The organism is Streptomyces sp. NPDC001890 (assembly GCF_042891445.1).
Taxonomy (GTDB): domain Bacteria; phylum Actinomycetota; class Actinomycetes; order Streptomycetales; family Streptomycetaceae; genus Streptomyces.
In genome coordinates this window covers 1-55668 of the sequence record NZ_JBIATE010000031.1, presented here as the reverse complement: position 1 = coordinate 55668, position 55668 = coordinate 1, and the positions used below count along the sequence as shown (strand labels likewise).

Here is a 55668-nt window from a genome sequence, read left to right as displayed (position 1 = left end):
ATCAGTGCCATCGCCTGGCAGAAGCCGAAGATCAGGCCGTCCTTCACACCGAGTTCCCTGAGCGTCTTGCGCTGCTTGGCGGCCCGGTGCTTCCCGCCCACCTCGTCGCGGGCGGCGAGACGGTCGGCGACGCCGAGGACGATGCCCATCACGATCAGCGTGGTGGCGATCAGCCGCAGATCGCGGAACGGGCCCTCGATCTGGTCCTTGAACGTCACCCCGAGCACGCCGATGGGGATGGAGCCCACGATGACCAGCCAGCCCATCTGGGCATCGTGGTCGCCGCGCATCGACCGGTCGGTCAGTGAACGGAGCCAGGCCGAGACGATCCGGACGATGTCCTTGCGGAAGTAGATGAGGACGGCCGCCTCCGTGCCGATCTGGGTGATGGCGGTGAACGCCGCACCCGGGTCGTGCCAGCCGGCGAAAGCTGCGGTGAGCCGCAGATGCGCGCTGGAGGAGATCGGCAGGAACTCGGTCAGTCCCTGAACGAGGCCCAGGACGAACGATTCGAACCAGCTCATGGGGCTTTGGCCATCCCGGAGTGATCGTGCATCGGCAGACGGCGGTGAGGGCCGTCGGCAGTGTGCGCATTGCGGTCGAATGAGGACAGGGCCATGACGGGCCCCGGAGATCTTCGGTCGGTCGCGGGCAGGGTACCGCCCTCAGATGAACAGCGTTACGCGTCCCCCGGGCCTCCCGCCGACCTGCTCCGGGCGCCCCGGTTCACTCGGGGGCCAGCCGGTGGCGCTTGCGCCAGGCGACGACGGCCGCGCCGAGCCCCGTCAGCACGATGAAACCCATCGCGGCCAGGAACGCCGGCGAGGTCGGTGACGAGGCCTCGCTGCCCGCGACGACGTACGCCGCGGTGTTCGGGATCGAGCCGAGCCCGGTGGCGACCAGGAACGGCGGATACCCCATGCGCGACACCGCAGCGCAGTAGTTGGCCGCCGCGAACGGCACGCCCGGGAACAGCCGCAGCGCCAGCATCGAGCGGAACCCGTGCCTGCTCAACTGCCCGTCCGCCGCCTTCAGCCACCGTCCGCGCAGCAGCGTACGGAGCGCGTCCTGCCCCAGCACCCTGCCCAGCCCGAACGAGATGCCCGCGCCGAGCACCGTCCCCGCCAGGGCGGCCGTCAGCCCCGCCTGCGTACCGAAGAGCGCGCCCGCGGCGAGATTGAGCAGCGGCCGGGGAACGAAGGCCACGGTGCACACGCCGTACGCGAGACCGAAGAGGACCACCGCCACGGCACCGCCGCTGAGCTGGGCGGGCCAGCCGGTGGCGAGCAGCCGCTGGGGTTCGAGGAAGAGCATCGTCGCGGCGGCGCCCAGCAGCACGGCCACGAGCAGCGAGAACCGGGACCAGGGCGAGAGCAGCGCCCTCGTGCAGCGCACGGCGAGGCCGGGGGCGGGCCGGGCTGCGGGGACGGGGTCGAGCATGCCGGGAGACTAACCGACACCGGTGCGTGATCGCCGTAGCGCAGGCGGCAGGGACCGGTCCGCCGACTTCGTGCCCGACGCCCGCCCGGCGTCCGCCCGACGCCCCCCGACGCCCGCCCGGCGTCCGGGGCGGGCCGAACTCCCTTGCCCGCACCGCGGTGTACGCCGGAAAACCATTCGACGGCGACGGGTCCGTCGGACATGATCGGACCCATGTTCCGGTACGCCTTCCTCGCAGCGCCGTCCGCAGTCGCGGACGCGCCGAAGGCTGCCGTGAGCCCCTTCATCGCAGCGGCATCTGCCGCAGCGGCAGCGTTCACGGCTGCCGTCGCGCCCCTCGGCGGCGCCCGAAGCTGACCCTCCCCCGACAGTCCGGCGGACCCCGCAAGGGGAGGGTCGGCCGGGCCCTGGGGTCTTCTCTCTCAGCTTCGAACACCAAGGAATGAGCCATGCCCAAGACGGCATACGTGCGCACCAAGCCGCACCTCAACATCGGCACCATGGGCCACGTCGACCACGGCAAGACCACCCTGACCGCAGCCATCACCAAGGTTCTCAGCGACCGGGGGACCGGCACGTTCGTGCCGTTCGACCGGATCGACCGGGCGCCGGAGGAGACGCAGCGCGGCATCACCATCAACATCGCGCACGTCGAGTACGAGACCGACACCCGCCACTACGCGCACGTCGACATGCCGGGGCACGCCGACTACATCAAGAACATGGTCACCGGCGCCGCCCAGCTCGACGGGGCGATCCTGGTCGTCTCCGCGCTCGACGGGATCATGCCGCAGACCGCCGAGCACGTGCTGCTCGCGCGTCAGGTGGGTGTGGACCACATCGTCGTCGCCCTCAACAAGGCGGACGCGGTCGACGACGGCGAGGACACAGTGCTGACCGACCTGGTCGAGCTGGAGGTCCGGGAGCTGCTCTCCGCGCACGGCTACGGCGGGGACTCCGTTCCCGTCGTACGGGTGTCGGGGCTCAAGGCCCTGGAGGGCGACCCGCGCTGGACCGCGGCCGTCGAGGCGCTGCTGGACGCGGTCGACACGTACGTGCCGATGCCGGTCAGGTACACCGACGCGCCGTTCCTGCTGTCGGTGGAGAACGTCCTGACCATCACCGGCCGGGGCACCGTCGTCACCGGAGCCGTGGAGCGCGGCACCGTGCGCACCGGCGACCGGGTCGCGGTGCTCGGTCCTGACCCGGGCATCGAGACGGTCGTCACCGGGCTGGAGACCTTCGGGAAGCCGATGGAGTCCGCGGAGGCCGGCGACAACGTGGCACTGCTGCTGCGCGGGGTGGAGCGCGACCGGGTGCGACGCGGCCATGTGGTCGCGGCGCCGGGCAGTGTGACGCCCAGTCGGCGTTTCACCGCGCAGGTGTACGTCCTGTCGGCGCGGGAGGGCGGCCGGACCACCCCGGTCACCACCGGGTACCGGCCGCAGTTCTACATCCGCACCGCGGACGTCGTCGGCGACGTCGACCTCGGTGCGGTGGCGGTGGCGCGCCCCGGTGACACGGTCGACCTGACCGTCGAGCTGGGACGCGATGTCCCGCTGGAGAGCGGACTCGGCTTCGCGATCCGGGAGGGCGGCCGCACGGTCGGCGCCGGGACCGTCACCGGGCTGCTCTGAACCGCCGGACCCCAGGGGCCCGCTTCCCGTACCCCACGGGAGGCGGGCCCGTGCCGTGCGCGAGACTGACGGCATGACAGACACAGCATTGGTGCTCGGTGCCGGTGGAGTCACCGGCAGTGCGTGGGAGACCGGGATCCTGCACGGGCTCGCGAAGGCGGGCGTGGACCTCTCCGCGGCGGATCTGATCATCGGCAGCTCGGCGGGAGCGGTGGTCGGCGCGCAGCTGGCCTCCGGACTGCTCGGCCTTCCCGAACTCTACGAACTCCAGCTCGCCGATCCGCAGGACATGACGGGCGGCAGGCTCGGTCCGCTCATGCTGCTGCGGTACGCGGGGGCCGTACTCTCCGCGCGGACCCCCGAGGCGTACGGCAGGAAGCTGGGCAGGATCGCGCGGGACGCCCGGCCCGGCATCACCGAGGCGCAACGGCGCGAGGCGATCGCGAGCCGACTCCTGTCGCCCGAGTGGCCGGGGCGTCCGCTGCTCGTCACCGCCGTCGACGCCACGACCGGTGAACTCCACACGTTCGACAGGGACGGCGCGGTGTCCCTCGTCGACGCCGTCACCGCGAGCTGCGCGGTCCCCGGCGTCTGGCCCGTCACCCGGATCCAGGGGCGGGCCTGGATCGACGGCGGGGTGCACTCCACGGCCAACGCCCAGCTCGCCGCCGGATACGGACGCGTCGTCGTCATCGCACCCTCGGCGTCCGGCAACAAGGCCATCGCCTCACCGCGCTCACAGGCGGCCGCACTCGCCGCGGACGGGGCCCGGGTCGAGCTCATCACCCCGGACGCGGCCGCGAAGAAGGCATTCGGCCGCAATCCGCTCGACCCGAGCTGCCGAGCAGCGGCGGCCCGCGCCGGGTTCGAACAGTCGGCCGCACACACCGAAGCCGTCGCCACGGTCCTGAGCAGCTGATCCGGCACCCGACAATGGGGGAGTGAACGACTCGATACCCGTCATCCGGGACGTGGACCAGGGCACCGCCAGACTCCTCCCCGACGTGGACCGGGACCGGGCCTGGCTGCTCACCGTCGATGGCGCGCCCCAGTCCTACGTCGACCTCGACGCGCCGGAGCACCTGGAGTTCGAGTACGCCCGACGGCTCGCCCATGTCGTCGACTGCGCGGCCGGGCCGGGCGCGCCGCTGGACGTGCTCCACCTCGGCGGCGGTGCGCTCACCCTGCCCCGCTACACCGCCGCGACCAGGCCCGGCTCCCGCCAGGACGTCGCCGAAGCCGATCTCGGGCTCCTCGAACTGGTCGCCGAGCAGCTTCCGCTCCCCGACCACAGCGGGATCACCGTGCACGGCACGGACGCCCGGGGCCTGCTGGAGCGCACCGCACCCGCCTCCCTCGACATCCTGATCGCGGACGTCTTCGGCGGCTCGCGGGTACCCGCCCACCTCACCTCCGTCGAGTACGCACGGGCTGCCCGCCGTACGCTGCGCAACGGCGGGATCTACGCGGCGAACCTCGCGGACGGCGCGCCCTTCGGTTTCCTCCGCTCCCAACTGGCCACCTTCGCGGCGGTCTTCGAGGAACTCGCGCTCATCGCCGAACCCGCGGTGCTGCGCGGCCGGCGCTTCGGCAACGTCATCCTGGTCGCCTCCCCGAGCCCCATCGACACCGCCGCGCTGACCCGCCGCTGCGCCGCCGACGCCTTCCCGGCCCGGGTCGAGTACGGTGCCGCGCTGGACCGGCTGGCCGGTGGGGCCGGGCCGGTCGGAGACGGTGAGGCGGTCGCCTCACCCGAGCCGCCCGACGGAGCCTTCAGCATCGGCTGAGACCGGCCCCAGGTCCTTCCCCGCCGCGACCTCGGTGATCTCGGGGGCCCGGGTCAGCCGGCGTACCTCCGGTACGAACAGCACGGCCCCGGTGACCAGTACGATCAGCCCCGCGCACCCCCACAGGGCCTCGCTCCGCCCGACCAGCGACTCCACCGGACCGGCGAGCGCGGTGGCGACCGGCATCATCGCCACCGAGCCGAACCAGTCGTACGCCGAGACGCGGCTGAGCTTCTCCTCCGGGATCTCCTGGTGCATGGCCGTCATCCAGGAGACCCCGAACACCTCGATGGCGACGCCGCTGACGAACATCACCGCGCAGAGCGCGCCCACCGGCAACGGCACCGCGAGGCCCGCCGACGGCAGCGCCAGCGGGAAGACGCAGAGCGTTCCGGCCAGCAGCAGCCGCCGGGGCTTCCAACGCGTCATCAGCAGCGCCCCGCCCAAGGTGCCGGCCCCGAACGCGGCGAGTGCGAAGCCCCAGGGGCGGGCGCCACCGAGCTCGTCCCGGGCGACCAGCGGACCGTACACCGACTCGGCCGCACCCACGGCGGCGACCACCACCGAGAACTGGGCCACGATGCTCCACAGCCAGGGGCGTCCGATGAACTCCTGCCAGCCGTCCCGCATGTCGGCGAGCAGGCCGCCACCCGGCGCGCGCGGGGGAATGTGACCGACGTCCAGGAACGCGCGCAACGCACCGGCCACCGCGAAGGCCGCGGCGTCGACGGCCAGCACCCAGCCGGGATCCATCGCCGCGATCATGGCGCCGCCGAGTGCCGCACCGCCGATCGTCGCGCCCTGTGTGGCCATTCGGAACAGCGCGAAGGCACGGCTCGCCTGCTCCCGGCTGACGCTGGACATCAGCATGCCCTCGGCCGCCGGGTTGAAGAACGCCTGCCCGGTGCCGCACAACGCGGTGAGCAGCATCATCTGCCACAGTTTCGGATCACCGGCCAGGACCAGCCAGGCGAACGCGGCCTGCGAGACGCAGTTGAGGGTATTGGCCGCGACCATCACCCGGTGGCGCGGCAGCCGGTCCGCGATCGCCCCGCCGATCAGCAGGAAGAGCACCAGGGGCGCGGCCCTGGCGGCGGCCACCAGACCGACGTCGCCGCCGTCACCGCCCGCCTTCAGAACGGCGAACGCCGCCGCGATCAGCGCGCCATGGGTGCCCAGGCCCGTGATGATCGCGGCGGCGGTCAGCAGACGGTAGTTGCGGCCGGGGTGCGGCGGACGGGAGGCGGTGGCGGTGACAGTCACCCAAGGGACTATCGCTGCCCCGCCCCCACCGTGCCAACTGCTTTCCCGGGGGAGGGAACGGGGTCAGGGAGCGGGAGTGACGTCCACCAGCCGCACGGTGCTCAGGATCTTGTCGATCGTCGTGTCGGGGAGTTCGTCCTTTACGGAGTCTGCTCCGTACAGGACCCAGGACGCGAACTCACCCTTCTTGTTCTTGAAGGTGAAGGCGATGGCCTTGCCGTCGCTGTCGCACTTCTTCCGCTTCGTGACGTTCGGGGCGGTGGCGGAGACGACCTGGCCGGTGAGACCCGACTTGGTGGTGTACTGCTTGGCCTCGGTGAACTTGATGGTGCTCTGCGGCATGTGCTGCGCGTACGCGGCCCACGCCCAGGTGCCGGCCTCGCTGTGGGCGTTCTTGGCGGCGTCGGTGGCGCCCTGGGCGCCCCTGGTCCCGGCGCTCGCGAGGCTCATGTCCTCCTCGACGCCGTCCTTGTCGGTGTCGTCCACGCACCACTGCTTCTGGTAGAACGACGGCGCGGAGAAGCCGATGAGCGGCGAGCCGTCACCCTTCTTCTCGTCCTCGAAGTACGAGAACACGCCGGGCTTCCCGACCTCCCAGTCGCCGGGCACGTCGAACTGCGTACCCCACTTGGGGTTGGTGACGACCTTCCACCCGGGGATGAGGGGCTTGGGGTCCCCGTCGTCGCCACGCGGGTTCGCCTCGGACGCGGAGGCGGAGCCGGACGGCTTGGCCGGCGCCGAGGACTGCTTGCCGTCGGCGACGTCCTTGCCCTTGTCGTCCTTGTTCATCACGACGACACCGGTCACCACGGCGGCCACGACCACGGCGGTGGCCGCGACGATCGCGATGGCGGTGGTCTTCTTCTTGTTGTTGTCGCCGGGCTGCGGAGCACCGGGCGGACCGGGCACCGCGTACTGCGCCACGGTCGGCTGCTGGTACGGGTTCGGCTGCGCGTAGCCGGGCTGCTGGCCCTGCTGCTGATACCCCGGCTGCTGCCCCGGCTGTCCCTGCTGCTGATATCCCGGCTGCTGATAGGGATTCGGCTGCTGGTACCCCGGCTGCTGGTACGGGTTCTGATTCTGGTCCTGCGGGTTTTGCTCGCCCCCGGGCGGCTGCTGTCCTGGCCACATGGCGAGTAACGATAGAGGGGCGGTGGCCGGTCTGCTACGCCCGCCCCCGTGTGCGGACGGTGAAGGAAGCGATCGGGGAGGTCCACCGGGGGCTTCGGGGATGGCCAAAAAGTTCTACCCGTGAGTAACATCTGGCCATGAGCGCTGAACAGATGACCGTCGGCGAGATGCTCGTCGCGACGGTTCCGATGGCCCGGACCCTCAACCTCGAATTCCTGGAGACGACCGCCGAGCGCGCGGTGGTCCGCCTGCCGGACCAGGCCGAATACCACAACCACATCGGCGGACCGCACGCCGGAGCGATGTTCACGCTGGCGGAATCGGCGAGCGGGGCGATCGTCATAGCAGCCTTCGGCGACCAGATGTCGCGCGCCGTGCCGCTCGCGGTGAAGGCGGAGATCGGCTACAAGAAGCTGGCCAAGGGAGTCGTCACCGCGACGGCGACCCTCGGCCGCCCGGTGGCCGAGGTCATCGCCGAACTCGACGAGGGCAAGCGGCCGGAGTTCCCCGTGACCATTGGGATCCAGCGCGCGGACGGCGCGGTGACCGGTGAGATGACGGTCGTCTGGACGCTGCGCCCCAACGCCTGATTCCGGCCGGCCTCGTGAAGAGCCGCCACGCGCCCCGGGGGAGGGCGCGTGGCGGCTTTTCGAGCTGTCCGGGCAACTGGCGGGACAGGTAGGCTTCCCGCCGTGCGCCGAGGAGTTGCCCGGCGGGCAACAGTCATCAGTTACGGGAGGAACCGGCGTTGCACATCCAGGAATGGCTGGAGACCATCCCCGCGGTCAGCGTCTACGCCCTGGTGGCCGGGGTCATCGGCCTGGAGAGCCTCGGCATTCCGCTGCCGGGCGAGATCGTCCTGATCAGCGCGTCACTCCTGGCCGCCGGGCACGACGGAATCAACCCGTGGATGGTCGGCGCCTGCGCCTCGGCCGGTGCGATCATCGGTGACTCGATCGGATACGCCATCGGCCGCAAGGGCGGGCGCCCGCTGCTGGCCAAGCTGGGCGGGAAGTTCCCCAAGCACTTCGGTGAGAGCCAGATCGCGATGGCGGAGCGGTCGTTCGAGAAGTGGGGCATGTGGGCGGTGTTCTTCGGCCGCTTCGTGGCACTGCTGAGGATCTTCGCGGGTCCGCTGGCGGGCGTGCTGCACATGCCGTACTGGAAGTTCCTGATCGCCAATGTGCTCGGTGGCATCGTCTGGGCGGGCGGCACCACGGCCGTCATCTACTCGGTGGGTGTCGTCGCCGAGGCCTGGCTCAAGCGGTTCTCCTATCTCGGCCTCGTGGTCGCGGTGCTGATCGGCATCGCCTCGATGCTGATCGTGAAGAACCGGGCCAAGAAGGCGGCCGCGGCATCGATTGCCCCGGCGCCCGAGCCGGCGACGGCCGTGGCCACCGACTGACCGTACGCGGACTGCGCGGACCGGGCGGTGCGATGCCACGGACTGGGCGGTGCGATTCCCGCACCGCCCGTTGCGTGCTGCCCGCCGCCCGTCGCGCTCAGCCTTCGTGCGCCTGACGGTGCGCCTTGGCCAGCTCCACGTAGCCGACCGCGTTGAACCTGATGCCTTCGAGCTCCTCCTCGGTCAGCGGGCGCTTCACCTTGGCGGGGACCCCGGCGACCAGCGAGCCCGGCGGCACCTGCATCCCCTGCGGGACCAGGGCCTGCGCCGCGATCAGTGAACCCGCGCCGATGTGCGCGCCGTTGAGCACGGTGGCGCCCATGCCGACCAGGACATCGTCCTCGATGGTGCAGCCGTGGAGCACGGCGTTGTGCCCGACCGAGACGCGCTCGCCGATCGTGACCGGGAACCCGGGGTCGCCGTGGACGCTGCAGTTGTCCTGGATGTTGCTGTCGGCACCGATGACGATCGGTCCGCAGTCGGCGCGCAGTACGGCGTGGTACCAGATGCTGGAGCCCGCGGCCATCGTGATCTCACCGATGACGACCGAGGTCGGTGCCGTGAAGGCAGCCACGTCGATGTCCGGCTCCTTGCCGCCCATTCCCGTGATCAACGCCTGTTGTGCCATCGCCCGTTCCTCCGTGCTCAGGTGTCGCGCGGCCGAGGCTGTCCGGTCCCGGCAGCCGGCCACGGCTGTTCGATCGCGCCAGGAGGAACGGTAGGCGACGGCCGGGCGAGAGCGACCGAGTGGGGTGAACATCACAGGTCGCCGCGGTGATCGACTCGGCCGCCGCCGACTACCGTGAGCGAGTGCCGAAGAACAGGAACATGTTCTCTTCCCTCGCCGCCTGGCGGCGACGCGCCCTGTCCCGGGCCGTCCACCGCGGCTGGCGATGGGTGCAGGAGACGGGCGCGGTCACCGCGGACCGGCCGGGTGCGCTGTGCTTCCGCCGGATCGGCGAGGGCACCCGGCTGGCCTTCCCGCAGGGCACGGTCTTCGGTGAGCCGTGGATCGAGCTCGGCTCGCACTGCGTGATCGGCGAACAGGTCACTCTGACGGCCGGGCTCATGCCCGACCTCGACCTCGGTCCCGACCCGATCCTGACCCTGGGCGACGGCGTGGTGCTCGGCCGGGGCAGCCATGTGGTCGCCGACACCACGGTGACCATCGGCCCGGACACGTACTGCGGGCCGTACGTCTACATCACGTCGACGAACCACAGCTACGACGATCCGCACGAGCCGGTCGGCCGGCAGTGGCCCCGCATGGAGCCGGTCGCCATCGGGCCGGGCTGCTGGATCGGCACCGGAGCGGTGATCCTCCCGGGAGCAGTGCTCGGGCGCAATGTGGTGGTCGCCGCGGGCGCGGTGGTACGGGGCGAGGTGCCCGACCATGCGGTGGTGGCCGGTGCCCCCGCCCGCGTCGTACGCAGCTGGGATCCCGAGAAGGGCTGGCAGCCGCCGCTGCGCACCCCCGCGCCGGTGCCGATCCCGTCGGGTGTCACGCCCGAGCAGCTGCTGGCCCTGGCGGAACCGGGCGAGAACTCCGGCCCGGCCGCCGGCTGACCGGCCTCAACCGGTCGCGAGCAGCACCGTGCCCACCAGGGCGAGACCCGCCCCGGCGGCCTGCACCCCGCGCAGCCGCTCCAGAAGCTCAGCATCGCCACCGGTCCGACGACACCCGCCGCGACCGCGAACCACAGCTGCGGGCCCGCCTCGCTCCAGCCGCCGGTCGCGACCGCGACGACGCCCAGCACCACGGCCGCCACGGACTGGGAGGCGACGACCACGGTGAGCGCGGGGACGCGCCCGGTGAGCAGCCCGCCGCCGAAGTCGGCCAGTCCCCGGAGCGGGCTGGTGGCCGGCGCGAACAGTGCTGTCATTGCGGGCCTCGCAGTACAGTGCGGTGAACGGTGGAGTGCACCACACCGTAGTGCAGTATTTTCGACCCTGTTATCCAAAATATTGGACGGAATGTGTCTGACCTCGATCAGCTCACTCAGTCGCTCGCGCGCAATCTCAAGCGCTGGAGGGGGGAACGCGGCTTCACCCTGGACGCTCTGGCCGCCCGTGCCGGGGTCAGCCGGGGCATGATCATCCAGATCGAACAGGCCCGCACCAACCCGAGCGTCGGCACCACGGTCAAGCTCGCCGACGCACTGGGGGTCAGCATCACCACCCTGCTCGACTACGAGCAGGGCTCACCGGTCCGGCTGGTGCCCGAGAGCCAGGCGGTACGCATGTGGTCCACCGACGCGGGCAGTTCCACCACCCTGCTCGTCGGCACGGAGGCCAGGGGGCCGCTCGAACTCTGGTCCTGGCGGCTGATGCCCGGCGACAGCAGCGCCTCCGACCCGCACCCCGAGGGCACCGTCGAACTGCTCCACGTCGACGCGGGCGAACTCACCCTGGTCGTCGACGGCACCTCGTACGCCGTACCGGCCGGCGCCTCCGCCTCGTTCGAGGCGCACCACCCGCACTCCTACCGAAACGACGGCTCCGAGCCGGCCGAAGTGATCATGGCCGTCTCCATCCCGCCCGTACGGTGAGACGGCCGGCCGCAGGCCCCGGGATCGCTGTTAGCGTGGCGCACATGCGCGCTCCCATCGGCTCCTTCGAGAACGCCGGTCCGGCGGCCGACCGGCTCGATCTGCTCACCGCCCCCGTCGCCGCGGCCGTGACCGCGGGCTGGGGAGGGTTCCCCGCCGAGCAGATCATCCATGTCGACTCGGATCCGGCCATCGCCGACACGGCGGTCTTCGTCGAGCACCACGGCGCGGAACTGCTCGACCGGTCGGCCAATTGCGTGGTGGTGGCGGGCAAGCGCGGTGGTGAGGTGACACTCGCGGCCTGCCTGGTCCTGTCCAGCACCCGCGTCGATGTGAACGGCGTGGTCCGCAAGCAGTTGGGCGCCCGCAAGGCGTCCTTCGCCCCGATGGACACGGCGGTCGGCGAGACCGGCATGGAGTACGGCGGCATCACCCCCATCGGCCTGCCCGCCGCGTGGCCGCTGCTGATCGATCCCGCGGTCGTCGACGAGGAGTGGGTGCTGATCGGCAGCGGCAGCCGCCGGGGCAAGCTGATCGTCCCGGGCAAGGCACTGGCGGCGCTGCCGGGCGCGGTGATCGTCGAGGGGCTCGGCATCAGGAGCTGAAGCCCCTGCGGGAGGGCCGCGCCCTCAGCCGGACGAGTGGCAGAGGGTCCGTGCCGCCGCACCGGCACGGTGGGCCGGCAGCCAGCCGGCGGCGAAGTCGACGGCGTCGACGATGCGGTAGAGCCGGCTCGTCGACGAACCCACCCGGCCGGTACGGATCCGCTCACCCGTGCACGTGCGGGCGAAGTCCGCACCCAGGGCCGCGAAGTCGCTGTCGTCCAGCACGATGTCCTCGTACTCCCACCACTGGCGGCGGCCCCCGGCCGTCACCACACAGCGGTAGCTCCGGCGGGGCGGGGCGGGTACCCGGTACTCGCCCAGGTGGAACGCGGAGCAGGTGTCGAAACCGGTGCCCAGCATGAGCACCTGGGCCCGCAGATCGTAGAGCCGGGCCAGCGGCGAATCCTCGCCGAGGTGGCAATCGGGGCTGTGATCCGCCATCAGCTTCCTGGCCAGTGGGCCGAGCGCGGCGAAGGACGTCTGCGGGTGGCCGCTGCGCTCCGCCCCGTCGCCGAGCCGTACGGCCTCCGACAGCCGGCCCATCGACGGTGCGGCCGACGTCGCCGGGTCGAAGGGCGGCATGCTCGCCCGCACGGCCTCCCGGGCCCGGTCGTCGAGCCCGCGCACCCGGTCGAGGTAGTGCGGAGAGGTGTCGGAGTTCTCCGGCGTGAAGGAGGGGACGACGAGCGTGCCCTGCCCGAGGGCGTCCCGCAACGCACCCACCATCGCACCGGCCCCACCGCTCACCGGGCCCACCGCGCGCATCGACGCGTGCACCAGCAGGACGCCGCCGCGCTCCACTCCCAGCTCGGTGAGCTGCCTGGCCAGCCGGCTCCGGCTGTGGGTATGGGGCGGCGCGGTGGTAGTGGTCACAGCGGGCCATTCTCTCAGCCGGACGCGGGGCGCGAAACACGCATGCCATGGGCACGTGCGGGCGAGGAACGCAGTTGCGGTTCAGCGGTCCAGAGCGGGGATCTCGATGGCGGGGCACCGGTCCATGACCATCTCAAGACCTGCCGCACGCGTGCGCGCGTACGCCTCCGGGTCGACCACACCGAGCTGGAACCAGACGGCCTTCGCGCCCGCCGCGACCGCCTGGTCGGCCACCGGGCCCGCCAGCTCGCTGTTGACGAAGACGTCCACCACATCGACCGGGAACGGGATGTCTCCCAGCGACGCGTAGCCGTCCTCGCCGTGCACCCGCTCGGCCCTGGGATGCACCGGGACCACCCGCTTGCCGAAGCGCTGGAGCACCTCGGCGACGCGGTAGGCCGCCCGGGAGCGGTTGTCGGACAGGCCCACCACGGCCCAGGTGTCGCCGCTGTCCCGGAGAATCCGGCGGATCGTCTCTTCGTCTGCGTACATGATCCGCACAACGGACGGCGGCCCCGGGCCATTCCCGTACGGGGCATAGGGTGGCCGGATGCAGGAGCAGTACCGGACAGTCGCCCGAGCGGGCGTGCACGAGACCGAGATCAACCGGTCGCGCTTCATCTGCGCGCTCGCGCCCGCCGCCACCGAGCAGGAGGCGCAGGACTTCGTCGCACGCGTCCGCAGGGAACACCCGACCGCGACCCACAACTGCTTCGCCTACGTGATCGGCGCCGACGCCTCCGTGCAGAAGGCCGGCGACGACGGGGAGCCCGGAGGCACCGCGGGCGTGCCGATGCTCCAGATGCTGACGCGCCGTGAGATGCGCTACGTCGTCGCCGTCGTCACCCGCTACTACGGCGGTGTCAAGCTCGGCGCCGGCGGACTGATCAGGGCGTACGGGGGAGTGGTCGGCGAAGCCCTCGACGAGCTCGGCACCATCACCCGCCGGCGGTTCCGTCTCGCCACGATCACGATCGGCCACCAACGGGCGGGCAAGCTGGAGAACGACCTGCGCGCCACCGGCCGCACCGTGCGCGAGGTCCGCTACGCGGAGGCCGTCGTCATCGAGATCGCCCTCCCGGACGCCGACGTCGAGTCCTTCCGCGGCTGGCTGGCCGACGTGACGGCGGGCGAGGCCGGGCTGGAGCTCGGCGGCGAGGCGTACGGGGACGCCTGACCGGCATCCCGCGCCGCCCCGCGCGGGACCTTCCCCGCCCGGACCCGGCCTGCGGGGCGATGGCCCGGACGGGGTCGGCGGTGATGCGAGACTGGGGTGGACGGGACGAGAGGGACTCGGCGGCCCCGGGGGCGGAGGAAGAGAACGATGCAGGTCGGAGCCGGCTCTTGAGAATTCTGCACACGTCCGACTGGCACCTGGGGCGCTCGTTCCACCGGGTCTCCCTGCTCGACGCCCAGGCCGCCTACCTGGACCACCTGGTGGCGACGGTGCGCGAGCACGGGGTGGACGTGGTCCTCGTCGCGGGTGATGTGTACGACAGGGCCGTACCGCCACTGGCCGCCGTCGAGCTCTTCGACGACGGGCTGCACCGGCTCGCCGCCGCCGGCGTGCCCACCGTGATGATCTCCGGCAACCACGACTCGGCACGCAGGCTGGGCGTCGGCGCGGGACTGATCGGACGGGCCGGGATCCACCTGCGGACCGACCCGGCAGGGTGCGCCACTCCCGTCGTCCTGCCGGACGCGCACGGCGACGTGGCGTTCTACGGGCTGCCCTACCTGGAACCGGCCCTGGTGAAGGACGTCCTCAAGGCGGAGCGCGCCGGGCACGAAGCGGTGCTGACCGCGGCCATGGAGCGGGTACGCGCAGATCTGGCCGAGCGCCCGCAGGGCACCCGCTCCGTCGTGCTCGCCCACGCCTTCGTCGCGGGCGGTGAGCCCAGCGACAGCGAACGCGACATCACCGTCGGCGGGGTGGCCGTCGTACCCGCCGGAGTCTTCGACGGCGTCGACTACGTGGCGCTCGGCCACCTGCACGGCTGCCAGACCGTCACCGAACGCGTCCGCTACTCGGGCTCGCCGCTCGCGTACTCCTTCTCCGAGGCCACCCACCGCAAGACCATGTGGCTGATCGACCTCGACGCCCGGGGCACAATTACTGCCGAACGCCTCGACTGCCCGGTGCCCCGCCCGCTCGCCCGGCTCCGCGGCCGCCTCGACGACCTCATCGACGACGCCGCGCTGGAGAAGCACCGGGAGTCCTGGGTCGAGGCCACCCTCACCGATCCGGCCCGCCCGGCCGAGCCGATGGCCCGGCTCGTCGAGCGGTTCCCGCACACCCTCAGCCTCGTGTTCGAACCCGACCGGGCCCCCGACGACCCGCTCGCCTCGTACGCCCAGCGCCTCAAGGGGCGCGACGACCAGCAGATCGCCGAGGACTTCGTGGCCCATGTGCGGGGCGGCTCCGCGGCCGACGAAAAGGAACGAACGGTGCTGCGCGGCGCCTTCGACCACGTCCGGGTGGACGACGGCGTGCGCGAGGTGAACCGTTGAGACTCCACCGGCTCGACCTCACCGCCTTCGGGCCGTTCGGTGCCACCCAGTCCATCGACTTCGACACCCTCTCGGCGGCCGGTCTCTTCCTGCTGCACGGGCCGACCGGCGCCGGAAAGACCTCCGTGCTCGACGCGGTCTGCTACGCCCTCTACGGCGCGGTGCCCGGCGCCCGCCAGACCCCCGGCACCTCCCTGCGCAGCGACCACGCCCCGGCGGATCTCGCCACCGAGGTCACGCTGGAGCTGACCGTCGGCGACCGCCGCCTCGAAATCACCCGGAGCCCCGCACAGCCCCGCCCCAAGAAGAAGGGCAGCGGCTTCACCACGGAGAAGGCCCAGAGCCGGCTGCGGGAGTACGACCCCGAGGACGGCTGGCGGCCGCTCAGCCGCTCGCACCAGGAGATCGGCGAGGAGATCACCCAGCTCATCGGGATGAGCCGGGAACAGTTCTGCCAAGTAGTGCTCCTGCCGCAGGGCGACTTCGCGCGCTTCCTGCGCGCCGATGCCGAAGCACGCGGCAAACTCCTCGGCAGGCTCTTCGACACCCGCCGGTTCGCCGCCGTCGAGGACCGCCTCGCCGAACTGCGCCGCACCGCCGAGACCAGGGTCAGGGCCGGGGACGAACGAGTCCTCGCGGTCGCCCAGCGGCTCGCCCAGGCCGCCGGACCCGCCGGACGCGAAGCGCCGCTGCCCGACATCCAGCCCGGCGAACCGGGGCTCGCCGAAGGGGTACTGGAGTGGGCGGCGACGGCCCGCAGCGGCGCCCGCGAACGGCTCGACATCGCCGCCTGCGCCCTGGCCGCAGCCGAGGACCGGCAGTCGGCCGCCCGACAGACACTCGACGGCGAACGCGAACTCGCCGCACTCCAGCAGCGGTACGAGGAGACGCGGCGCCGCGCCGCCGTGCTCGAAGACCGCCGCGCCGACCGCGACCGCCACCACGAACGACTCGCACGGGCCCGCAAGGCGGACCTCGTCGCACCGGCACTGGATCTGCGCGACGACGCCGAGCGCGCCTACCGGATGTCCTGCCGGGCCCGTGACCGCGCCCGCGCGGTGCTGCCCGGCACCCTGGCCGACGCCGGTGCCGAACAGCTCGCGGAGCTGGAGCGACGGCTGCGGCAGGAGCTCGGTGGGCTCGAAGCCGCGAAGCGGGCCGAGCTGCGCAGCGCGCAGATCGACACCGAGCGGGCCGGACTGGAGCACCAGGCCAGGGCCGACGACGAGCTGATCCGCGACACGGAGGCATGGCTGGCCGACTGGGAGTCCACCCGCGACGGACTGCGCGCCCGCATCGAGGCGGCCCAGGAGGCCGCCACCCGCGCCGAACAGCTGGCCGGCCGGCTGGAGCCCGCCCGCGCCCGGCTGGACGCGGCCCGCCGACGCGACGCGCTCGCCGACCGGGTGTCCGCCGCCGCCGAGCGGTTGGCCGCCGCCCGCGAGCACGCCGCCGGAACCCACGAGACATGGCTGGAGCTGCGCGAACGCCGGCTGCGGGACATCGCGGCGGAGCTGGCGGCCGAGCTGGTGGACGGCGAGGACTGCAAGGTCTGCGGCTCGGCAGAGCACCCCAACCCGGCCCGCGCGGCCGACGGGCATGTCGACCGGGCCACCGAGGAGCGGGCGCTCGACGCCTACCGCCGGGCCGACGAGGCACGAACGCACGCGGACCGGGAGCTCGGCGTCGTACGCGAGCAGCACGCCGCCGCCCGGGTGGCCGCCCGCTCGGCGGTGCCCCAGCCGAGGGACGGAGACGACGCCGCCGACCCCGCCGCGTCGGTACGCGTGAGCAGGAGCGCCGCCGCCGGTTCGGCCGGGCCGTCACCGACCGCCGGGACCGGCCCGGTCGCCGCGGGACCGGCCGGCACCGCACCCGACGCCGACCCCACCGTGGCCGAACTCGGCGCGCTCGTCGACCGGTTGACCGGCATGCACGCCGAGGCGTACCGCACCGCAGCGGGCATGCACGCCGCGCGCGAGGCCCTCGCCGCCGCCGAGCGGGAACAGGCCGAACGCCTCGACGCCCGGCAGCTCGCCGAACGCCGGGCCGCGGCCCGTACCTCCCTGCGCGAAGGACTGGACCGCGAACACGCCGTACTCGAAGCCGAGTTGGTGACCGCCCGGGGCGATTCGGGCAGCGTGGCCGAGCACGCCGCGCTGCTGGAGCGCCGCGTCGCGCTGCTCGCCGCGGCAGCCGAGGCGGTACGCGCGGAGGAGGCCGCCGCACAGCACCGCAAGGAGGCCGACGACCGGCTCGCGGACGCCGCGTTCCGGGCCGGTTTCGACACTCCGCAGGCCGCGGCCGAGACCCTCCTCCCCGATGCCGGGCAGCGCGAACTACAACGGCTCGTCGACGCCTGGCAGTCCGAGGCGGCGGCGGTGGCCGACCGGCTGGCCGAGACGGAGACCAGGGCCGCCGCCGGACGCCCGCCGGCCGCGGTGGACGTCGCGCAGGCCGCGTACGACACGGCCGAACGGCTGCTGCGGGACGCCCTGGCCGCACTGGCGGCCGCACGCGAGCGCTGCGCCGAACTCGGCCGGCTCTCCCGGCGCACCGCGGACGAGGTGCGCGGACTGGGCCCGCTGCGCGAGGAGTACGACCGGGTGGCACGGCTGGCCGGACTCACCGCGGGCACCTCCGCGGACAACGAACGCAAGATGCGGCTGGAGTCGTACGTGCTCGCCGCCCGGCTGGAACAGGTCGCCGCCGCGGCCACCGCGCGGCTCCGGCGCATGTCCTCCGGCCGCTACACGCTGGTCCACTCCGACGCCCGCACCGGGGGCCGCAGATCGGGCCTCGGGCTGCATGTCGTCGACGCCTGGACCGGCCGCGAACGGGACACGGCGACGCTCTCGGGCGGCGAGACGTTCTTCGCCTCGCTCGCCCTGGCGCTCGGCCTCGCCGACGTGGTCACCGACGAGGCGGGCGGGGTACGGCTGGACACCCTCTTCATCGACGAGGGCTTCGGCAGCCTGGACGACCAGACCCTCGACGAGGTGCTCGACGTACTCGACTCGCTGCGCGAGCGGGACCGCAGCGTCGGCATCGTCAGCCATGTCGCCGATCTGCGCCGCCGCATCCCCGCCCAGCTCGAAGTGGTGAAGGAACGGCACGGATCGGCGGTCAGGCACCGCACCACTGGAGAGGTCAGCGGCTGATGGCACGGCGGGGGAGCGGCGAGGAGTAGACGACGCTCGTGGTCACCGAACCGAGGGCGCCGATCCTGCCCGCGACCTCCTCCAGGTGACTCATCGAGCGGGCGGTGACCTTCAGTACGAAACAGTCGTCACCGGTGACATGGTGGGCCTCCACGATCTCCGGAGTCGTGTCGAGCAGATCGTGGAACGGCTTGTAATGGCCGTTGGGGTAGCGCAGCCGTACGAGGGCGAGGATCGGCAGCCCGAGCCGCTCCGGGTCGACCACGGCGGCGTAACCGCTGATCACCCCGGCCTCCTCCAGTCTGCGTACCCGCTCGGTCACTGCGCTCGGGGACATCGCCACCGCGCGCGCCAGCTCGGCGAACGACGCGCGCCCCTTGCGTTGCAGGACATCGAGGATGCGCCAGTCGGTGGCGTCCGGGGAATAGTCGGTCATGGGCAGGAGACAACAGGGAAATCCCCGGTGGAGCAAGCATTGTGCCGGGGATCTCACCTTCCGGGAGCGGATCACCGGCCGTAGATTTCTGGACATGACCTCGCAGCCCACCGCCATCGCGGCCCACCCCGTCCTGCGTGTCCCGCCGGCCTCCCCGGCGGTGGCCGCCGCCTACTTCGGCGCCTCGCTCGCCTTCCACGCGGACGTCTCCGACGTCGCCGCCGCGCTCGCGGCCGACGGCGATCCGGGCTTCGTGCTCCTGGACTCGCGCTCCACCGCATCCTGGGACCAGGGGCACATCCCCGGCGCGGTGCACCTGCCGACCCCGCTCATCGCCGAGCAGGCCCACCAGCTGCTCGACCCGGCGGTTCCCGTGGTCACGTACTGCTGGGGCCCCGGCTGCAACGGTGCGACGCGTGCCGCGCTCGCCCTCGCCGAACTCGGCTACCGGGTCAAGGAGATGCTCGGCGGCTTCGAGTACTGGGTGCGCGAGGGCTTCGAGTCCGAGAGCCGGGAGGGGCGGGAGCGGCGGGACGCGGACCCGCTCACCGCGCCGGTCGGCTCCGCGGACTGCGGCTGCTGACCGGCGCGGGCGACCCGAGTGTCCCGGCCGGTCCGGCCGTTCGGGCTGGGGAGGTGCTCGGCGGCCGGGCCCATGGAGTGAACCGGGCCCGGCCGCCGGGCCACCGCGTCAGAGCTTGGAGAGCTCGTCGACGAGATCGTCGAGACCGAGCGGCCCCTGCGACAGGGCGGCCATGTGCCAGGCCTTGGCGTCGAACGCGTCGCCGTGGGCCTTGCGGGCGTTCTCCCGGCCCAGCAGCCAGGCGCGCTCGCCCAGCTTGTAGCCGATGGCCTGTCCCGGCATCGAGAGATAGCGGGTCAGCTCGCTCTCCACGAAGTCGGCGGGACGGCCGCTGTGATTGCCGAAGAACTCCTGAGCCAGGTCGGGCGTCCACCGCTCGCCGGGGTGGAACGGGGAGTCCGCCGGGATCTCCATCTCCGCGTGCATGCCGATGTCCACGATCACCCGGCAGGCGCGCATCATCTGCGCGTCGAGATAGCCGAGGCGGCGCTCAGCGTCGGGCAGGAAGCCCAACTCGTCCATGAGGCGCTCCGCGTACAGCGCCCAGCCCTCGCAGTTGGCGCTGACCCCGCCGATCGACGCCTGGTAGCGCGACAGGCTGTCGGCGACATGCGTCCACTGCGCGATCTGGAGGTGGTGGCCGGGCACACCCTCGTGGTACCAGGTGGACACCAGGTCGTACACGGGGAATCGGGTCTCGCCCATCGTGGGCAGCCAGGTGCGGCCCGGCCGCGAGAAGTCCTCGGAGGGCCCCGTGTAGTACGGGGCGGCGGCGCCGCCGGGCGGGGCGATGCGGGACTCCACCTTCCGTACGCGTTCGGCGAGTTCGAAATGCGTTCCGTCGAGCGCCTCGATCGCCTCGTCCATCAGGGCCTGCAGCCAGGCCTGGACCTCGTCGACCCCCTCGATGTGCTTGCCGTGGACATCGAGATGGGCCAGCGCCTCCCAGGGGCCGCCGCCGGGCAGCACCTTCTCGGCCTCGGTCTTCATCTCGGCGAGCAGCCGGTGGTACTCGGACCAGCCGTACGCGTACGCCTCGTCCAGGTCCAGGTCGGTGCCGTTGAAGTAACGCGACCAGCGCGCGTACCGCTCGCGGCCCACCGTGTCCGGCGCGCCCTCGACCGCGGGGGCGTACACCTCGCGCATCCAGTCGCGCAGCGCCACGACCGACTCGGTGGCCTGCCGGGCACCGTCGTCCAGATCGGCGCGGAGGGACGCGGGTCCGGGCGCCACGAAGTCCTGGAAGAAGCCCGAACCGTCCTCACCCGCCCACTCGTCGAGCTGGCCGATGAAGGTGACGGTGGCGCGCGGGCCGCCGTGGAGCTTGCGCTCCAGGCCGAGCGCCAGCGACTCGCGGTAGCCCTCGAACGCGGCGGGCACCGCGCGCAGCCGGTCCACGACCGCCGCCCAGTCCTCTTCGGTCTCGGTCGGCGTCACGGTGAACACGTCGCGGACGCTGTGCGCCGGGGAGTGGAGATTGGAGACCGAGCGCAGCCCCTCCTCGGCTTCGTGGACGGCGAGTTCCGCCGTGAGGCGCTCGCGCAGCAGCCGGCCGCAGCGGCGCTCGGCGTCGCTGTCGGCGCCCGGCAGCTGTTCGGCGGCGTCGAGTTTCGCCAGGGTGGCGCGGGCCAGCTCGGCGAGGCTCTCCTGACCCGCGGGGGAGAAGTCGGGGAGGCGGCGCGAGCTCTCCGCGACACCGAGGTAGGTGCCGGCGATCGGGTCGAGTTCGATGAATGCGTCGACGTAGTCGTCGGCGACCTGGCGGGGCAGCGCGCTGCTGGAAGTGTCTGACATGCGGACATCCTCGTACGCCGGGGGCCTCCGCGTCACCATCATTCGGTCTCAGGGCCCCGGCTCCGCCGATTCTGCGGGCGGCAGCAGCGGCCCGCACTCCCACTGCTGGAATATCAGCCGGGTCTCGACCCGGGCCACTTCGCGGCGTGAGGTGAATTCGTCCAGCACCAGGCGTTGCAGATCGGCGGTGTCCGTGACCGCGACATGGACCAGATAGTCGTCCGGGCCGGTCAGATGGAAGAGCGCACGCGACTCCGGCAACGTCCTGATGCGTTCGACGAACGGGCCGATGAGCTCTCTGCGGTGCGGCCGCACCTGCACGGAGAGCAGTGCCTCCAGGCCCCGGCCGAGCCTCGCCGGGTCCAGGCGCAGCTGGTGGCCGAGGATCACGCCGGAGCGGCGCAGCCTGGTCACCCGGTCCAGGCAGGTCGAGGGCGCGACCCCGACCTCGGCGGCCAACTCGCGGTAGGTGGTCCGGGCATCGTTCTGCAGCAGTCGCAGAATATGCAGGTCCACCGGGTCAAGAGCGACAGAATCGGCCATCTGCCGAACGTAGCACGGAGCATGACCACCCGATCCCGGCCGTTGTTCAGAGTGGTGGCATGGACACCGAATACTCGATGGCGCCCCCGACGGCCACCCCGTCCAGGGCGCTCGCCACCGATGCCGTGCACGCCGGCCGTGACGATCTCGCGGCCCTCGGACTGCACGCTCCGCCGATCGACCTGTCCACCACCTACCCCTCGTACGACTCCAGGGGTGAGGCGGAGCGGATCGACACGTTCGCCGCCACCGGTGCGAGGCTCGAAGGGCCGCCGGTCTACGCACGGCTGGACAACCCGACGACCGCCCGGTTCGAGACGGCGCTCGCCCGGCTCGAAGGAACCGGGAGCGCGGTCTCGTTCGCCAGCGGAATGGCGGCGCTCACCGCCGTGCTGCTGGTCCGCGCGAGCATGGGACTGCGTCATGTGGTCGCCGTCCGGCCGCTCTACGGCTGCAGCGACCACCTGCTCGGCGCCGGGCTGCTGGGCACGGAGGTGACCTGGACCGACCCGGCGGGCATCGCCGACGCGATCCGCCCGGACACCGGTCTCGTGATGGTGGAGACCCCCGCCAACCCGACGCTCAAGGAGGTCGACATCCGCGCGATCGCGCACTCCTGCGGTTCGGTGCCGCTGCTCGTCGACAACACCTTCGCCACCCCGGTCCTGCAACGGCCCGTCGAGCACGGCGCCCGGATCGTGCTGCACAGTGCCACCAAGTACCTGGGCGGACACGGCGATGTGATGGGCGGGGTCGTCGCCTGCGACGAGGAGTTCGCGGCCCGGCTGCGGCAGGTGCGTTTCGCCACCGGCGGGGTGCTGCATCCGATGGCCGGATATCTGCTGCTGCGCGGCCTGGCCACGCTCCCGGTACGGGTACGGGCGGCGTCCGCGACCGCCGCCGAACTGTCCCGCAGGCTGACCGCCGATCCGCGCGTCGCCAGGGTCCACTACCCGAAGCTGGGCGGTGCGATGGTCTCGTTCGAGGTGCACGGGGATCCGCACCGGGTGATCTCGGCCGTACGGCTCATCACGCCCGCGGTGAGCCTGGGCAGCGTGGACACCCTGATCCAGCATCCGGCCTCCATCAGCCACCGCATCGTGGATGAGGGGGACCGGCAGGCCGCGGGGGTCGGGGACCGGCTGCTGCGCATGTCGGTCGGCCTGGAGGACGTCGAGGACCTGTGGGCCGATCTGTGCCAGGCGCTGAGCCCGCAGGACACCGGACGCGAGCCCGCCGCGGTCGGGTCCTCCGCGGTCGGGTCCTCCGTCCCCGGGTCTTCGGCGTCCGGTTCCTGAGCGGCTGAGTCGTCGGTGGTCTTCGTCGGTCGGGTCCTGAGTGGCCGAGGAGTCAGCGACCGGCCTGCTCGTAGGGGGGCAGTGGGCGGACCGGCGTCGCGTCCAGGCGGGCGGTGACCACCAGGGTGCCCTCCTCGATCTGGTAGTCCAGCGGCAGCGACAGCGCGCGCATGGCCGCGACCATGCCGGTGTTGGACGCCTGGGTGACGGCATAGACGCTGTCGCAGCCCGCTTCGACGGCGAGCGCCACCAGGCGGCTCAGAAGCTCGGAGCCGATGCCGCGGCGCTGCCAGTCGTCCTCGACGAGGAGGGCGACCTCGGTCTCGTCGCCGTCCCAGAGGAGGTGGCCGAGCGCCACCAGGCGGCCCGAGGCCGTCTGTACGGCCAGGGTGCGGCCGAAGCGGGGACTGAGCAGGTGGTCCAGGTAGCGGTCGGCGTCCTGGACCGGTCCGTGGTAGCGCAGTCGCAGCGTCTGCTCGGAGCAGCGGTCGTGCATCGCGCGTGCCGCCGCGAGGTCACCGTGGTCCGCGCGGCGCACGGTGATGTCGTTGCCCTCGGGCAGGGTGAGCACATGCTCGCTGCGCGGGACGCGGGGGCCGAGCCGGGCATCGAGCTCGACCAGGGCACGGGCGCGGGCGAACTCGGTCGGCGTGAACGGAAGATAGGGCCGTTCGATGGTGATGGCACCCCCGGACGGGTCGCGCAGCCGCATCACCGTCTTCTCCAGCACTCCTTCGACGGGTGCGGTCTCACCGGTTGCCCGGCCGGTGACCGAGACGGCGGGCAGCGAGTGGATGGCGCAGCGGCCGAGCAGCTGCCGCAGTGCGAGCGGGAGCTCGGCCGCGTCCAGGGCGGTGCGGGTGGCGAGGCCCAGCACACGCGTCGGGGCGTCGACCAGATCGTGTGTGTCGGCCCGCTCGATCCAGGTCGAACTGCCCCCGGCGGCGGAGATCGCCCGGCTCAGCTGCTGCGCCTGGAGCGGGGCGGGTGCCCGCAGCAGGAACTCGTCGACCGTGCCGCGGGCCAGCGGGTGCGTCTGCAGGGTGAGGATGTCGACCCGGTGCCGGGCGAGGGCACCGCACAGCGCTGCCAGGCTGCCGGGGGTGTCCCGCACCGTGGTCCGCATCCGCCACAGCACCGTGCCCTCGGGGGACGGCGCTGTGGCGGTGGGCGTGTCCACCGGCACGGTCGTGGTGACGCCGGTGGCGTGGCCAGGGTCCGTGCTGCCGCCGTCCCCCTCGGCGGGCAGGCCGATAGCGGTCGGCGGCGGGGCGTGGCTGTGCCGCCGGGCCCACCAGGTGTGGAACGCGGCCGTCACGGCCAGAGCCACGGCCGAGGCGATCAGCAGGTACGGTCCGTCGGGCTGGTGTCCGATCAGGTTCGCGATGGCGTCGGCCACCGCGACCGCGGTGAACAGGGCGGCGAGCTCGGTCACGTCCCGCCGCCAGTGGTGGGAGCGGCGGGCGGTCTTCGCGGATGTCGCATCAGTCATGGCTTCACTCTGGCCGAGTGTTGTTGCCTGACCACGAACACTCTGTGACTGATGGGTTAAGTGTGGATCTAGTCCCTTATTGCCCGCTTTCGTCTTATTGGTGACAAGAGGTGCGGCCGCTTCGGCGCTGGGCTGTCACGCCCGTTCCGAGCCCTGCTCCCACGCGGCCTTCAGCCGGACCGCCTGACGTACCAACTGCGATGATCCGCCACGTGCGGCCGTTTCGGCGAGCCCGGGTATCGGCTCCCCACCACCCACCGCGCCGCAGTGCTCCACGCATTCGGCGGCCACGGAGAGCAGGTCGCCCAGTCCGCGAGGCGCCTTCTCCTGCGCCAGGAGCCCGGGCAGGGCGCCGGTCAGCGCGGTCAGCACCGTCCGGTACGCGCCGGTGGCGGCCGCGGTACGGGCGGAATCCGCGAGGCGGTTGGGCTTGATCAGACCGTTCCCGAGAAGGTGCGCCAACTGCTCGCCGAGCAGCGCCGCGTCGAGCTGCTGCCGGGTGGCGAGCATCAGCAGGGCGTCCACCGCCGACAGCCGGTCCTCCGGATGCCGGGCCCCCAGCGCGTACGCCACCATCAGATGGACGGCCTCGCCCGCGGGCGCGTCGAGTTCGGCGAGCAGTACGAGCGGCCCGAGGGTGTCCCGTATCTCCTCGATCACACCGGTTGCGACGTTCGGCAGCAGCCAGGCGGCCAGGGTCTCGGCGTCCTCGGGCAGGGTGGCGGTCCACTGGTCCGGGTGGTCGTCCCAGTGGTAGCAGTGGTGGTGTCCCGGAACCTGCGGCCGGCCCAGCCAGTGGAAGGAACGAGGGAACTCCTCCTGGACGAACGGGCGTTCCTGGCTGGCCATCAGGGGGCGTGACGACCGGACGACCGCCTGCCCCTCCCGGACCTTCTTCTCCAGAGCGAAGCGGTGCACCCGCGCGAGCGGCTCGTCGGCCCGCAGCCATGCGGCCAGCCGGTCGCCTTCGGGGGTGCCGAGCAGCGCCGCCGCCTCCGCGGCCCCGTGCTGATCCCTGCGGCGCACCCGCAGCAGGGCCTGGGTGAAGTCGGCCTCGCCGGGCCGCACCCCGAGCTGCCGGCAGGCACGCAACCGCTCGACCAGCACCGCCGGGTCGAGCGAGCCGGTGTGCCAGGTGGGGACGGCCAGCAGGAACGGAGTGGAGCCGCTCAGCACCGCGTCGGCCGCCTCCCACAGCCGGGCTCTCAGGATCCCGTTCAGTGCGGCGTGGACGCAGGTCCCGGTGCCGGTCCAGGAAGCACGCTCCTCCTGCACGGCCCGTGCCGACACCCGTCCGAGCAGCGTGGCCACGACGAGCCTGATCTCCACGTCCGAGCGAAGCTGCCGTTCGGTCTGTGACAGCGGTTCGTTCTCGATCCACCACTCACCCGCCAGCGCCTCGCGCAACGCGTCCGTCAACGCCGGCCGGTCGTTGTGGGCATGGCGGACCAGCCCGTCCAGGGCCCGCTCGAAGGAGGTGACGTCCGGCGTCGTCGTTCTGATCAGCGTCACCACCTCCTCGACCAGTTCGGGCAGCGTCGCAGGTGCGGGATCGAGGGGCTGCGGGTCCGGTACCGGGGGCAGCAGCTCCTCGTACTCCTGCCTGCCGGGCGTCCCGGCCGCCGGACCGCCGAACACCTCGGCCACCCTCGTGCGGTGCGCCGGCCCCAGCAGCGCGGCCGACAGGGCGAGTTCTTCCCGCACCGCGCCCCCGGCGGCGGGCAGATACCGGGCCACGAGCTTGAGCGCCCGCTCCTGGATGTCGATGTCCTCGTGCTCGAAAGCACCCGCGACGACGGGCAGCAGTTCGTCGGTCGCCGACGGTTCGCGGCGCAACACCTTGCCGAGCAGCACGAGCTGGGACCGGACCAGCTTCTTCTCGGTGCGGAACAGCACCGATGCCGAGACGTCCGCCAGCGTCCGCACGGAGAGCTCACCGCGTCCGTCCAGCCGGGCGAGCACCCCCTGGGCGTGACCCGCCACGGTGGAGGCGCCGTCGGCGGCCATCCCGATCCAGTCCGCGAGCCGTTCGGTCTCCTCCTGCTCGGTGAGTTCGAGCTTGCGCAGAAGACCGAGGAAGAAGCGCAGTTCGCTGAGCTTGCCGCCACGCAACAGCCGGGTCGTGCAACCGTCGACGAGCACCGACCGTTCCAGCAGGCCCTCCTTCGGGAGAGAGGCCAACGTGGTGGCCCACTGGCACGGATCGTTCGCGTCGTCGGGCCAGAGCATCTGTGACGGCAGCTCCGGCACCTCGAAGATCCGCGGCAGGAGAGCGGACGCGTACGGGTCGCTGCGGAGCACCTCGACGAGTGGCCGCTTCTTGCGCCGATGCCACTGCGCCATCGAGATCGCCTCGGCCCAGCCCAGCACGAAACCATCCGTCGTGGGCACGGGACACTGCGCTTTCTTCACCAGTCCCGAGATCAGCTCGTACATGATCTGCGCGGTCGCGGGCCGGGCCGCCAGCCGATGCGCGACGTCACCGAGCCACTCCGGGTCACGGTCCGCCAGGACCGCGAGGACCAGCGGGTAGGGCTGGCGGTTCCAGCCGGCCAGATCCCGGCCGCCGATCCAGGCGGCACATCCCGCGGCGCCGGTGTGACAGCCCGCCCCGGCCACCAGCAAGGCCCTGCGGACCCGGTCCTGCTTGTCCCAGTTCCAGCCACGTACCTCCTTGCGGAGCGCCTTCAGCTCGGCCAACGCCGCTCTGCGTTCCGTCCGGTCCATCCCGGCCAGCACGTCTGGCACCTCGTGCGCGCGCAATTCCCTTACAGTGGTGAGGAGTTCCTTCATCGCACACCCCCGACGACCGGGGTGCCGCGACGGACCATACGGACGGCCAGGGCGTGCTTGCACGGGCCCCGCCGCCCTCGGTAGTCCGCCCACCACTGGCAGGTGCAGCTCAGCATTCCGTCCTTCTCCCTCACCTGATAGCGGCGTTCTCCCGAGGTCACGGCTGCCACGTCCTGGTCGAGCACGACCGCACCCGAGCCGGCCAGCTGCCGGGCCGCCACGAGGCGCGGATTGTGCCGCTCGGCCCGGTCGGCGTCGTAGGGCAGCTCGCGGTGGAAGTAGGCCGCGTCCGCGAGGTCGTACCCGACCCGGCCCGCCGTCCCCAGCCGGGTGAGCGCGGCCCGAACCCGCTCCACGGTGAGGCCCGACTGCTCCGCCAGGTCGGCGGTGTCGATCCGGGGCTCCCAGGCCAGCAGCACGGACACCAGCTCGGCGTCGGCCGCCGCGTCATCGGTGGCCAGCGCGTCGAGGACACCGCCCTCGCCCGAGAATCCGCGCGAGGCATCGGGCGAGAGCGTCAGCGTGAGACGCATGCCCGGCAGCACGACCTCCCAGGCACTCGCGGTCGCCGCCCCGTCGGCGACCGGCCCGTACACCCGCAGCGACGTGGCATGACGCAGCACCCGCTGCAGCGCCACCAACCGCTCCGGCCCCGGCAGGCACACCGCCCCGGCCACCGGCCGGGTCGTCGGCCGAAGCGTCTTCCCGGCGGGAACCACCCATCGGGCACCCCGCGAGGCGTTCCCCGAACGCGGCAGCGAACGGAGGAACCGGACGGCCTCGGCGGCCGGCAGCTCGGCCCGCAGATCGAAACCGGCCGACACCACCTGGGCCTCGGCGAAGCCGCGCAACCACCGGTCGGGCAGCGGCACCTTCTTCTCCACGACCGGGCCGTCCAGTGTGGTGACGGCCATCTCGTCCGGGCCCACCCGCAGATGCAGCGGATCGTCCCCCGCTATCCGTGAAAGCGCCTCCCGCAGCGGATTGTTGACATCCACATTCGTCGTGCCGTGCCCCGTCCGCGCCCCGTCCAGTCCGTCCTGCAGCACGTCCAGGCGTGCGTACACCCCGCAGCAGCCGGAGAACGACTCGAAACGCAGCCGGTCTCCGTTGCCCGTCACCACCGGGTCGAGCGACGCGGGCAGGGTGCGCTGGTAGTAGCGCGTGGACGCCACGTCCGCCACCGCGAGCAGGCCCCGGGCGGCGATCCCCGGTGAGGTGAGGAATCCGGAGAAGAACCGGGGACGGGACTCGGCACCCCTCGGTGTGAGGCCACCGGAGGTCTCCAGCCCGAGGAGCTGCCCCGACTGCGAGGACTCCAGGGCGGACGGGCGTGCGTAGGCCAATGCCTGAACGGATCGGGTCATGGAAAAACCGTAGATCCCACCACTGACAACCGGCCCCCGGTCATCGTCCGGGGGCCGGTCGCCGGGCGCCGGTTCACTGGCCGACGCGACCCGGCTGCAGCACCTTGCTGAACAGTACGGAGCCGCCCTGCGCCCGCAGCCGCACGGCCAACTCGCCGCTGTCGCCGTCGATGTCGACCTCCCCGAAGTACTGCGGCGACTCCATCGGCGAGACGTTCGCCCGGTCCGGCGCCCGCACGAAGACCCGGTCGGGACCGAACGTCGCGTCGAGCGCGTTCGCCTGGAACTGGCCTGCGGCCAGCGGCCCCGACACGAACTCCCAGAACGGCGCGAAGTCCTTGAACACCGCACGCTCGGGCTCGTAATGCTGCGCCGACGTGTAGTGCACATCCGCGGTCAGCCACACCGTGCCGGTGATCCGGCGGTGCTTGATGTACCGCAGCAGTTCCGCGATCTGCAGCTCACGGCCGAGCGGGGCCCCGGGATCGCCCTGCGCGACCGCCTCGAAGTCCGTCGCGCCGTCGGTGACCACCAGCCCCAGCGGCATGTCCGCCGCGATGACCTTCCACACCGCGCGCGAGCGGGAGAGTTCGTGCTTGAGCCACCGCAGCTGCTCGGCACCGAGGATGCCCGTCGTGTCGTCGGGCTGCCGGCCGGGGGAGTTGGCGTTGCGGAAGGACCGCATGTCGAGCACGAACACATCGAGCAGCGGACCGTGGCGCACCACGCGGTGCATCCGGCCCTCCCCGGAAGCGGCGTGCAGCGTGGACACCGGGAAGTACTCGCGAAACGCCCGCATCGAACGGGCCGCCAGCACATCCACGTTCTTCTCGGTGTACCGGGCGTCGTCGAGGATCTGCCCCGGATACCAGTTGTTGCGCACCTCGTGGTCGTCCCACTGAACGATCGACGGGACCTGTGCGTTGAACTCACGGAGGTTGTGATCGAGCAGGTTGTACCGGAAGTTGCCGCGGTACTCGGCGAGGGTCTCGGCGACCTTCGCCTTCTCCTCGGTGGTGACATTGCGCCAGACCCGCCCGTCGGGCAGCGTCACGCTCGGCTCGATCACCCCGTCCGCGTAGATGTTGTCACCGCTGCACAGGAAGAAGTCCGGATCGAGGCGCCGCATCTCGTCGTACACGGCGTAGCCGCCGATGTCCGGGTTGATGCCCCAGCCCTGTCCCGCGATGTCGCCCGACCACAGGAAGCGCACCCCGTCGCGACGCCGGGCGGGCGCGGTCCGGAAGGTCCCGATCACCGGCTCCCCGGTACGGCGCGGGTCGTGGGGATCGGCGAGGGTCACCCGGTAGTGCACCTGCTCGCCCGGCGGCAGCCCGTACAGCGGGGTCGTTCCGGTGAAGTCGGTGCCGGCACCGACGAGCGGACCGTGCCAGGTGCGGGCCCGCCGGAACGACTCCGTCGCCGCTGTCTCCACGATCATCCGGGCCGGCCGGTCCGACCGCACCCAGACCAGCGCGGACGACGAGGTGACATCGCCCACCTGCACACCCCATGCCGCGCGCGGCCGGCCGGACAACGCGAAGGCGGGGGCCGCCGCGCCCACCGCGGGGAGCGCGAGCGCGGCCGACGCGGCGAGCGAACCGCGCAGCACACTGCGACGGGCGGGGGACGGAAAACGCGGAGCGTACGACATCGAGGCGCCTCCGGGGCGTGGTCGGCGGGACGAGCGGGTGACGGGTCGATCGACTCCACCCTTGTTCCCGTCGGCGGCGCGCACACCAACCTCAGATGAACACCCGGCCACGGCCCCCGTCGGTGGCCGGTCCTTCCGACTCCCGCTGCGCCGCCGCCAGCAGACGTACGCCCCGCTCGATGTCACTCGGTGCCAGATGGGCGTGACCGAGCACCAGGCGTACCGCCCCGTCCTCGCTCCGCACGGTGCCGCAGGCACTCAGCGGCCGCAGGGCGACTCCGGCATCGGCCGCACGGGCCAGGAACTCCGGCTCCGGGCCGTACCGCTCGGGCAGCGCGGCGATGATGTGGAGACCCGCGGCGATGCCGCTCACCTCGGTTCCGGGGAAGTGTTCCGCCAGCATCGACGTGAGGGTGTCGCGACGTTCGCGATAGGCGCGCTGGCAGCGGCGCAGCTGCCGGTCGTAGCCGCCCCGGGTGATGAAGTCGGCGAGGACCGCCTGGTCGACGGCCGGATTGCCCAGATCCATCGTGCGCTTGCGGGCGATGATCTCGTCGGTCATGGCCGCCGGTGCGAGCAGCCAGCCCAGCCGGAGCCCGGGAGCCAGCGATTTGCTCACCGAGCCGGTGTACGCGACGTGTTCCGGGTCGAGCCCCTGCAACGCGCCGACCGGTGCGCGGTCGTAGCGGAAGTCGCCGTCGTAGTCGTCCTCCATGATCAGCCCGTCGGTGGCACGCGCCCACTCCAGCAGCCGGCCGCGACGGGCGGCGGAGTAGGCGATCCCGGTGGGGAACTGGTGCGCCGGCGTGGTGACCACGGCGCGCACGCCGGAGCGTACGAGGGGCTCGACCGCCAGCCCTTCGTCGTCGAGCGGCAGAGCGACGGTGGTGATGCCCGCGGACGCGAACAGCGCGGAGTGTTCGGGGCTCCCGGGATCCTCGACACCGACGGACCGTGCTCCGCGCCCGTGCAGTACGAACCCCAGCAGAGTCGTCGCCTGCGCCACGCCGGAGCACACCACCAGGCGCTCCGGATCCGCGACCACCCCTCGGCGCCTGGACAGCAGAGCGGCCAGGGCGTCCCGCAGACCGGGCAGCCCGCGCGGATCGGGGTAGCCGAGCGCGCCGTGCGGCAGCCGGCCGAGCACCGAGCGGTGGGCGGCGGCCCAGGCACTGCGCGGGAACAGTGAGAGATCGGGCGTCCCGGGCCGGAAGTCCACGCTCACGTCCTCGGCACGCGGAGCGAGATCACGCGCCTTCGGCACCGGAGCGCGGACCCCTTCGCCGACCCAGGTGCCCGCACCACGTCCGCTGCGCAGATAGCCCTCGGCCGTGAGCTGCTCGTACGCCTCGGTGACCAGCCCACGCGACACGCGCAGATCGGCTGCGAGCGCCCGGCTGGACGGCAGCCTCGTACCCGGAACGAGACGGCCGGAGCGCACGGCTTCGCGCAGGGCGGACTGCAGGGCGCGACCGCGCCGGCGGGCCGGCTCCGCGGCGGCCGGAAGCAGCAACTCCCATGCAGCGGTGGCGAACTCCCCACCCCCTGAGCGCTCCGACCGCGAATTGGTCCCCGAAGACATCATGGAAGTGGACCTTAAACCGGACCGCCCGGCTGCCTAGCGTCGATTCCATGAACGTCAGCTCTCTGCGCGGGGCGCTCCTGGCCGCCTTCGCCTGCATCCTCGTGGGTGCTTCCTTCACCGCCAACAGTGTCCTGGGCGAGTATCCGTACGCGGGCGGCCAGGCGCTGCGCTACGGCCTCGCGGCGCTCCTGCTCGTACTCCTCCTGACCCGTGGCGATCGGTCCCGGCCGACTGCCGTGCTGCGTACCCTCACCCGGCGCCAGTGGGGACGGCTCGCGCTGCTGGCAGCCATCGGAATGGTCGGCTTCAACCTTGCCGTGCTCGGCGCGGAACGATCTGCGGAACCCGCCGTTCCAGGGGTGTTCGTGGGCTGTGCCCCGATCTTCGTCGCCGTACTCGCGCCGCTCATGGACCGCCGCCGGCCCACGCGTACGGTCCTGTACGCGGCCGCGCTCGTCGCCGCCGGGGCCTTCGTCGTCCAGGGCTGGGGCCGTACGGACGTGGCCGGCGTCCTCTGCTCGGTCGGCGCGCTGGCGGGCGAGGTCGGATTCGCCGTCCTCGCCGTGCCGGTCCTGCGGCCGCTGGGACCGAAGCTGCTGTCGGCCACGGTCTGCGCCATCGCCGCCGCGGAGTCGGTCTGCCTCGGCCTGGTCCTGGACGGCGGCGGTGTGCTGCGGGCGCCCACCGTGACGGAGGCGCTCGCGCTGCTGTGGCAGGCGGCCGTGGTCACCGTGATCGGCTTCGTCTGCTGGTACATGGGCATGCAGCGCATCGGCGCCGAGCGCGCCACGCTCTTCTCCGGCCTGATCCCCGTCTCCGCCGCGCTGACCGCACCGCTCGTCGGCGCCGGTTCGTACGGCATCGCACAGGTCGGCGGCAGCCTTCTGGTCGGGCTGGGGGTCGCCCTCGGATCGGGTGTCCTGTCCCGGAGCGAAGCGGCCCGGCGCACGGATCGGGCGCCCGGCGCGTCGTCAGCGGCTGGTGTCGAGAACGACGCGTGCCACCAGCGCCGGATCGTCGTTCATCGGCACATGACCGCAGCCCGGAAGCCGGACCAGCCGGGCGTCGGGGATGGTGTGCTTGGCCCTGACCCCCTGCCGGCGCAGCAGGATCCGGTCCCGGCTGCCCCAGGCGACGGTCACCGGCAGTCCCGGCACGTCGTCGGTGAACGCGACGCCTCCCCCGGCGGCGAGTGTCTGGTGGAAGCCGGTCGCCTCGCGCAGGGCAAGGGTCTCCGCGACGACGGCGTCGGGTGAACGGCGGCCGGGCCGGGCGTAGATGGTGCTGGTCAGCGCCGTGCGCCCGGCCGCGCTGCGCGAGAGCCGCTCGATCAGCGGGACCGGCATCGACAAGGCGGCCCGCCGCATGGCCCGCAGCGTCCCGAACGCATAGCGTCGTTCGCCCTCGGACCAGAAACCGGCGGGGGACAGTGCCGTCACCGACCGCACGAGCTTCTTCCGGCCGAGCCCCAGCGCCAGCAGACCGCCGAGCGAGTTGCCCGCCACATGCGGCCGGTCCAGGCCGATCGCCTCGCAGAAGGCGCCGAGCACCTCGACCACGGTCGGCAGGTCGTACGGCAGCCCCTCGGGCAGCTCCGGCGAGACACCGAAGCCGGGGAGGTCGACGGCTATCACGTCCCGTTCCACGGCGAGCACGGGCAGCACCGGATCCCAGGCCTGACGGTGGTGGCCGATGCCGTGGAGCAGGAGCAGCGGCTCGCCGGCACCGGTCCGTTCGTACGCCACGGACACCGTCCGGGGCCCTTGCGGTGAGTCGACGCTGAACGAGACCGTGGTGGCCATGCTGGTGCTCCCGGGGTGATCCGGCATGAAGGGGCCATGCCTGAAGGCGACTTAGACGTCTTGTCAACAACAATTACCGTTCAGTAGCCCGCAGTTCAAGAGGGGTGGGCGATTCGCGCTGGACAGGGTGCGGCGGGTCGGCTGGGATGGGGGAGTGACAGCCGACACCGCGACCGATGTCTTCGAGAGCCACCGCCCCGTGCTCACCGGCGTCGCCTACCGCATGCTGGGCCGGATCGCCGATGCCGAGGACGTGGTCCAGGAGGCCTGGCTCCGCTGGTCCGCCACCTCCCGTGAGGACGTGCGGGAGCCGCGCGCCTTTCTCGTGAGGATCATCACCCGCCTCGCCATCGACCGGCTGCGCCAGGTGCAGTCGCGGCGCGAGTCGTACGTGGGGCCATGGCTGCCGGAGCCGGTCGTCACCGATTTCGGTCCGTCCGTGCCCGACACCGCGGAGCAGGCGGTGCTGGCCGACTCCGTATCGGTCGCCGTACTGGTCGTCCTGGAGTCCCTGTCGCCGCTGGAGCGGGCCGTCTTCGTGCTGCGCGAGGCGTTCGGCTTCCCGTACGCGGAGATCGCCGCCACCCTCGACCGGACCGAGGCCGCGGTGCGCCAGCTGGCGGGACGTGCGCGGCGTCATGTGGAGGAGCGCAAGCCGCGCTACGACGTCGACCCGGCGCAACGCCGTGACCTCACCGAGCGGTTCCTCGCCGCGGCGGCGGGCGGCGACATCGAGGAACTGCTGGCCCTGCTCGCACCCGACGCGCGGCTCGTCGGGGACAGCGGCGGGAAGTCCAGGGCGCCGCTGCGGATCATCGAGAGTGCCGACAAGGTCGGCCGCTTCCTCTTCGCCGTCGCCCACGGCCAGGCCGAGGAGTTCGACCACCGGTTGCTGGAACTCAACGGAGGGCCCGGCCTGCTGCTGTTCCTGGGCGGAAAGGTCGACTCGGTTGTTCAGCTCGACATCGAGGACGGGCTCATCCAGTGCGTATATATCGTGCGCAACCCTGACAAGCTCACCCGCTTCGCCGACCTCCCGCAGGAGTAGCCGGCCCCTGGCCGCGCGGCCCTGTGCCGCGCCTCTCCGAAGCCCCACGTCCTGCCTGGTCGTGGGGCTCTTTGCTGCGCTCGCCCCACGGCGCCACGAACGTCCTGTGAACGCTCTGCGGCAGAGACCCGTTTCCCTGCGTGACCGACCGAGGATTGGTCTTGACCAAGGGTGTGTACCGTCCTATGGTCTCAACGTTAAGACAGGAACCTTTAATAAATAACGTCGCGGAATAGCCGCTGGGTGATTGCGGAGGACAGGGTGGGGACGACGCAGCTGGAATCGGTGCAGGAGCCGAAGTACTGGCACCTCAAGACCGTGCTCAGTGAGGCACTCGACTCGGACTTTGCGGTGGGGGAGATCCTGCCCAACGAGCGTGAGCTCGCCGCCCGGTTCGGAGTCGCCCGAGCCACGCTCCGGCAGGCTCTGGAACAGCTCGAACTCGAAGGAAGGCTGCAGCGTCGCCGCGGCGTCGGGACCACCGTCGCGCCGCCGCGCGTCGGAGTCGCCGTCTCCACGGCACAGCGGGACTGGTCCGGTGGAGGGACGGCCGAGGCCTGGCAGCCGGTGGACTGCTCCACCGCGGTCGCGCCGAATTCGGTGGCGGCCGTGCTCGACGTGGAAGCCGACGAGCAGATACACGTCGTGCGCCGGATCCGGGTGACCAACGGGCAGACCGTCGCGGCGGAGCTCCTGTACGTCCCGTCGTCGTCCGTGCCCGACCTCTCCGCGATCGACGCCCCGTCCGGGCCTGCCCGGGCCCGCCGTGTCCTGCGCGAGCTGCACCGTCTCGGCCTCGACGGCCAGGACCGGTCGGTGGAGCTCGGCTCGGCGCGTGTGGACGACGCCAAGGAGCTCGACCGGCTGCCCGGCGCCCCCGTGCTCGTCGTCACCACCCGCTACCTCGCGGCGGGCGGTACCGCCGCGCTCTCCGTCGCCACATACCGGGCCGACACCTGCCGGCTCACCTTCGGCGACTCGGGAGACCTGGAGATCAGCCACCACGACCAGGAGCGCCGGGCCTCCTGACACCGGGGCGGCTCCACCGGTCCACGCCGACAGGAAGCGTCCGACGGAAGACACCGTCCGACGGCAGATCCGACGGCAGACACCGTCCGCCGGTATGCACGGCCCGTCGCGCTCAGCGGCGGGCCGTGACCGTTCCCTCCACCGCGAAGAGCTGCTCCTCCACGTGGTCGAGCGCCAGCCGCAGCGCACCGGTGGCCACCGCGGCCTCACCGAGCAGCGACAGCGTGACCCTTGGCGGCCGGAGGCAGTAGCGGGCCAGCTCGCTGCGGAGCGGATCGAGCACATCGTCCAGCCCGGTGGCCCAGCCGCCCACCACCACGAGCTCGGGATCCAGCGCCAGAACCAGCGCCGCCACATCGTGCACCAGGCGCTGAATGAACCTTTCGACCGCGGCCTGAGCCCGGGCATCGCCGCGCCGGGCCTCCGCGAACACATCGGCGACCGCGGGCTCGTCCAGCGGATCCAGCGGGGTGTCCGTCGTGGACAGAAGCCGCTCCGGAGTCACTTCGCGGCCGAGCAGATGCAGCGCGCCGATCTCGCCCGCCGCACCGCCGAACCCGCGGTGCAGCCGTCCGCCGATCAGCGAACCGGCACCCGGGCTCAGCCCCGCCAGGACGAACACGATGTCGTCGGACTCGGTGGCCGCGCCCTTCCAGTGCTCCGCGACCGCCGCGGCATTGGCGTCGTTCTCCACCAGGACCGGGCAGCGGAAGGAGCGCCTCAGCCGCTCGCCCAGCGCGAGACCCGTCCAGCCGGGGAGGGCGGTGCCCAGCCGGACCGTCCCGTCGGCCTCCACGATGCCGGGGCTGCCGACCCCGACCGCGCGCAGGCTGCTCCTGGCCACGCCCGTCCGCCGCAGGAGGTCGGCCACCACGGCCCTGACCTTGTCGAGCCGGTCATCGGCGCCGGCGGTCTCCGACACCTCGCGGGCGCCCGCGCCGATGATCCGTCCGTCCAGCCCGGACAGCAGCGCGGAGACGCGGTGCGGGCCGATCTCGATGCCGAGCAGATGCCCGGCCTCGGCCCGGAACCGGAACCGGCGGGCGGGCCGCCCCTGGCGCCGGGTCTCGCCCCCGTCGGGCCCCGACGCGACGACCAGCCCGGCCTCGAAGAGCCCCTCCATGACACCTTCGACCGTCGGACGGGACAGTCCGGTGATCCGGGTCAGGTCCGTCAGCGTCGGGGAGTCGGCGCCACGCAGGGCGTGCAGCACCACCGCGGAATTGATGCGACGCAACAGCGACGGATCCCCACCGGTCAGCCGGCCCACGGTGTGTCCTCCCAGCTCTAGCGCATGTCAGGCGGATGGTACTCGCTGCCCAGGTGCGGGGCGACCGTGGGCCGCGGGCGGTTCCCGGGAGCCGGGAATTCAGCCCGGGGCGACGAACCCGGATTCATATGCCGCGATCACCGCCTGGGTACGGTCCCTCGCGCCCAACTTTGCCAGTACGGCACTGACATGGGTCTTCACCGTCTCGACGCCGACCACGAGCTTGGCAGCGATCTCCGCGTTCGACAGGCCACGGGCCATCAGCCGCAGGACCGCGGACTCCCGCTCGGTCAGCGCTGCCCGGTCCATGACCGCGCGCGCCTTGCTCGTCCCGTACTCGGCGGCGAGCTGCCGGACCGCCGCCGGGAAGAGCAGCGACTCGCCCTCGGCGACCAGACGCACCGCATGCACGATCTCGGCGGGCCGGGCACGTTTGAGGAGGAAGCCGTCCGCACCGGCACGCAACGCCTCATAGACGTACTCGTCGTTCTCGAAGGTGGTCACCACGAGGATCTTCGGCGGATCAGGCACCGTACGCAGCACCACCCGCGTGGCCTCGATCCCGTCCATCAACGGCATCCTGACATCCATGGCCACCACATCGGGGCGCAGCTGATGCAGCAGCGGGATCACGGCGGCGCCGTCGCCCGCCTCGCCCACCACCTCGATATCGGGCTGGGCCTCAAGAACCGCACGCAGCCCCGCGCGGACGAGGGGCTCGTCGTCGACCAGAAGTACGCTAACCGGCATTGGGCCACCCTAAGCGCTGTTCCGCACCCCCTGGTGGGCGCCCGACGACAGCTGCGGACCTCGCCGCGTCGCCGGAACACCCGCCCGCATCCGGTGTACCGACACCCCCGTCCCACGGCCTGCCGCATCCGACGTCACGCTGCCGCACCGATGGGCCGAGGGTCAGGCCGTGTCCGTAAGGTCCCGCCCGACTCGCGACGTCCGGACACGAACCAGGGGGAGGGGGCAGGGGTCAAGGGTCAACCCTGAGGCCGTCCAACGGGAGCCTGGCACGAACGCGCCATTCCCCCTCGTGCGGACCCGTCTCGGCCTTTCCACCCAGCAGTGCCGCCCGCTCCCGGATGCCCCGCAGCCCGCTCCCGCCGCCCTGCACAGCTGCCGAATCAGCTGTCGCGGCACCGAGCGGATTGGTCACCTCCAACTCCAGCCCACCGTCGGCGACGGTGATCCGCACGCGGACGGGGACCGTACCGGAATGACGCAGCACATTGGTGAGGGACTCCTGAAGGATGCGATATCCCTCGCGGGAGACCGCGCCCGGAACCTGTTCCAACGGACCTGTCACGTCAGCGTCGATCTTCGCGCCCGAACCGCGCGCGGAGTCCAGGAGCCGGTCCGCTTCCACGAGCGTCGGCCGTTGCCCCACGGGCGTCCCCGATTCGCGCAGCACGCGCAGAACCCGCTCCAGATCGTCGAGCGCGTCCCGGCCCGTCTCCTCGATCGCGGCAAGGGCCCGTTCGGTGAACTCCGGGTCATTTGCAGCCCGGGCGGCGCCGGCCTGTACGACCGCGACCGTCAATGCGTGCCCGATCGAGTCATGCAGCTCACGTGCGATGCGGTTGCGCTCCAGCAACTGTTCGGTGCGCTCCTCCAGAGCGGTCAGCCGCTGCGCCGGCGAGGGGCCGAGAAGCTGCTTGGCGGCCTGGGTGATCAGACGGCCGCTCAACACGACGACGGCGAGCAGCGGCAGGAGGGGCAGAGGGGCGAGCAGGGCGTACCACCAGTGCGGCTCCACCCCGCGGACCAGCCATTGATCGCTCGGGCCGCTGCCGGAGGCGGTGAGGACGAGGTCCACCGCGGTTGCCGACAGCCACACCGTCGCATAGCCCACGGGAACGGCGATCAGCATTCGTATCTCCAGCCACAGCACGGTTCTCCAGCGGTCACCCCAAGTGGCGGCCGTGGAAGCGGAGATACTGGCATCGGCCTTGCCCCGTTCCTCAGGTGCGAGCAGAAGTTGCGCCTGTACCCCCTCCGCCAGCCGCATGCCGGGCACCAGACCGACCGGTACCGCGAAGACCATGGGCACCCATGGGGAATCCGGCGAGATGAACAGCCACACGCTGTAGCCCGCACCCGGGATGAGGAGATGCAGCCACCGGGTGTAGGTGACAGATGCGGCGAGCGGGCGCAGAAGGCGGAACATACGGCCATCGTGCCAGCCCGCATGCGTGCAGCGGCTCCCCCGAGAGAGGGAGACGATCCCCACGCGCGGGGGAAGCGGGCAACCGGACGCGACGGCGAAGCTGAGGACATGACCAGCATCGACGTCCACGAGCTCACCAAGGCATACGGCACGACCCGTGCCGTGGACAACCTCACGTTCAGTGTGCGCCCGGGGCGCGTCACCGGCTTCCTCGGTCCCAACGGCGCAGGCAAGTCCACCACTATGCGACTCGTCCTCGGCCTCGACCGGCCCACCGGCGGCAAGGCCACGATCGGCGGGCAGCCCTACACCGCGCTCAGCGACCCGCTGCGTCGGGTGGGCGCCCTGCTGGACGCTCAGGCCGCCCATGGCTCGCGCACCGCGCGGAATCACCTGCTGGCCCTGGCAGTCAGCAACGGCCTCGGTGCACGCAGGGTCGAGGAGGTCCTGGAAGAGGCAGGCCTCAGCGAGGTCGGCGGAACCCGGATCAAGACCTTCTCACTCGGCATGCGACAGCGGCTGGGCATAGCGGCCGCCCTGCTGGGCGATCCGGAGGTCGTGATGCTGGACGAGCCGTCCAACGGTCTCGATCCGGAAGGCATCATCTGGATCCGGGAGCTGATGAAACGGCTCGCCCGCGAGGGACGCACGGTCCTGGTCTCCAGCCATCTGATGAACGAGACCTCGTCGTTCGCCGACCACCTCGTGATCCTCGGCCGGGGCCGGCTCCTCGCCGACCTGCCGATGCGGGATTTTCTGGACTCCCGCAGCAAGCCACGCGCACGGATGCGCACGACCGAATCCACGCGGCTGCGCGATGTCCTCATACGCAAGGGATACGACCCCGTTCAGGGCGAGGACGGCTCATGGACCATCGAGGGCGCGAAGGCAGGGGAGGTCGGTGCGATAGCCGCCACCGAAGGCATTCCTGTCCTTGAACTCATTGATGAGCAGGCCACGTTGGAACAGGCCTATCTCGACCTCACCGCCGACGCCACGGAATTCGCATCGGCGCCCACTTCGTCCGCCAACCGCCAGGAGGCCTGACCATGTCGACCACCGCAGTACTGCGTTCCGAGTGGATCAAGATCAGATCGGTCCGGTCCGTCATGGGGTCCTTGATATCCGTCCTCGCCGTGACACTTGCCGTCACTCTGCTCGCGTTCTCCACCGTCGGCCAGGCCGAGGCGGACAATGCCGACGCCGAGCCGGTCTTCGACGCCTTCTACGCGCTGAACTTCGGCCAGATCGCGGCCATCAGCTTCGGAGCGACCGCGATCTCGTCCGAGTACCTCAACGGAGCCCTGCGGATATCGCTCGCCGCCGTGCCACGCCGCAATCTCTTCTACGCTGCCAAGATCGCCCTCGTCGGAGCGCCGGCGCTCGCAGTCGGCCTCGTCACCAGCTTCGGCGCCTTCTTGGTGGGACAGCTGTTCATGGGCGAGTACGCGATCGACCTGGGGGAGCCGGGCGCGCTGAGGGCGGCCTTCGGGGGCGGGATCTATCTGGCACTGATGGCCCTGTTCGCCGCCGGACTGGCCGTGGTGCTGCGCAGCGCCGTGGCCGTGCTCAGCCTGCTCATCCCGTTCGTCCTCATAGTCTCCTTCGTGGTCGGTGATGTCGCAGGCGGAGCCGCGCAGTATCTGCCGGACCGGGCGGGACAGTTGGTGCTCCACCAGAACCCCGGGGGAAGTCTCGGACCGTGGGGCGGGCTCGCGGTGACAGCGGCCTGGGCGGCGGCTGCCCTCCTGGCGGGCTGGTGGGCGCTCCGGCGCAGGGACGCGTAGCCGGTTGCCACGATTCAATAGGGCTCGGAGCGGCTGAAAGCACCTCAAAGTCCATGGTGAGGAGTGGCTTGTCAGTGCTGCACGGTTTACTGGCGGCATGACCACCGCACATCACCTCCGCCTCATCGACGCGATGCGCACCTCGGGCTTTCCCGCGGAGCGCATCCGGTCAGGCTCGGGAGTCAGCGGGCCCGGCTACCACACGGCGTCCCTGCACGCCGACGTCGATCACTGGGACGACGACGAGGCGCGGCGACTGGAACACCGGGCCCAGTGCCTCGCGGAGCATGACGCCTTGCTGACACTGCTCGCCAGACGCTGGGGTGAGCCGCAGGCGGTCAGCCTGTGGAGTGCACAGGAGCGGATGATCGCCGGCGAGGAGATACCGGAGGCATGGGCCGATACGGTTGCGGGCTGCGAGTTTCTCCAGCTCTGGAGGATCGAGGAGCGGTGGATCGGCATCGGTCTCTACCTGGAGGAGGAAGGGCCAGGGTGTGAGTTGAATGTCGTGGTGACGGAGATCGATCCGCCGTGACCTGAGCAGGCTGTCGGTCCGGTCGTCGTCGGCGGGCCCACCGGCCGGCCGGAAAGACGCTACGGAAGACGTTCGGAGCGGACGGGGCCGTGGTGGTGTCAGGTGCGTCGGACGGCTTCCGTGGGATCGGCGGGATCAACGAGACCAGCGGGTTCGGCGGGGGCAGCGAGACCAGCGGGTGCGGCGGGGGCAGCGGCGTTGTGGTTGACGCAGGCGAGGAGGCGGCCGTACTCCTCCGCCATTGTCTGGGCGGTCCAGTGGGCGTTGAGGCCGCTGGGGTTGGGCAGCGCCCAGACGCGGGCGCCGCCGATCGCGTGGTCCTGCGGGCCGATCCGTGCGCTACGCCTGCCGAAGGCCGTGCGGTACGCCGTGACCCCTACGACCGCAAGCCACTGCGGTCGCAGCAGTTCCACCTTGGCTGCCAGGATCTGACCGCCCTCGCGGAATTCCTCCGCGGTGAGCTCGTCCGCCCGGGCGGTGGCCCTCGCGACCACATTGGTGATGCCGAGGCCGTGGCGCAACAGCTCGCTCTGTTCGGCCGGTTTCAACTGCCGCGGTGTGAAGCCAGACCGATGGAGTACCGGCCAGAACCGGTTGCCGGGGTGGGCGAAGTGGTGGCCCGTTGCCCCCGTCATCAGGCTCGGGTTGATCCCGCAGAACAGCACACGCAGGCCGCCCGCGACCACATCGGGAACGGTGCGGTCGCGGGCGGCCTGGAGCTCTTCGGGTGTCATCCGGCTGTGGTCGTGGCCGTCAGAGGATGGAGCCCGGTGTGTATGCGGCGGCCTCGGGGTGCTGCTTGGCGATCTCCTCGATGCGGGACACCAGCGCCGTGACCTGATCGCCCGCGGCCCCGGTGAAGGAGAGCTTGTCGGCCATCAGCGCGTCGAGCTGTGCGCGGTCCAGCGGGATGCGGTCGTCGGCGGCCAGCTTGTCGAGCAGCTCATTGCGCTCGGCGCCCTGCTCACGCATGGCCAGGGCCGAGGCGACCGCGTTCTCCTTGATCGCCTCGTGGGCGACCTCACGGCCGACACCCGCGCGCACCGCGCCCATCAGGACCTTGGTCGTAGCGAGGAACGGGAGGTAGCGATCCAGCTCACGGGCGACGACGGCCGGGAACGCCCCGAACTCGTCGAGCACCGTCAGGAAGGTCTCCAGCAGACCGTCGAACGCGAAGAAGGCGTCCGGGAGCGCCACCCGGCGGACCACGGAGCAGGACACGTCGCCCTCGTTCCACTGGTCGCCCGCCAGCTCACCGGTCATCGACGCGTATCCGCGCAGGATCACCATGAGACCGTTGACCCGCTCGCAGGACCGGGTGTTCATCTTGTGCGGCATCGCGGACGAGCCGACCTGACCCGGCTTGAAGCCCTCGGTCACCAGCTCGTGCCCGGCCATCAGACGGATCGTCTTGGCGACCGACGACGGGGCCGCGGCCAGCTGGACCAGTGCGGTCACCACGTCGTAGTCGAGCGAGCGCGGGTAGACCTGGCCGACCGAGGTGAAGGCCTGGGAGAAGCCGAGGTGCGCGGCGATGCGCTGTTCCAGGTCGGCGAGCTTCCCGGCGTCGCCGCCCAGCAGGTCGAGCATGTCCTGTGCCGTGCCGACGGGGCCCTTGATGCCCCGCAGCGGGTAGCGGTCCAGCAGGTCCTCAAGCCGTCCGTAGGCCACCAGCAGCTCGTCGGCCGCGGTCGCGAACCGCTTGCCGAGCGTGGTCGCCTGCGCGGCGACGTTGTGGGAGCGGCCGGCCATGACCAGCTCGCGGTACTCGCCCGACAGCTTGCCGAGCCGGGCCAGGACCGCCACCGTGCGGTCGCGCATCAGCTCCAGGGAGAGCCGGATCTGCAGCTGCTCGACGTTCTCCGTGAGGTCCCGGGACGTCATGCCCTTGTGGACCTGCTCATGGCCGGCGAGGGCGTTGAACTCCTCGATCCGGGCCTTGACGTCGTGCCGGGTGACCTTCTCGCGCTCGGCGATCGAGGCAAGGTCGACCTGGTCGATGACACGTTCGTAGTCGGCGAGCGCGGCGTCCGGCACCTCGATCCCGAGGTCCTTCTGAGCGCGCAGCACCGCCAGCCACAGCTGGCGTTCCAGCTTCACCTTCTGCTCGGGGGACCAGAGGACGGCCAGCTCCGTGGAGGCGTAGCGGCCGGCCAGGACATTGGGGATGCGAGGCTTCGCAGACACAGCAGTCACGTGTCCAGAGTTTACCTTTCGTCTTCAGCGGTTCGTTACCGTCCACCAAGTCCATAAGGCCCAGGTCAGAAGGGCGTGGACCACTTGCCCGGGTTGGTGCACCGGCCATACCGAGTACCCGGGCGAGTGCCGGGTCGTCCTCGCCCGTGCCGGCCCCGAGGGCCCATGCCCCACGACGGCGGACCGGTCCACGTCGCGGAGCCGGTGCAGTCCCCGTACGGCCGGTGTGCCCGCCGGCACGTGGATGTGTACGTCGGATTTCTTCGGGACCGTTCGCGCCGGCGGGCGCATCGGCGGCCACTCCGCGCAGCTCCGGGCCCTTGGGCCGGATTCCGGCAGGGTGTGCGCGACGACGAAGCCGTGACGGATGGACGGTGCGGCTACGACGGTGTGCAGCGTCCGGCACGGCTACGACGGCGTACTCCGACTTCGCCTGCGAGAACCCCGATGCCCAGGAAATGTCCTGCCCGCGCCCTGTTCCGCCCCAGGTGGAGTGGATGCGCGAAGGGTGCTCCGTCACGCTGCGCAGTTGCGGCGCGGCGCAGAACTCGACTGCTCAAGGTCACTGGGCAGAGGACCTGGCGGTGCTGTGAGGCCGGCGGCTCGGGCGGCGGTGACGAAATCCTTGCGGTGGGTTTCGAGGCGCTCGATGAGCGGGTCCCGGACCCATCCACCGATCAGCTGCTCCCACATGGCCGGGCAGCGGTCGACCAGGGAGAGAGCCTGAGCTGCTTGGGTTCCGGTGAGAGTGGCACTGTCGTGGAGGCAGTAGTCCAGAAGATCCCGGTCAGCCCTTCTTTCCTCCTCGTCCTTGCGTGCCCACCCGACGAGAAGCTCCCAGGCCACGTAAGCCGAGGTGTGACGATCGTCGCTGCAATCTTCTGGGTCGCCGGGGCACCAGCCTGCTTCCAGGGCGTTGATCGTCGCGCGTAGTACCGCGCGATCGAGTGCGCAGCGTTCCAGGAGGCGGCATTGCGAGAGAAGGCTCTCCGCGGCCGTCAGGACATCAGGAGGGGCGAGGAGTTCCAGTGAGGCGTACCGGGATTCCACCGGGATGGCGTGCTTGGCCACGAGCCCCTGGCGTTCGTCGTGATCGAGGTTCGGGAGTCGCTTCACCACACCCACCAGGGCGTCGGAGACGCTCAGGAACTCCATGCACGCGCTGTCGAGTGCGATGTGCCGTTGCTGATCCCACTGGAAGAGGCTCTGGGTCCGTACCGCCGAGATGGCCGTGTCGGCCTGGAGGCGCCCGGCGAGGAGCGCGGCAGATGTCGCAGCCTCTGCACTGCGCTTGGTCCACCACGCTGCAACCAGGGCAGTGGGAACGGAGAGAAGGGCTGCGACCGCGCCCAAGTCGACCATGTTCATGGACCAATGCTGGGTGAACAGAACTTACGATGCGGGCGGTTCGGTGCAAATTGGCGAGACCCGACATTTGTTCCCGCTCGCCCGGAAGGTGAGGCGTGGGTTCGCGATTCCTGTGCCTTTTCCTCACAGGCGATGTCCCCTGGGCAAGGTCATCCCCTTCGGTGTGTTCGACGCCTTCACCGACGGGAGCCGCTGATGACGCACTTCCTGGAGCCGGACGAAGCCGACTACCCGCTGACGACGAAGGAGGGTTGGTCCGCGTTCGTCGCAGAGACCATCGCGCCGCCGGCCGCCCTGCGCCTTCGGTCCTGCAGCGGCTGCCGGAGCCCGAGTGGGCGGAGTATGACCAGGCCCGGGAGGACTGCCACTCCCAGCTGGTGATCGTCTCGCCCCCGGCGATCCACCGCACTGCGCACTCGGCTGCCGTCTCGTGCTCATCGACGAGCAGCACAATCTCGACATCGGTACACGGGGTCGGAGCCGAAGCGCCCGACCAGACCAAGTACCTCTCCGAGCGCATCCCGGCGACCTTCGTCCTGGCGGGCGTCGATGTCGAGGGCACCGGCCTGTTCGCCGGTCGCCGGGGCGGGCGGATCGCCAGCCGCTACAGCCTCATCCTCAGCCGCACATCGCTTCGGCATCGCTCTCCAGCAGATCCCGCCGGGCCTGAGCGGTAACTGTGACCGAGCAGTGGGCCCCTGAGCATCACGGTTGGCCAGTAGGCTCACGCCCATGGGTGCGTTCTCACCGTTCCTGATCTTGATCGGCTGCCTTGCCACAGTCCTGGGCTTCTTTGCGTGGCCGGCCGCACGAATTCGTCGTCGGGGCCTTGCAGGCGGGGCCATGAGCGCTGCCCTGGCCTCCTACGAGGAGGCGTTCCGCATCACTGCCCACGAAGCGCACATCGAGATCCGGGCCCAAGCAGAACGCAAGGCTCCGATCCTGTCGCCGGACGATCACTGGATCCCCAACCGCGGCCAAGCAAGCCAGGCCGGCGCAGAAGGCCGTCGACCGCTTCAGTCGAGCTCCTGCCGCTCGCGTCGGGGGCTTGGCCGCTGGGTCGAACGTCTGAGGTCCGGTCGCTGATCCATGGACACCGTGTTGCTGGTTGCAGGAGGAGTTGTTGCGCTGGGCGTCGTCGTCCTCCTGGCAGATCGTGTTCTGCTGGCGATGGAGGCTCGGGGCTGGATCTACTGGCGCAGGACCAAGGGCCTGTCATCGATCGGTGTCGACCTCATGCAGGAGGGCGACCCCGGGGCCCAGGCGGTCAAGCGGGCCATGGAACAAGAACGCGTGCGCAAGAACGTCAGGTCGGCAGAGGACCCGCCTTTCCAGGTGAACCTGGACGCCGGCATCGTGCGCATCCGACGCACCGGAAGCGATGAACAAGGATCGTAGGCGCGGCCGCGGCCCAGTCCGGCTGATCAGCCTCCGTCGTCGCGTGGCGCAGGCCCCCTGGCAACCCCGCAGCTCAGCGCAGGATCCACGGACAAGCTCAGTTCGACGGGATGGACGGCTGGGGCTCGACCCCGCGAGAGCGCAACGCTTCAGGCCGTCCCCGGATGCGTCGGAGGCGGGCTCACTGTTCCCGGCCCGGCCGCGAGGGCGTCCAGCTGCTCCTTCGAGGATGAGAGCCGGCCGGCTCGCAGGTCTTCGACCACCGTGCGCACCCACTCCAGCTCCGCGGCCGTCACCGCCCGCAGGTACTCGGTCTCCAGGCGGGTGATGCGCGGCAGCCCCCGCTCCGCCTCTGCGGCCATGGCCGCTTCCATTCCGTCGAGCTGCGCCGCGAGGGCGTCGGCCCGCCGCTGCAGTACGTCCCCCATCTCCTCGGGCGTGAGCAGCAGCAGATTCGAGAGAGCGGCCGGGAACTCCGGGAACTCCTGCTTGGGCGCGGAGAGCATCTCCTCCAGCCAGGCGCGGGCGGTCTCACGGCCCGCGTCGGTGACCTCGTACACGGTCCGCTCGGGGTACTGCTGATCGCGCCCGGTCTCGCGGACCGCGATCAGCCCGTCGCCATTGAGTCTCTCGATCGTGCGGTAGAGGCTCGCACGCTGCCTGACGTTGACGACCTGCTCCTTGCCCCAGTCCTTGACCAGTCGCTGGATGCCGTACGGGTGCAGCGGCTTGTAGTGCAGCAGAGCCAGGACGGTCAGGGCGAGGGGGGAGTTGCGGGGAGCGGAAGTGGTCATGGACTCGATTTTAGCCCCGAAATGACTAGTTGACGAGATACTAGTTTCAGTGCAACTATCCAATCGTCAACGCGACGCAGCCCCGAGAGGAACCACCGAGATGTCCCTCACCGAGCGCATCCACTCCGACCACGACCTCGTCAAGCACCTCGGCAACTGGACCGAGGCCGGCCACTTCGAGATCAAGGCCCGCCATGGCACCGCTGTCCTCGACCTCCGCTCGCCCGACCTTCCGGACGACGTCGAGATCCACCTCGACATGGACCGGGCCATGGTCAAGCTGCTCGTCGACGACGCCACCGCCATCGACCACTGGAACCTGAGATGGACCGCCCTCGGCAAGGTCAAGGACTCCCAGTCCTCGTCCACCCACAACACGACGGCCGGCCGTCGTGTCCGTCTGTCCGGCTCTGCGACGAACAGCGAAATCCGCATCCACCGCGGTGGCGTCGCGATCCTGTCGGCGATGTTCTCCCGTGCGTACTTCCAGGATGTGCGCCGCGCACACAGGAGCGGCGGCGTACCGACGATCGACGACCCGAGGGGGCACCAATCATGACCCGCATCGGCGAAGCCCGCACCGCGCTGGTCATCGGCGGCGGTATCGCAGGCCCGGTCGCCGCGATGGCCCTCCGCCAGGCAGGTATCGAGGCCGCCGTCCACGAGGCGTACGACTCCACGGCCGATGGGGCCGGAGGCGGCATGAGCATCGCTCCGAACGGCCAGAACGCCCTCGACGCGATCGGCGCGGGCGACCTCGTCCGCGCCATCGGCACACCGGCCACCGCCATGGGACTGCGGAGTTGGACGGGCAGAGACCTCGCGCAGTTCGCCCCGCCCTCCCGCCTCCCGTCCCTCCAGTTCGTCTGGCGCGCCGACCTCTACCGGGCGCTCCACGACGAGGCGGAGCGCCGATCCGTCCCCATCCACCACGGCAAGCGGCTGACCGGCACGACGGAAACCGGCTCCGGCATCACCGCGCACTTCGCGGACGGTACGGAGGCGAGCGCCGATGTCCTCATCGGCGCCGACGGCATCCGCTCCACGGTCCGCTCCCTGATCGACCCGGCCGCAGCACAGCCGAACTACGCCGGCCTGGTCTGCTTCGGAGCGCGGATGCACCAGTCAGGGATGCCCTCCACCGACGGCGTCATGTACATGTGCTTCGGTAAGCGCGCGTTCTTCGGCTACCAGGTCTTCGAAGACTCCTCGGCGGTGTGGTTCGTGAACCTGCCCCACCGCGCCCCGATGACAGTCTCCGAGGCCCGGGCGATCGGCGCGAACGAGTGGATACGCATCCTGCGGAACGCCTTCGCCGACGACCGCACCCCTGCCCTGGAGATGATCAGTCGTACCAAGGCCGGCGAGCTCCTCATCACCGGCCCGATGGAGAACATGCCGGGGGTCGCGAACTGGAGCCACGGCCGCATGACCCTGATCGGTGACGCGGCCCACGCCGCCTCATCCAGTTCCGGGCAGGGCGCCTCCATCGCCGTCGAGAGCGCCGTCGAACTGGCGCGCTGCCTGCGGGACCTGCCCTACGACCAGGCTTTCGCGGCGTACGAACAACTGCGCCGCCCCCGCGTCGAACGCATCATCAAGCTCGGCGCCCGCACGAACACCAACAAGACCGCGGGCCCGGTCGGCCGCGTACTGCGAGACCTCGTGATGCCGGCCACCATGAAGCTGATCAACCCGGAGAAGATGGCCTGGCAGTTCGACCACCACATCGACTGGGACGCGACGGCAGCCCCGCGCGTTGAAACTCCGGCGCCTGGAAGGTCAATTGGCTGAGCCGGGAACAGCCGGTCCTGTCCGCACGGTTGCATCGACCGAGGGACCGGAGCCGTACGGGCAGGGAACACGGAGACCGCAAGGTCGTCCGCCCCGCCAGGATCCGGCCCCCAGGATCGCGGTACGCCCGCCGCGCACTCGGACCAGGACGTATTTCTGCAGGAGGACTGTTTCATGACTGACCGGCCGTTGACGCTGATGGCAGTGCACGCCCACCCCGACGACGAGGCGACCGGAACCGGAGGGGTCCTCGCGCGGTACGCGGCGGAGGGCATCCGTACGGTTCTCGTGACATGTACCGACGGCGGTTGCGGTGATGGACCGGGAGGCGTCAAGCCGGGCGATCCCGGGCATGATCCGGCAGCCGTTGCCCTGATGCGCCGTCAAGAACTCAAGGCGAGTTGTGATGTCCTGAAGGTCAGCGCTCTGGAGATGCTGGACTACGGCGACTCCGGGATGATGGGCTGGCCGAGCAATGACGTCCCCGGATCCTTCTGGCGGACCCCCGTCGAGGAAGGCGCTGCCCGACTCGCGGAACTCATGCGGCACTACCGACCCGATGTGGTCGTCACCTACGACGAGTACGGGTTCTACGGCCACCCCGACCACATCCAGGCCCACCGCATCACGATGGCGGCGCTGGAGATGACCGCGCTGACACCGAAGGTGTACTGGACGACGGCGCCCCGCTCGATGATGCAGCGGTTCGGGGAGACCATGCGCGAGTTTCATGGAGACATGCCGGAGCCGGATCCCGCCGAGGTCGCCGCGATGGCCAAGATCGGCCTGCCCGACGACGAGATCACCACGTGGGTGGACACCACCGCATTCAGCGGTCAGAAGTTCGATGCGCTGGCCGCGCACGCCAGTCAGGGCGAGAACATCTTCTTCCTCAAGATGGGCAAGGAGAGGTTCGGCGAGTTGATGGGCATGGAGACCTTCCTGCGTGTCAAGGACGCCACCGGCACGGCCGTACCCGAGAACGATCTCTTCGCCGGACTGCGCTGATCAGCTGTGTGCCGCCCATTCCTCGTCGACGCCGACGCGGACCCGACAGTTCGCCAGTCGGGCGGCGGCCCGGCACGGCGCTGAGGCTGCTGCCCGCATTCGGGCTGCCCATCGTGTCCCGAATGCCGCAGAGCGGGATCCGTCCATGGCGACAACTCGCCATGGACGGGCTGCTGTTGCGGGTGTGCCTCGGGCTGTGCATCGATCGCGCCGCCGGGGAAGGCGGGGCCGGGCCAGGGGCCGTCAGAACACGGGTGGGCGTTGCCGCTTCGCAACGACGACCAGGCAGCTGCATGACGGAGAGTGTTTGTGCTCAGGGCGCCGCGTCCGTGGTGTCGAGCAGCACGCACTGATCGAATTCCATGCAGCCGCATTCCAGACAGTCCGCAACTGCTCGCCGCAGGGCCTGAGTCTGCGCGATGTGCCGATCGAGCTCGGGCAGCCTGCGACGGGCCGTGCTCCTGACAGCCTCCCCCTTGGGAGCCGCGCTCGGAGGCTGCCTCCTGCGGTGATGATCCTCACCGTCCCCATCGGCGTCGTCGTACTCAAGCTCTGCGGAAGCCGTCGACGTCGGCATCAGCCCTCGCAGGCCCCGGCCGCGCGAACGAGGCGCACCGACTGAGGCCGGCGGATGCTTCCCGGCCGGAGGCGCTGATCGCGGCCCCGCCGCGCCGGCCGGAGGCGAACCGCACCACCGATCACGTGGAACGCCTCACCGGCCGGCACCTTCGTGCGGTGGGCCATCGACCACGCGGCCGAGTTCAGCTGATGGAAGACCTGCAGTACGGTCCGCCCGGCGTCCTGCCGGTGGAGCGGGTCAGGCGGGTACGGTCTCCTCCAGCGTCACCACGACCATCACCGGGAGATCGGTGTCCTGCTGGATCACACCGGCGGTCAGGATCCGGCCGTCGAGGGTCCATTTCTTCACCGCGATGAACTCGTCCCTGTCCGCCGGTGTCTGCTCGGCCTCGACGAGATGGCGGGCGGTAGCGGATTCCTCGATCTCGGGTAGGAAGTCGGCCAGCGCCTGCTCCCCCTGCTCGTAGACCGCATCCAGGTCGTCGAAATAGCCCGACTCGTCGACGTCGCGGATCCAGACGTAGAACGAGACGCAGATCGCCCCACTGCTGAACGTCTGGATCCAGCCCCCGACGCTTCCCTTGTCCCACGACGTCTCCACGCCGTTGCAGGGCTTGTCTCCGGGCGTCCACTCCTGGGCCGAGAACCGCGCCGCCGCGCCCTCGGCGGTCAGCGGCGCGACGCCCCTGAGCTCTTCCAGCATTGCGATCACTGCCGCCATGAACTCATTCCACCCATGCTGTCGAGGCCTCGGGAGAGGCACCGGTGCTTTCCACGGCCCACCAGAGGCCGTGGCGGTCTTCGAGCCGGTTCGTGGGTCGCTACGGGAGCGGAGGCGGGTCGACCCGGCGCCAGCCCGCCACGGGGCCGGGGGCGCCGTTGTCCTGGGGGGTGACCCAGAACGCCCGCCCCAGTTCCGCGCTGTACTGGGCGCCCGTCCGGCCGTCGCCGGACGAGCGGCCGGTCAGACGGCGGCCGATCCACGGCATCAGGTGCTCGCGGGCGAAGCGGACGTCGTCGACACGCCGCCTGGCCCACCTGTGCGGTACGGCGGTGGGCAGGGGCGTGCGCCAGTCGTTCTCCGGAGGCAGTCCCAGCGTCTGCCAGACCGCCTCGGCGACCCTGGTGTGCCCGTCCGCCGTCAGATGCAGCCGGTCGACGTCCCACAGCCGGGGATCACCCAGGGCCGGTGCCCCGTACAGATCGACGACCACCGCTCCGTGCCGGGCGGCCAGATCGTCGACCAGGGCGAACAGCTCCTCCATCCGCGGACGGAAACGCTTCATCACCGGACCGTTGCGCCCCGGGCTGCGCATGAGCACGAGCGTGTCGCACGAGGGTGCCAGTCGCTCCACGGCCTCTTCGAGCCGTCCGCGGACCATGCCCATGTCGCACTTGGGCCGCAGTGTGTCGTTGAGCCCGCCGACGAGGGTGACGACATCCGCCCGCATGGCGGCGGCCACATCGACCTGCTCGTCGACGATCTGGCCGATCAGCTTGCCCCGTACGGCGAGATTCGCGTACCGGAATCCCGGCGAGCGAGCGGCCAGCCGTCCGGCGAGGACGTCGGCCCAGCCGCGGTACGACCCGTCGGGCAGCAGGTCCGACATGCCCTCGGTGAACGAGTCGCCGACCGCGACAAGACTGTTGTAGGAGGCATTTGTTTCCATGGCGATGCGATCGTATCGCGGTCGCTTCCGGCCCCTCCCGGGGACGGGAAGGAGCCGCGGCCGGAATCCCGTGCCGCGGCCCCCGCCGTCGGTCAGCGCGCCTTCGGGCGCCCCACCAGCTCGCGGAGCACGTCCTCCATGGTGACCATTCCGGCCAGCCGGTCGTCCTCGTCGAGCACCGCCGCCAGGTGCGTACGGCTGCGTCGCAGCGCGGTCAGGGCGTCGTCCAGCGGTGTGCCGGCCCGGACCCGCGCGATCGGGCGCATCGCCGTCACCGGGAAGGGCACGTCGCGCGGCGTGGCATCGAGGGCGTCCTTCACATGGAGGTAGCCCAGGATCCGCTCCTCGCTGTCCATCACGGGGAAGCGCGAGAAACCGGTCTCGTACGAGAGCCGCTCCAGCTGCTCCGGCGTGGTCCCGACCCTGGCGTACACGACCCGGTCCACCGGCATCACCACATCACGCACCGGACGACGGCCCAGCTCCAGGGCGTGGCGCAGGCGCTCGGCCGAGCGGTCGTCGACCAGCCCGGCGTCGCCCGCGTCCGTCACCAGCCGGGCCAGTTCGTCGTCGGAGAACGTGGCGGACACCTCGTCCTTCGTCTCGACCCGCAGGATCTTGAGCAGAGCGTTGGCGAAGGCGTTGATCGCGAAGATCACCGGGCGCAGCGCCCTGGCGAGGGCCACCAGCGGCGGTCCGAGCAGCAGCGCGGCGCGCACGGGCTCGGCGAGGGCGATGTTCTTCGGCACCATCTCGCCGAGGAGCATGTGCAGATACGTCGCCACGGACAGCGCGATCACGAACGAGATCGGATGGATCAGTTCGTGCGGTACGCCCACCGCGTCGAACACCGGCTCCAGCAGGTGCGCGAACGCCGGCTCGGCGACGATACCGAGCACCAGCGTGCAGAGGGTGATGCCCAGCTGCGCGGCCGCGAGCAGCGCCGATACGTGTTCGAGGCCCCAGATGACGCTGCGCGCGCGCCGGTTCCCGGCCTCGGCCTCGGGCTCGATCTGGCTGCGGCGCACGGAGATCAGCGCGAACTCCGCCCCGACGAAGAAGGCATTGACGACCAGGGTCATCAGCCCGATGAAGAGCTGGACGGCGATCATCGTGCGTCCTCCGTCTGCTCGTCGTCGCCGGGCAGCGGCGCGTGCAGCAGGGCCCGCGCGGCGCGGCGTCCGGATGCGTCGACCACGTCGATCCGCCAGTCCGCCAGCTCGACCGTGTCACCCACTGCGGGGATGCGGCCGACCTCGGTGGCGATGAGCCCGGCGAGCGTCTCGTACGGTCCGTCCGGCACCCGTAGTCCGATCGTCTTCAGCTGGTCGACGCGCGCGGCGCCGTCGGCCGACCACAGGGTCCGTCCGTCGGCGTCCTCGCCGGCCGGTGCGAGGTCCGCGGTCTCGTGCGGGTCGTGCTCGTCGCGCACCTCACCGACCACTTCCTCGACGATGTCCTCCAGCGTCACGACCCCCGCCGTGCCGCCGTACTCGTCGATGACGACGGCCATGGCGAGCTTGCCGGACAAGCGGTCCAGGAGCCGGTCCACCGTGAGCGTCTCCGGTACGAGCAGGGGTTCGCGCAGCATCTCCGACACGCGGGTACGGGGCCGCTGCTCGGCGGGGATGGCCAGCACGTCCTTGATGTGCGCCACACCGACGACGGTGTCCAGGCTGCCGAGGTAGACGGGAAAACGGGACAGGCCCGTCGCCCGGGTGGCGTTCGCGACGTCCTCGGCGGTCGCCTGCGCCTCCAGCGCGGTGACCTGGACCCGGGGGGTCATCACGTTCTCCGCCGTCAGTTCGGCCAGGTTCAGTGTGCGGACGAACAGCTCCGCCGTGTCGGCCTCCAGCGCACCTTCCTTCGCGCTGTGCCGGGCCAGCGCGGCCAGCTCCTGCGGGCTTCGCGCGGAGGCCAGTTCCTCGGCCGGTTCGAGGCCGAAGCGGCGCACGATCCGGTTGGCGGTGTTGTTGAGGTGGCTGATGAAGGGGCGGAAGACGGCGGTGAAGGCCCGCTGCGGGGTGGCCACGGCCTTCGCCACGGCGAGCGGGGAGGAGATCGCCCAGTTCTTCGGGACCAGTTCGCCGACGATCATCAGGAACACGGTGGACAGCGCCGTTCCCAGCACCAGGGCCACCGAGGACGCCACGCTCGGCGGGAGGCCGGCCGCCTCCACCGGACCGCGGATCAGCTTCGCGATGGACGGTTCGGAGAGCATGCCGACCACCAGGTTGGTGACGGTGATGCCGAGCTGCGCGCCGGAGAGCTGGAAGGTGAGGCTGCGTACGGCCTTCATGGCGCTCGCCGCGCCCCGCTCGCCCCGCTCGACGGCGCGTTCCAGCTGTCCGCGCTCGACCGTCGTCAGAGAGAACTCCGCCGCGACGAAGGCGCCGCAGGCCAGCGAGAGCAGTACCGCCACGAGCAGTAGAAGCACTTCGGTCATCGGTTCACCTCCGTCCCATGATCGGGCAGGGACAGGAGGATCGCGCGGTGCCGGCGATATCGACTACTGGGAGGCTCGCCCATGGACGGACGCTCACACCTTTCGGAAGGATCGGACAGGAGGACACCATAGTAAAGGGTCGGCAAAGTCGCCGATCTCGCGATGGCTCTGCCGGTCCGCGGTGGGTCTGCTCAGTCGGTGAGCGGCTTCACCCAGCGCCGCCAGTGATCCTCGCGGTGGTAACCGCTCGCGGCCCAGGTGTGGTGTGCCCGTTCGTTGGCTTCCAGGACCATGGCGTCTACCCGTCGCCCGCCAAGGGCGAGGAATCGTTGTTCCGCCGCTTCCATCAAGGCGGTGGCGACCCCTTGCCGGCGGCAGTCGGGGTGCACGGCCAGCCGGTAGGCGGAGCACCGCCAGCCGTCGAATCCGGCTATGACGGTTCCCACGAGGCGGCCGTCGCGGGCCGCCAGCAGCAGGGCTTCGGGGTCTGTCGAGATGAGCCGGGCCACTCCGTCGTGGTCGTCGCTGATGCTCGTTCCCTCCGCGGCCTCGCGCCAGAAGCGCAACACGGTGTCGATGTCGGGGAGGCCGGCGTGGCGTATGTGGAGATCACTCATGGGCCGAGCCAAGCAGAGTGCCGATCCGTTCGGCGAACGATTTCGCCGTCGGGCGGTGGTGCGGCGGCTCGGCGGCCCGGTGGTTCCGTGGCGCCGCGGTCCGATGGTTCCGCGGCGCGGTGATTCCGTGACGTGGCGACTCGGTCAACCCGCGGCTCAGTAGGCGGAGTTGACGTTGTCGATGGATCCGTAGCGGTCGGCGGCGTAGTTGGCGGCCGCGGTGATGTTGGCGACGGGGTCGGTG

General features: G+C 71.2%; 52 protein-coding genes and 3 pseudogenes (1 of these 55 only partly in view). 25 read left to right on the top strand and 30 right to left on the bottom strand.

The window, feature by feature from the left end; translation table 11 throughout:
• Both ACFYY1_RS37705 and ACFYY1_RS37700 read right to left on the bottom strand, forming a co-directional pair.
• On the bottom strand, positions 1–524 hold the 5' portion of the coding sequence (locus ACFYY1_RS37705) for an undecaprenyl-diphosphate phosphatase (RefSeq protein WP_388593830.1). The gene continues 349 nt to the left of window position 1, outside the view; 524 of the gene's 873 nt are visible here — the first part of the coding sequence; it begins with the start codon at positions 522–524; its stop codon lies off the left edge, out of view.
• A 202-nt stretch (positions 525–726) separates the two neighbouring features.
• Entirely contained in the window at positions 727–1440 is a 714-nt protein-coding gene (locus ACFYY1_RS37700; RefSeq protein ID WP_388593829.1) for a TVP38/TMEM64 family protein, read from the bottom strand.
• Between the two features lie 449 nt (positions 1441–1889).
• On the opposite strand from ACFYY1_RS37700, the gene tuf reads away from it, so the two are divergent.
• The 3 genes from tuf (at position 1890) to ACFYY1_RS37685 (ending at position 4864) form a co-directional block, all read left to right on the top strand.
• Positions 1890–3077 carry an elongation factor Tu gene (tuf, locus tag ACFYY1_RS37695; protein WP_388593826.1) on the top strand — a complete coding sequence of 396 codons (1188 nt, stop codon included), beginning with the start codon at positions 1890–1892 and terminating at the stop codon, positions 3075–3077.
• 73 nt (positions 3078–3150) lie between these two features.
• Positions 3151–3996, top strand: coding sequence for a patatin-like phospholipase family protein (locus ACFYY1_RS37690; protein WP_388593825.1), 846 nt, complete (start codon positions 3151–3153; stop codon positions 3994–3996).
• A gap of 22 nt (positions 3997–4018) precedes the next feature.
• Entirely contained in the window at positions 4019–4864 is an 846-nt protein-coding gene (locus tag ACFYY1_RS37685) for a spermidine synthase (RefSeq protein ID WP_388593822.1), read from the top strand.
• On the opposite strand, the gene ACFYY1_RS37680 is transcribed toward ACFYY1_RS37685, so the two are convergent.
• Positions 4826–6127, bottom strand: a complete 1302-nt coding sequence (locus ACFYY1_RS37680) for an MFS transporter (protein ID WP_388593820.1) — start codon at positions 6125–6127, stop codon at positions 4826–4828. The two genes, ACFYY1_RS37685 and ACFYY1_RS37680, sit on opposite strands and share 39 nt — an antisense overlap.
• A gap of 63 nt (positions 6128–6190) precedes the next feature.
• Positions 6191–7258, bottom strand: coding sequence for a hypothetical protein (locus ACFYY1_RS37675; RefSeq protein ID WP_388593817.1), 1068 nt, complete (start codon positions 7256–7258; stop codon positions 6191–6193).
• A 152-nt stretch (positions 7259–7410) separates the two neighbouring features.
• Here ACFYY1_RS37675 and ACFYY1_RS37670 point away from each other — a divergent pair, with 152 nt between their 5' ends.
• Both ACFYY1_RS37670 and ACFYY1_RS37665 read left to right on the top strand, forming a co-directional pair.
• Positions 7411–7848, top strand: a complete 438-nt coding sequence (locus ACFYY1_RS37670; protein ID WP_388593879.1) for a DUF4442 domain-containing protein — start codon at positions 7411–7413, stop codon at positions 7846–7848.
• A 158-nt stretch (positions 7849–8006) separates the two neighbouring features.
• Positions 8007–8663, top strand: a complete 657-nt coding sequence (locus tag ACFYY1_RS37665) for a DedA family protein (RefSeq protein WP_388593815.1) — start codon at positions 8007–8009, stop codon at positions 8661–8663.
• 97 nt (positions 8664–8760) lie between these two features.
• Here ACFYY1_RS37665 and ACFYY1_RS37660 read toward each other — a convergent pair whose 3' ends face one another.
• Positions 8761–9291 carry a gamma carbonic anhydrase family protein gene (locus tag ACFYY1_RS37660; protein ID WP_388593812.1) on the bottom strand — a complete coding sequence of 177 codons (531 nt, stop codon included), beginning with the start codon at positions 9289–9291 and terminating at the stop codon, positions 8761–8763.
• Positions 9292–9473: 182 nt separating this feature from the next.
• On the opposite strand from ACFYY1_RS37660, the gene ACFYY1_RS37655 reads away from it, so the two are divergent.
• Positions 9474–10229: an acyltransferase gene (locus ACFYY1_RS37655; protein WP_388593810.1), complete on the top strand. Its 756-nt coding sequence runs from the start codon at positions 9474–9476 to the stop codon at positions 10227–10229.
• Here the strand turns inward: ACFYY1_RS37655 and ACFYY1_RS37650 are convergent.
• A pseudogene (locus ACFYY1_RS37650) lies at positions 10229–10546 on the bottom strand (hypothetical protein); the annotation flags it as partial. The gene ACFYY1_RS37655 and the pseudogene ACFYY1_RS37650 sit on opposite strands and share 1 nt — an antisense overlap.
• 93 nt (positions 10547–10639) lie before the next feature.
• On the opposite strand from ACFYY1_RS37650, the gene ACFYY1_RS37645 reads away from it, so the two are divergent.
• The gene (locus ACFYY1_RS37645) at positions 10640–11212 is read left to right on the top strand and encodes a helix-turn-helix domain-containing protein (protein ID WP_388593808.1); all 573 of its coding nucleotides are present in this window, start codon (positions 10640–10642) and stop codon (positions 11210–11212) included.
• 44 nt (positions 11213–11256) lie between these two features.
• Positions 11257–11817 (top strand): YbaK/EbsC family protein, encoded by a 561-nt coding sequence (locus ACFYY1_RS37640; RefSeq protein ID WP_388593807.1) that lies wholly within the window; start codon positions 11257–11259, stop codon positions 11815–11817.
• Positions 11818–11841: 24 nt separating this feature from the next.
• Here the strand turns inward: ACFYY1_RS37640 and ACFYY1_RS37635 are convergent, their stop codons facing one another.
• Together ACFYY1_RS37635 and ACFYY1_RS37630 are read right to left on the bottom strand one after the other, a co-directional pair.
• Positions 11842–12690 (bottom strand): aminoglycoside N(3)-acetyltransferase, encoded by an 849-nt coding sequence (locus ACFYY1_RS37635; RefSeq protein ID WP_388593805.1) that lies wholly within the window; start codon positions 12688–12690, stop codon positions 11842–11844.
• An 81-nt stretch (positions 12691–12771) separates the two neighbouring features.
• Positions 12772–13182 (bottom strand): CoA-binding protein, encoded by a 411-nt coding sequence (locus ACFYY1_RS37630; protein WP_388593803.1) that lies wholly within the window; start codon positions 13180–13182, stop codon positions 12772–12774.
• Positions 13183–13240: 58 nt separating this feature from the next.
• Between ACFYY1_RS37630 and ACFYY1_RS37625 the strand changes: the two genes are divergently transcribed.
• The 3 genes from ACFYY1_RS37625 to ACFYY1_RS37615 all read left to right on the top strand — a co-directional run bounded on the left by ACFYY1_RS37625 (position 13241) and on the right by ACFYY1_RS37615 (position 18362).
• On the top strand, positions 13241–13867 hold the full coding sequence (locus ACFYY1_RS37625) for a YigZ family protein (protein WP_388593801.1): 627 nt from the start codon (positions 13241–13243) through the stop codon (positions 13865–13867).
• Between the two features lie 167 nt (positions 13868–14034).
• A complete protein-coding gene (locus ACFYY1_RS37620; protein WP_388593800.1) occupies positions 14035–15201 on the top strand; it encodes an exonuclease SbcCD subunit D in 1167 nt (388 codons plus the stop codon).
• On the top strand, positions 15198–18362 hold the full coding sequence (locus tag ACFYY1_RS37615; protein ID WP_388593799.1) for an AAA family ATPase: 3165 nt from the start codon (positions 15198–15200) through the stop codon (positions 18360–18362). Before ACFYY1_RS37620 ends, ACFYY1_RS37615 begins: the two co-directional genes overlap by 4 nt.
• Here the strand turns inward: ACFYY1_RS37615 and ACFYY1_RS37610 are convergent.
• Complete coding sequence (locus ACFYY1_RS37610; protein ID WP_388593797.1) at positions 18352–18798, bottom strand: Lrp/AsnC family transcriptional regulator; 447 nt, start codon at positions 18796–18798, stop codon at positions 18352–18354. The genes ACFYY1_RS37615 and ACFYY1_RS37610 overlap by 11 nt on opposite strands.
• A 94-nt stretch (positions 18799–18892) precedes the next feature.
• Between ACFYY1_RS37610 and ACFYY1_RS37605 the strand changes: the two genes are divergently transcribed.
• Positions 18893–19381: a rhodanese-like domain-containing protein gene (locus ACFYY1_RS37605; protein WP_388593794.1), complete on the top strand. Its 489-nt coding sequence runs from the start codon at positions 18893–18895 to the stop codon at positions 19379–19381.
• A 108-nt stretch (positions 19382–19489) separates the two neighbouring features.
• Here ACFYY1_RS37605 and ACFYY1_RS37600 read toward each other — a convergent pair whose 3' ends face one another.
• Together ACFYY1_RS37600 and ACFYY1_RS37595 are read right to left on the bottom strand one after the other, a co-directional pair.
• Positions 19490–21175, bottom strand: a complete 1686-nt coding sequence (locus ACFYY1_RS37600; RefSeq protein ID WP_388593791.1) for a DUF885 domain-containing protein — start codon at positions 21173–21175, stop codon at positions 19490–19492.
• A gap of 48 nt (positions 21176–21223) precedes the next feature.
• Positions 21224–21718, bottom strand: coding sequence for an Lrp/AsnC family transcriptional regulator (locus tag ACFYY1_RS37595; RefSeq protein ID WP_266735380.1), 495 nt, complete (start codon positions 21716–21718; stop codon positions 21224–21226).
• 59 nt (positions 21719–21777) lie between these two features.
• Between ACFYY1_RS37595 and ACFYY1_RS37590 the strand changes: the two genes are divergently transcribed.
• Entirely contained in the window at positions 21778–23016 is a 1239-nt protein-coding gene (locus tag ACFYY1_RS37590) for a trans-sulfuration enzyme family protein (RefSeq protein ID WP_388593788.1), read from the top strand.
• Between the two features lie 52 nt (positions 23017–23068).
• Here ACFYY1_RS37590 and ACFYY1_RS37585 read toward each other — a convergent pair whose 3' ends face one another.
• The 5 genes from ACFYY1_RS37585 to ACFYY1_RS37565 all read right to left on the bottom strand — a co-directional run bounded on the left by ACFYY1_RS37585 (position 23069) and on the right by ACFYY1_RS37565 (position 31907).
• On the bottom strand, positions 23069–24508 hold the full coding sequence (locus ACFYY1_RS37585; RefSeq protein WP_388593785.1) for a GNAT family N-acetyltransferase: 1440 nt from the start codon (positions 24506–24508) through the stop codon (positions 23069–23071).
• A gap of 135 nt (positions 24509–24643) precedes the next feature.
• Positions 24644–27301: a DUF6493 family protein gene (locus tag ACFYY1_RS37580; RefSeq protein WP_388593784.1), complete on the bottom strand. Its 2658-nt coding sequence runs from the start codon at positions 27299–27301 to the stop codon at positions 24644–24646.
• Positions 27298–28668 (bottom strand): SWIM zinc finger family protein, encoded by a 1371-nt coding sequence (locus tag ACFYY1_RS37575; RefSeq protein WP_388593781.1) that lies wholly within the window; start codon positions 28666–28668, stop codon positions 27298–27300. Before ACFYY1_RS37575 ends, ACFYY1_RS37580 begins: the two co-directional genes overlap by 4 nt.
• Before the next feature lie 73 nt (positions 28669–28741).
• Positions 28742–30322, bottom strand: a complete 1581-nt coding sequence (locus tag ACFYY1_RS37570; RefSeq protein WP_388593780.1) for an alkaline phosphatase D family protein — start codon at positions 30320–30322, stop codon at positions 28742–28744.
• A gap of 91 nt (positions 30323–30413) precedes the next feature.
• On the bottom strand, positions 30414–31907 hold the full coding sequence (locus ACFYY1_RS37565; RefSeq protein ID WP_388593779.1) for a PLP-dependent aminotransferase family protein: 1494 nt from the start codon (positions 31905–31907) through the stop codon (positions 30414–30416).
• Here ACFYY1_RS37565 and ACFYY1_RS37560 point away from each other — a divergent pair.
• Positions 31841–32803, top strand: a pseudogene (locus ACFYY1_RS37560) (DMT family transporter); the annotation flags it as partial. The gene ACFYY1_RS37565 and the pseudogene ACFYY1_RS37560 sit on opposite strands and share 67 nt — an antisense overlap.
• Positions 32804–32878: 75 nt before the next feature.
• Here the strand turns inward: ACFYY1_RS37560 and ACFYY1_RS37555 are convergent.
• Positions 32879–33709 (bottom strand): alpha/beta fold hydrolase, encoded by an 831-nt coding sequence (locus tag ACFYY1_RS37555; RefSeq protein ID WP_388593776.1) that lies wholly within the window; start codon positions 33707–33709, stop codon positions 32879–32881.
• 154 nt (positions 33710–33863) lie between these two features.
• On the opposite strand from ACFYY1_RS37555, the gene sigJ reads away from it, so the two are divergent.
• Together sigJ and ACFYY1_RS37545 are read left to right on the top strand one after the other, a co-directional pair.
• Positions 33864–34757 carry an RNA polymerase sigma factor SigJ gene (gene sigJ / locus ACFYY1_RS37550; protein ID WP_388593773.1) on the top strand — a complete coding sequence of 298 codons (894 nt, stop codon included), beginning with the start codon at positions 33864–33866 and terminating at the stop codon, positions 34755–34757.
• Positions 34758–35018: 261 nt separating this feature from the next.
• Positions 35019–35786, top strand: coding sequence for a GntR family transcriptional regulator (locus ACFYY1_RS37545; protein ID WP_388593771.1), 768 nt, complete (start codon positions 35019–35021; stop codon positions 35784–35786).
• A 112-nt stretch (positions 35787–35898) separates the two neighbouring features.
• Here the strand turns inward: ACFYY1_RS37545 and ACFYY1_RS37540 are convergent, their stop codons facing one another.
• The 3 genes from ACFYY1_RS37540 to ACFYY1_RS37530 form a co-directional block, all read right to left on the bottom strand.
• On the bottom strand, positions 35899–37056 hold the full coding sequence (locus tag ACFYY1_RS37540) for an ROK family protein (protein WP_388593768.1): 1158 nt from the start codon (positions 37054–37056) through the stop codon (positions 35899–35901).
• A gap of 99 nt (positions 37057–37155) precedes the next feature.
• Positions 37156–37806 (bottom strand): response regulator transcription factor, encoded by a 651-nt coding sequence (locus ACFYY1_RS37535; RefSeq protein WP_072489065.1) that lies wholly within the window; start codon positions 37804–37806, stop codon positions 37156–37158.
• A 232-nt stretch (positions 37807–38038) separates the two neighbouring features.
• Positions 38039–39232 (bottom strand): sensor histidine kinase, encoded by a 1194-nt coding sequence (locus ACFYY1_RS37530; protein WP_388593878.1) that lies wholly within the window; start codon positions 39230–39232, stop codon positions 38039–38041.
• Positions 39233–39340: 108 nt separating this feature from the next.
• On the opposite strand from ACFYY1_RS37530, the gene ACFYY1_RS37525 reads away from it, so the two are divergent.
• From ACFYY1_RS37525 to ACFYY1_RS37515, 3 genes are all read left to right on the top strand, one after another.
• Positions 39341–40279, top strand: coding sequence for an ABC transporter ATP-binding protein (locus tag ACFYY1_RS37525; protein WP_388593766.1), 939 nt, complete (start codon positions 39341–39343; stop codon positions 40277–40279).
• Between the two features lie 2 nt (positions 40280–40281).
• On the top strand, positions 40282–41019 hold the full coding sequence (locus tag ACFYY1_RS37520) for an ABC transporter permease (RefSeq protein WP_388593764.1): 738 nt from the start codon (positions 40282–40284) through the stop codon (positions 41017–41019).
• Positions 41020–41116: 97 nt separating this feature from the next.
• Positions 41117–41554 carry a hypothetical protein gene (locus ACFYY1_RS37515; protein WP_388593762.1) on the top strand — a complete coding sequence of 146 codons (438 nt, stop codon included), beginning with the start codon at positions 41117–41119 and terminating at the stop codon, positions 41552–41554.
• 98 nt (positions 41555–41652) lie between these two features.
• On the opposite strand, the gene mug is transcribed toward ACFYY1_RS37515, so the two are convergent.
• The 3 genes from mug to ACFYY1_RS37500 all read right to left on the bottom strand — a co-directional run bounded on the left by mug (position 41653) and on the right by ACFYY1_RS37500 (position 45118).
• Positions 41653–42288, bottom strand: coding sequence for a G/U mismatch-specific DNA glycosylase (gene mug, locus ACFYY1_RS37510; protein WP_388593761.1), 636 nt, complete (start codon positions 42286–42288; stop codon positions 41653–41655).
• A 19-nt stretch (positions 42289–42307) separates the two neighbouring features.
• Positions 42308–43750 (bottom strand): adenylosuccinate lyase, encoded by a 1443-nt coding sequence (gene purB, locus ACFYY1_RS37505; RefSeq protein WP_266735354.1) that lies wholly within the window; start codon positions 43748–43750, stop codon positions 42308–42310.
• Between the two features lie 516 nt (positions 43751–44266).
• Entirely contained in the window at positions 44267–45118 is an 852-nt protein-coding gene (locus tag ACFYY1_RS37500) for a hypothetical protein (protein ID WP_388593759.1), read from the bottom strand.
• Between the two features lie 377 nt (positions 45119–45495).
• On the opposite strand from ACFYY1_RS37500, the gene ACFYY1_RS37495 reads away from it, so the two are divergent.
• The 3 genes from ACFYY1_RS37495 to ACFYY1_RS37485 are packed head-to-tail and all read left to right on the top strand — an operon-like array spanning position 45496 to position 46516.
• Positions 45496–45795 carry a hypothetical protein gene (locus tag ACFYY1_RS37495; RefSeq protein WP_388593757.1) on the top strand — a complete coding sequence of 100 codons (300 nt, stop codon included), beginning with the start codon at positions 45496–45498 and terminating at the stop codon, positions 45793–45795.
• Between the two features lie 55 nt (positions 45796–45850).
• On the top strand, positions 45851–46204 hold the full coding sequence (locus ACFYY1_RS37490) for a hypothetical protein (RefSeq protein ID WP_388593755.1): 354 nt from the start codon (positions 45851–45853) through the stop codon (positions 46202–46204).
• A 3-nt stretch (positions 46205–46207) separates the two neighbouring features.
• The gene (locus ACFYY1_RS37485) at positions 46208–46516 is read left to right on the top strand and encodes a hypothetical protein (RefSeq protein WP_388593752.1); all 309 of its coding nucleotides are present in this window, start codon (positions 46208–46210) and stop codon (positions 46514–46516) included.
• A 149-nt stretch (positions 46517–46665) separates the two neighbouring features.
• Here ACFYY1_RS37485 and ACFYY1_RS37480 read toward each other — a convergent pair whose 3' ends face one another.
• Positions 46666–47310, bottom strand: coding sequence for a PadR family transcriptional regulator (locus ACFYY1_RS37480; protein WP_388593749.1), 645 nt, complete (start codon positions 47308–47310; stop codon positions 46666–46668).
• A 100-nt stretch (positions 47311–47410) separates the two neighbouring features.
• Here ACFYY1_RS37480 and ACFYY1_RS37475 point away from each other — a divergent pair, with 100 nt between their 5' ends.
• From ACFYY1_RS37475 to ACFYY1_RS37465, 3 genes are all read left to right on the top strand, one after another.
• Positions 47411–47869, top strand: a complete 459-nt coding sequence (locus ACFYY1_RS37475) for a hypothetical protein (RefSeq protein ID WP_388593747.1) — start codon at positions 47411–47413, stop codon at positions 47867–47869.
• On the top strand, positions 47866–49104 hold the full coding sequence (locus tag ACFYY1_RS37470; protein WP_388593744.1) for an FAD-dependent oxidoreductase: 1239 nt from the start codon (positions 47866–47868) through the stop codon (positions 49102–49104). The genes ACFYY1_RS37475 and ACFYY1_RS37470 overlap by 4 nt, the downstream gene beginning before the upstream one ends.
• Before the next feature lie 174 nt (positions 49105–49278).
• Complete coding sequence (locus ACFYY1_RS37465; protein ID WP_388593742.1) at positions 49279–50112, top strand: PIG-L family deacetylase; 834 nt, start codon at positions 49279–49281, stop codon at positions 50110–50112.
• Positions 50113–50929: 817 nt separating this feature from the next.
• Here the strand turns inward: ACFYY1_RS37465 and ACFYY1_RS37460 are convergent.
• The 6 genes and pseudogenes from ACFYY1_RS37460 to ACFYY1_RS37435 form a co-directional block, all read right to left on the bottom strand.
• The gene (locus tag ACFYY1_RS37460) at positions 50930–51412 is read right to left on the bottom strand and encodes a hypothetical protein (RefSeq protein WP_388593739.1); all 483 of its coding nucleotides are present in this window, start codon (positions 51410–51412) and stop codon (positions 50930–50932) included.
• 100 nt (positions 51413–51512) lie between these two features.
• Positions 51513–52361 carry an SGNH/GDSL hydrolase family protein gene (locus ACFYY1_RS37455; RefSeq protein WP_388593736.1) on the bottom strand — a complete coding sequence of 283 codons (849 nt, stop codon included), beginning with the start codon at positions 52359–52361 and terminating at the stop codon, positions 51513–51515.
• A 92-nt stretch (positions 52362–52453) separates the two neighbouring features.
• On the bottom strand, positions 52454–53473 hold the full coding sequence (locus tag ACFYY1_RS37450) for a hemolysin family protein (protein ID WP_388593734.1): 1020 nt from the start codon (positions 53471–53473) through the stop codon (positions 52454–52456).
• Positions 53470–54807, bottom strand: coding sequence for a hemolysin family protein (locus ACFYY1_RS37445; protein WP_388593731.1), 1338 nt, complete (start codon positions 54805–54807; stop codon positions 53470–53472). Before ACFYY1_RS37445 ends, ACFYY1_RS37450 begins: the two co-directional genes overlap by 4 nt.
• A 191-nt stretch (positions 54808–54998) precedes the next feature.
• On the bottom strand, positions 54999–55424 hold the full coding sequence (locus ACFYY1_RS37440; RefSeq protein ID WP_388593729.1) for a GNAT family N-acetyltransferase: 426 nt from the start codon (positions 55422–55424) through the stop codon (positions 54999–55001).
• A gap of 156 nt (positions 55425–55580) precedes the next feature.
• A pseudogene (locus tag ACFYY1_RS37435) lies at positions 55581–55668 on the bottom strand (lytic transglycosylase); the annotation flags it as partial.

Bases quoted from the DNA above. Each gene is read 5' to 3' on its own strand.
- ACFYY1_RS37700 (WP_388593829.1), bottom strand. From the start codon at position 1,440: ATGCTCGACCCCGTCCCCGCAGCCCGGCCCGCCCCCGGCCTCGCCGTG.
- tuf (WP_388593826.1), top strand. From the start codon at position 1,890: ATGCCCAAGACGGCATACGTGCGCACCAAGCCGCACCTCAACATCGGC.
- ACFYY1_RS37690 (WP_388593825.1), top strand. From the start codon at position 3,151: ATGACAGACACAGCATTGGTGCTCGGTGCCGGTGGAGTCACCGGCAGT.
- ACFYY1_RS37675 (WP_388593817.1), bottom strand. From the start codon at position 7,258: ATGTGGCCAGGACAGCAGCCGCCCGGGGGCGAGCAAAACCCGCAGGAC.
- ACFYY1_RS37670 (WP_388593879.1), top strand. From the start codon at position 7,411: ATGACCGTCGGCGAGATGCTCGTCGCGACGGTTCCGATGGCCCGGACC.
- ACFYY1_RS37660 (WP_388593812.1), bottom strand. From the start codon at position 9,291: ATGGCACAACAGGCGTTGATCACGGGAATGGGCGGCAAGGAGCCGGAC.
- ACFYY1_RS37640 (WP_388593807.1), top strand. From the start codon at position 11,257: ATGCGCGCTCCCATCGGCTCCTTCGAGAACGCCGGTCCGGCGGCCGAC.
- ACFYY1_RS37630 (WP_388593803.1), bottom strand. From the start codon at position 13,182: ATGTACGCAGACGAAGAGACGATCCGCCGGATTCTCCGGGACAGCGGC.
- ACFYY1_RS37625 (WP_388593801.1), top strand. From the start codon at position 13,241: ATGCAGGAGCAGTACCGGACAGTCGCCCGAGCGGGCGTGCACGAGACC.
- ACFYY1_RS37610 (WP_388593797.1), bottom strand. From the start codon at position 18,798: ATGACCGACTATTCCCCGGACGCCACCGACTGGCGCATCCTCGATGTC.
- ACFYY1_RS37605 (WP_388593794.1), top strand. From the start codon at position 18,893: ATGACCTCGCAGCCCACCGCCATCGCGGCCCACCCCGTCCTGCGTGTC.
- ACFYY1_RS37600 (WP_388593791.1), bottom strand. From the start codon at position 21,175: ATGTCAGACACTTCCAGCAGCGCGCTGCCCCGCCAGGTCGCCGACGAC.
- ACFYY1_RS37595 (WP_266735380.1), bottom strand. From the start codon at position 21,718: ATGGCCGATTCTGTCGCTCTTGACCCGGTGGACCTGCATATTCTGCGA.
- ACFYY1_RS37590 (WP_388593788.1), top strand. From the start codon at position 21,778: ATGGACACCGAATACTCGATGGCGCCCCCGACGGCCACCCCGTCCAGG.
- ACFYY1_RS37585 (WP_388593785.1), bottom strand. From the start codon at position 24,508: ATGACTGATGCGACATCCGCGAAGACCGCCCGCCGCTCCCACCACTGG.
- ACFYY1_RS37580 (WP_388593784.1), bottom strand. From the start codon at position 27,301: ATGAAGGAACTCCTCACCACTGTAAGGGAATTGCGCGCGCACGAGGTG.
- ACFYY1_RS37575 (WP_388593781.1), bottom strand. From the start codon at position 28,668: ATGACCCGATCCGTTCAGGCATTGGCCTACGCACGCCCGTCCGCCCTG.
- ACFYY1_RS37570 (WP_388593780.1), bottom strand. From the start codon at position 30,322: ATGTCGTACGCTCCGCGTTTTCCGTCCCCCGCCCGTCGCAGTGTGCTG.
- ACFYY1_RS37565 (WP_388593779.1), bottom strand. From the start codon at position 31,907: ATGATGTCTTCGGGGACCAATTCGCGGTCGGAGCGCTCAGGGGGTGGG.
- ACFYY1_RS37555 (WP_388593776.1), bottom strand. From the start codon at position 33,709: ATGGCCACCACGGTCTCGTTCAGCGTCGACTCACCGCAAGGGCCCCGG.
- ACFYY1_RS37535 (WP_072489065.1), bottom strand. From the start codon at position 37,806: ATGCCGGTTAGCGTACTTCTGGTCGACGACGAGCCCCTCGTCCGCGCG.
- ACFYY1_RS37530 (WP_388593878.1), bottom strand. From the start codon at position 39,232: ATGTTCCGCCTTCTGCGCCCGCTCGCCGCATCTGTCACCTACACCCGG.
- ACFYY1_RS37525 (WP_388593766.1), top strand. From the start codon at position 39,341: ATGACCAGCATCGACGTCCACGAGCTCACCAAGGCATACGGCACGACC.
- ACFYY1_RS37520 (WP_388593764.1), top strand. From the start codon at position 40,282: ATGTCGACCACCGCAGTACTGCGTTCCGAGTGGATCAAGATCAGATCG.
- ACFYY1_RS37515 (WP_388593762.1), top strand. From the start codon at position 41,117: ATGACCACCGCACATCACCTCCGCCTCATCGACGCGATGCGCACCTCG.
- mug (WP_388593761.1), bottom strand. From the start codon at position 42,288: ATGACACCCGAAGAGCTCCAGGCCGCCCGCGACCGCACCGTTCCCGAT.
- ACFYY1_RS37500 (WP_388593759.1), bottom strand. From the start codon at position 45,118: ATGAACATGGTCGACTTGGGCGCGGTCGCAGCCCTTCTCTCCGTTCCC.
- ACFYY1_RS37490 (WP_388593755.1), top strand. From the start codon at position 45,851: ATGGGTGCGTTCTCACCGTTCCTGATCTTGATCGGCTGCCTTGCCACA.
- ACFYY1_RS37485 (WP_388593752.1), top strand. From the start codon at position 46,208: ATGGACACCGTGTTGCTGGTTGCAGGAGGAGTTGTTGCGCTGGGCGTC.
- ACFYY1_RS37480 (WP_388593749.1), bottom strand. From the start codon at position 47,310: ATGACCACTTCCGCTCCCCGCAACTCCCCCCTCGCCCTGACCGTCCTG.
- ACFYY1_RS37475 (WP_388593747.1), top strand. From the start codon at position 47,411: ATGTCCCTCACCGAGCGCATCCACTCCGACCACGACCTCGTCAAGCAC.
- ACFYY1_RS37470 (WP_388593744.1), top strand. From the start codon at position 47,866: ATGACCCGCATCGGCGAAGCCCGCACCGCGCTGGTCATCGGCGGCGGT.
- ACFYY1_RS37465 (WP_388593742.1), top strand. From the start codon at position 49,279: ATGACTGACCGGCCGTTGACGCTGATGGCAGTGCACGCCCACCCCGAC.
- ACFYY1_RS37460 (WP_388593739.1), bottom strand. From the start codon at position 51,412: ATGGCGGCAGTGATCGCAATGCTGGAAGAGCTCAGGGGCGTCGCGCCG.
- ACFYY1_RS37455 (WP_388593736.1), bottom strand. From the start codon at position 52,361: ATGGAAACAAATGCCTCCTACAACAGTCTTGTCGCGGTCGGCGACTCG.
- ACFYY1_RS37450 (WP_388593734.1), bottom strand. From the start codon at position 53,473: ATGATCGCCGTCCAGCTCTTCATCGGGCTGATGACCCTGGTCGTCAAT.
- ACFYY1_RS37445 (WP_388593731.1), bottom strand. From the start codon at position 54,807: ATGACCGAAGTGCTTCTACTGCTCGTGGCGGTACTGCTCTCGCTGGCC.
- ACFYY1_RS37440 (WP_388593729.1), bottom strand. From the start codon at position 55,424: ATGAGTGATCTCCACATACGCCACGCCGGCCTCCCCGACATCGACACC.